Genomic DNA, 57,671 nt, shown 5'->3' with positions numbered 1-57,671 from the left:
GCTCAACTATCTACAGACGCAAAATGCGCAAAGTAGCACCAAGAGGTACAAGTAGCGATGCTAATAAATTATCTCACAATTGCCCTAGGTGGAGCGTTTGGTGCAATGTTACGCTTTTTTATCAGCGATATGTCGATAAAACTCTTAGGTAAGGGATTCCCTTTTGGGACGTTGATCGTTAATATTCTTGGTTCATTATTGATGGGTGTGCTTTACGGTTTAATTGAAAAAGAAGTTATTTCAGTTTCTCCATCTAAAACGTTGATAGGTATTGGCTTTTTAGGTGCGCTGACTACTTTTTCTACATTCTCAATGGATTCCTTGTTGTTACTTCAACAAGGGCAATATGTGAAAATGGCGTTTAACGTCACATTAAACGTGGTGGCGTGTATCTTTATGGCCTGGGTTGGTCTCTGCCTCATCATGCAAAAAGGTTAAAAAACAATGTTAGATTCTAAATACTTTCGTCAAGACATCGAGGAAGCCGCTGCGCGTCTGAAAAAGCGTGGTTTTGAACTCGATGTTGCTAAGATCACCGAATTAGAAGAAAAGCGCAAAGCGCTACAAACCAAAACTCAGGAATTACAGAGTGAGCGTAACAGTTCCTCCAAAGCGATTGGTCAAGCTAAAGCGAAAGGGGAAGACGTTCAACCTTTACTAGATGCTGTTGCAAACTTGGGCGACCAATTAAGTGCGGCAAAAGAAGAGCAGGATAAAATTCTTGCTGAACTTAATGACTACGCAATGTCGTTGCCAAACCTCCCTGCTGAAGAGGTACCTGCAGGTGTCGATGAGTCTGAGAATGTTGAAATAAGCACTTGGGGTGAGCCAAAGCAGTTTGATTTTGAAGTTAAAGATCATGTTGACCTTGGCGAAGCGCTTGATAAGGGTCTCGATTTCGAAACTGGTGTTAAGCTAAGTGGTTCTCGCTTTACAGTGATGCGCGGTGGCGTAGCACGTATGCATAGAGCACTTGTACAACTGATGCTGAATACGCACACTGAGCAAAATGGTTATACCGAAATGTATGTACCATATCTTGTGAATAAAGCGAGCTTGTTTGGCACGGGTCAGCTTCCTAAGTTTGCAGAAGATTTGTTCCATACAGAAGCATTATCTGAAGACCAAGATGGCTTTAGCCTAATTCCGACGGCAGAGGTACCATTAACTAACTGCGCTCGTGATGTTATTTACGACGAAAAAGAGCTGCCGATTAAGATGACGGCGCACACGCCTTGTTTTAGAAGCGAAGCTGGTAGCTATGGACGTGACACGCGCGGACTTATTCGTCAACACCAGTTTGATAAGGTTGAACTTGTCCAGCTTGTAAAACCTGAAGATTCTATGGCAGCGCTTGAAGAGTTAACAGGCCATGCTGAGCAAATTTTACAAGCACTTGGCTTACCTTACAGAAAAGTGGTGCTGTGTACTGGAGACATGGGCTTCGGTGCGACGAAAACGTACGATTTGGAAGTTTGGTTACCAGCGCAAAATACCTACAGAGAAATCTCTTCTTGTTCAAATATGTGGGATTTCCAAGCGCGCCGTATGCAAGCGCGTTTCCGCCGTAGTGGTGAGAAGAAGCCTGAGCTACTTCATACTCTTAATGGTTCAGGTTTAGCGGTAGGTCGTACTCTAGTTGCGATTTTAGAAAACTACCAACAGGCAGATGGGTCAATTATTGTGCCTGATGCACTAAAACCATATATGGGTGGTGTAGAGGTTATTAAAGCAAGCTAAGATAGTACTGCTTAATCGAGCTTTGCTCGATTTAAAAACTCAAGTTATTGAAAAGAGGTTGGATTCGTCCAGCCTCTTTTTATTACTAAATTATGAATGTTTTTTTACAGAGAAATATAGAAAAATAAGATCATCAACCAATAATTTACGTCTTGAATATCTAGGTATCTATATAAAATTAAGATAATTATGCTTTTTGTGCTCGGCTGTACAAGAATTACATTTCTGATCATTGCATGACTCGCTGAGATGTGATTTATTGAAGGTATGGGTTTGGCCAAATCTCATCGGTAAGTAGCACATCTGTATGAAATACGATGTCGCTCGTGTTTAACTTTTCTCAATAAAATCTTTAATTTAAATTGTTAGTACGAATTGTCATTATATCGCAAGTCAATATCTTCGTTTTGAATGACGTTCGCTTAAGTTTGAACTACACAGTATTAGAAACGCTAATGCTGATCGAGAAAAAGGTGAGGATATTACCTATGAAGAGACAGAAAAGAGACCGTTTAGAAAGAGCACATTCACAAGGATTTAAGGCAGGATTAGCCGGTCGGTCGAAAGAAAATTGTCCCTATCAACAAGTAGAACACAGATCAGAATGGTTAGGCGGATGGCGAGAAGCGATGGATAATCGCAACATCTTTAAAACCTGATACCGAATTTTAGGAGAGCAAAGCCCCAGATGGGGCTTTGTGTGTTTTTAAAGCTATAAAACGATAACAGCGAAAAAGTTAAAATGCGCTGGTATCTTGGAAAAGTCCTACTTTCAAATCTTTTGCTTCATAGATCACGCGACCGTCAACTTCGACGATGCCATCTGCTAGACCCATAAATAGCTTACGTTTGATAACGCGCTTCATTTCAATGCGATAAGTCACTTTTTTAGCCGTCGGTAAGATTTGACCCGTAAACTTCACTTCGCCCACACCGAGTGCACGACCAAGACCAGGACCACCAGACCAACCAAGGAAGAAGCCTACCAATTGCCACATCGCATCCAACCCTAAACAACCAGGCATTACTGGATCACCTTTGAAGTGGCAGTCGAAGAACCACAGATCAGGGTTTATGTCGAGTTCAGCAATAATTTGACCTTTACCATGCTCACCACCGTCATCATTAATTTGAACGATGCGATCCATCATTAGCATGTTGTCGCTAGGTAGGCGGCAGTTGCCTTCACCAAACATTTCTCCACGACCACATAAAATAAGTTCTTCTTTTGTATAGCTGTTCTTCGGTTCCATAAATCTTCTTCTTAGCTTGCAAATTGACGCTACTTTAGCGTACAGATGTACGCTAAACAACTCCGAACAGTTAAAAAGCGTACGGAGACTTGTAAATTTTGCGCTAAAGATATGTCTATTTGATTAAATTTCAAAAAATTGAAGAGATTAAATGCAAATCAGTTCCAATTAGGGGCGATTTATAATGTGAAAATCATTATAATCGGGGATGATTTTTTAGCAGGCTATTTTAGGTGATCTATGATCCTTTTTGTTGACTCTTTGACCGTAATTGATTTTTCGTACCTTTGCCCACGTCGTGGTGCGGTAGGTGAAAGCTGGATCACCGATATTGTGTTGCATGGTGAGCTAAACGAAGAGTCTATGGTGTTAGACTTTGCAAAAGTTAAAAAGCAAATCAAACGTATTATCGACGAAAAGCTGGACCACAAATTAGCGGTACCCAGCGCACTTGCGTGTAATGCAAAACACAGTGAAGGCCGATTTGAATTTGATATGCAATTTGATGGAAATCACTTAGCCATGAATGCACCGGAAGAGGCGGTGTGTGTAGTGGAAGGGGATGAAATCAATGAAGCCAATGCAATTGCTTACCTTAAGTCTGTTATTATGCCGCATATGCCTGACAACGTGAAAGATTTAGATATAACACTGCGTCCAGAGGCCGCAACAGGCTTCTATTATCACTATAGCCATGGCTTAAAGAAACATGATGGCAACTGTCAGCGTATTATTCATGGTCATCGTTCATTGATTGGTGTGAAGCTAAATGATATCAGCATGCCTAGAATACAAAAACAATGGGCGGATAAATGGCAAGATATTTATCTTGGCAGTGAAGAAGACTTGATTGATCCTAGTTTGCTTCAGTATGTAACCGCTCAAGATGAAGATTATGCATTCGCGTATACCTCGTCGCAGGGATATTTTGAGTTGGCGATCAGCAAATCACGTTGCGATATATTACCTTGCGATACAACAGTTGAATGTATTGCGGACTATCTTGCAGGCCAAATAAAGGCGCAAAATCCACATGATAAGGTTGAAGTAAGAGCATACGAAGGGGTTGGAAAAGGAGCGATTGCGTATGCTTAAACGTGCAATTGTCATATTGCTTGCGAGCACCACATTATTTGCTGAGGCGCTTGAATTAAAAGGTAACCTGACACAAGGTGGCTTGGTCGTCGGTAAGCTTGAAAATGCAACTGAGATAAAGCTAAACGAAACAGAATTAAAGCGCTCTAAAGATGGCTATTTCGTGTTTGGTTTTGGCCGTGATGCTGAACTTAACCACATCTTGAGTTGGCAGTCTGATGATGGTCAAAAGCATCGCCAAGCGATAGTGATCACGAAAAGAGATTACGATATAGACAAGATCACGGGAGTGGCGAAAAAGTATGTTTCGCCACCAGAGTCGGTGCTAAAGCGCATACGTGAAGAAGCACAAGCCGTGTCAAAAGCAAGACAAGGCAATTCGGATTTATTATTCTTTAAAGACCCTGTTTTCAGACCTGCGAAGGGCCGTATTTCAGGTGTTTATGGTAGCCAAAGATATTTTAATGGTGAGCCAAAACGACCACATTTTGGATTAGATATCGCAAACAAAACGGGTGAACCGGTCTTAGCGCCGGTATCGGGTAAAGTAGTGTTTGCAAATCCAGATCTTTATTACAGTGGCGGCACTTTGATTATCGATCACGGTCACGGTATTACCTCTACGTATATCCACCTTAGTAAACTGGATGTTAAGGTTGGCGATACGGTAAAAACTGGCGATAAAATCGCTGAAATTGGCGCGACGGGCAGGGTAACTGGCCCGCATTTAGATTGGCGCTTTAATTGGTTCGGGGAACGACTCGATCCAGCTCTACTTATGAAAGATACACTAGCGGATAAAGCAGTACAAAAATGACAGACGAACAAAGACAAGCCATTGTTGAGCAACGCATTAAAAGCTCAATCACACACGTAACAAAAACCGTATTCCCAGGCCGTACAAACCATCACAACACCTTATTTGGTGGTGACGCACTGGCTTGGATGGACGAAGTTGCCTTTATTGCTGCAACGCGTTTTTGTCGCAAACCTTTGGTAACGATTTCGTCAGACCGAGTCGATTTCAAAGAGGCAATTCCTGCTGGTACTTTTGCTGAATTAGTATCGAAAGTAGTGCATGTTGGTAATACCAGCTTAAAGGTTGATGTTGAAATCTATCTTGAAAGAATGCACAAAGATGATAAACACTTAGCAATTACCGGTAGTTTTACCTTTGTTGCCGTAGATGACAATCATAGGCCAACTCCTGTGGTTTGTGACAAAATGCTAAACGGCTTTGATAGCTAGTTTTTCGCTAAGATTTTATTTTTAAAATCTCTAAAGCAAATATAGGGCTAAGCCCTATATTTAATAGATTAAAAAGAACACATCATACAAATATTTTTAAAATTGCTATTCGTCAAGAACGGCTAAAACCATTCATGATAATTAATCGAGCCATCATTTGTTATTCGAATCGAGTTTCCTTCATTCAGAGGACAAATGAGTCACTTTTTACTCATAATTTTTTGACAGTCAAAAAGCCAAAGACCATACTTTTTACCAATATAGTGAAATAGGAGTGGTGCTCATGGCAATTCCAGTAACCGTTGCAGACGATTCTATGATGTCGAGAAAGGCTGTGCTTAGGGCAATACCTGAAGACTGGGATGTCGAGGTCAGTGAGGCAAAAAATGGCAAAGAAGCATTGGTGATGGTTGAGCAGGGCAAAGCTGAGGTGTTATTTTTGGATCTAACTATGCCAGAAATGGATGGTTTTGAAGTTCTTACGCATCTACACGAACACCACGCAAAAACCGTGGTAATCGTTATTTCCGCCGATATTCAGCCCGAAGCGAAGAAGTTGGTGGATAAACTCGGCGCATTTCGCTTTTTGCAAAAGCCACTACAAAAAGAAGAGTTACATAACACGCTACAAGAGCTAGGTTTATTATGAACATGCCACTCAGTGAAGAGCAAAGGGATGGCTTGCAAGAGCTAATGAATATATCCATGGGCCAGGCAGCGAACTCTTTAGCTCGATTAATTGAAACGAAAATTAGCTTATCTATCCCTGAAATTACTTCGGTAAGCCCAAATCAACTCAATGATATCTGTAATACCGCACATGTTTACAGAACGAGGCAGTCATTTTTAGGGGAAATTAAGGGTGAAGTCATTAATCTATTGTCACCACAAGGCTTACAAGAAATAGCCGAGCTTATGGACTACGATAGTCCACTCGATGACTCTGATCTCAATGAAGTCTTATTAGATTTGTCTAACATTTTGGCTGGCGCATGTTTAAACGGCTTCTCTAGTCAGCTAGAGCTTAAAACCTCATTGACTATGCCGACTATTTATAAACATCAACTATCCGACGACATTGCTGAGTGGAAAACCACATTAGTAATGAAAATTGCATTTATAATCGAGTCTATTGCTTTTGATTCGAGAGTGATTATTTGTTTAGATGAAAACTCCATTAAAACAGTGATCCAAAAACTTAATGCCATGCTTGGAATAGAGGACTGACTGTGTTTAGCGAATTGCAGCGTTACATTCCGGTTGGAATTTGTGTCCTAGACCAAGCACATACGGTGGTTTTTGCGAATGATTTTTTGAAAAACCGGCTACCGGATAACACTCCCAAAAATATTGAGGGCATGTCCATCGATGAGGTATTTCCTGAAGCTGCAAAAATCATTAAGCGGAAATTGAAGAGTGTTTTTGCTTTAAAAGCAGCAAGTTTTAGCTACTGGGAGCATCGCCCTCACGTGTTTGAACTTAGCAGCAGCCGTCCCGTTACTGGCGATGAAACTTCAATGTATCAGAACATTCAATATGTGCCAATTTTTGAGCATTCTGAAGAAGTGAAAAAGGTATGCGTGATCATACAAGATGTGACGGAGCTGGCGAGCTATTATCAAGAGCAAAAACGTCTAACCGAAGCATTAGAGATAGAAAAGCAGGAGTTAAAAACACTCAACCTTAAGTTAGAAGCTGCACAAAACCAATTACTACAGTCTGAGAAAATGGCTGCAATTGGCCAACTTGCTGCTGGCGTGGCGCATGAAATCAACAATCCAATTGGCTTTGTGAATTCCAATATTCAAAGTTTAGAAGGCCAGGCTAGCGGACTGTTTGCGATGCTCGATTTTTATGAATCGAATTTTAGTACACTTGCTGACAGTGATTTAGCAGAGCAGGAGCAGCAGCTCCAAAATCAGCATAGTATCGACTTTTTAAAGGAGGACGTGCCTGAATTACTGCAAGAGTGCTTAGAAGGGCTGGACCGAGTCTCCAAGATAGTTGAGAGTTTAAAATCCTTTTCTCATGTTGATAATCAGGAGTGGCAAGAGGCAGATCTCATTAAGGGGATTGAAAGTACGCTGAAAATAGCCAACAACTCAATTAAGTACCATGCGGTTATCAACAAGACTTACTCGCTTGATGATGAAGTGTTGCTATATTGTCAGCCAATGCAGATTAATCAGGTATTTTTAAACTTAATCATCAATGCTGCGCAGTCGATAGAGTCAAGCGGTACGGTAACTATCTCTATCGAAGATAAACAAAACGAGGTGATTATTGCCATCCAAGACACAGGTAAAGGGATCCCAGCTGAGGACATCAATAAAATTTTTAATCCATTTTTTACCACCAAACCTGTTGGTCAAGGCACTGGCCTTGGACTGTCTCTATCATATAGCATCGTTTCCAAGCATAAGGGTCGCATTCAAGTTGACTCACAAGTCGGTGTAGGCACAACGTTTACGGTATCTTTTCCTAAGCTCAGCGAAGCAGATTTCTCCGACGAATTTACGGATAAGTAATCAATCAAACCCAGTTGATAATAAAATTAGCCTTCATTAGGTTAACGTTTCTTTGCAATTCATGTACTTCCTTATTGTTTTTGTTCTGATTATCCAGTTTTCAATCAGTTGGCTTTAGCTTTTTGCCACAGGTTTCGTTGTCAAAAAATCCACTATAAATCTGTCACTGCGGTAATACTCAATACTACGGAATTGTTTGTAACTATCTGTTTTTAATATTATTTTTACCACTCAAAAATAGTTGATATAAATTATTGCTCAAATTTTGACAGATAAGAAATATGAGACTAAAGTAACATATAAGACAAATGAGACGGGGCGAAAAATGCAAGCGATCACAGAAAACACACAGTCATTGCAATATCTCACTTTTCAGTCAAGACAGGATTGCTATGCAATTGAGATCCTTTCAATAAAGGAGATCATTGAATTGGGCTCCGTGACAAAAGTCCCCTTGATGCCTGAGTTTATTAAAGGAGTGATTAATTTAAGAGGCTCAGTTGTACCCGTTATCGATCTGTCAGCTCGGCTTTGTGGAGAAGTAATAGAAGTTGGCAGACGAACCTGCATTATCATTTGTGAATTCAGTATTTCTGACAACCTCATTGAGATGGGTGTCATTGTTGATGGCGTTAATGAAGTCATAGAAGTTGACGCAAAAGATCTAACCAACTCACCTCAGTTTGGCGCGCAAATCAGAGCCGACTTCATCGCTTCCATGGTAAGACGCGGAGATGAGCTACTCATCGCGCTAGACCTTGAAAAAGTTCTCTCAGTTGAAGAGATGGCTGAGCTGATAGAGTTAAGCGAGCGTGGCAGTCACCTTGGGGAGTCAGCATAATGCAGATACTTCCAATTAATGAGCTAAAGGCAATCTACAAGTACTACATTAGCGCTGCGGTGTTGCTAAGCCTAGTATTGTCTCTCACGCTATTACTCAGTGTTCGCGTTGATATTTTGTCGCTATCTTCTGTGCTCATCACCAGTGCACTCTTAGCGGTAACGTTAAGGCAGCGTCACTTAACCGCAAAAGTCATTCTTGATTGCGAGGCATTTGCTAGTTATTCGAGTGAGATGCAAGAGCATTGCGAGGTAGAGCAGCACAATACAGAATCTGTTGCCGCGATTTTAGAAACCGTTATTAATCAGGTCTACAGTATTAAAACCTTGGGTAATGACTCGGTTTCAGGGCTCACCTTGCAGTTTTCAGAGCTAAGACAGGCACTAAATAACACGATCGAATCGGCACGAGGTTCTGTAGAAAATTTTGGTGATGATGAACACTGTTTTGCCAAACACAGTCAAGAAGAACTCAATGAAGTCCTGCACAGTTTGCGTGTGGCTCTTGGTTCAAAACTCGAGGTCGTCAATTCCAATCAAGCTGTAAGCCATGCCGCCAAGGAATTAACTGAGCAAACCAAATCCATTCAAAAAATATCAAAAGAGATCACGTTATTGTCACTCAACGCATCAATTGAAGCTGCAAGAGCGGGGGAAGCCGGTCGGGGGTTTGCCGTGGTAGCGGAAAGGGTGCGTGAGCTTTCGGATATTACCTCAGAAGCTGCAGAGCTTATTATTGAAAAGATGAACGGCTTAACCAATGCCGTTGCTGACAATACTGAAAAGCTCACCGAATCACAGGCACAAGACGTTACGCTTATGGATGACGCTGAATTACATATCCGAAAAGTACTCAATGAGATGGCGACGGTCGCTAATGAGCTGACGCAATCGGTACATGGTTTAGATGATACCGCAAGCAAGATAAAAGCGAACGTCGACGACGCGATAACCGATTTTCAATTTCAAGATAGAGTGAGCCAAAAGCTAGAACACATTTGCAAAGGGCTTACTTCATTAGTCTCGCTATACAGGACAGAAGGTGAGCTAGGCGAGGAAGGGTTGGCTGCATTACAGCAAGAAATGTTCAACTCTTACACCATGAAAGAAGAAAGGGAATGTCATGTTTCAACCACTGAAAATACGTCTCAACACGACCATGTTGAAGACGAAGTAACATTTTTCTAGGAGGTCTTATGACTAAGAAAATTATGATAGTAGATGATTCGGCTTCAATTCGTCAGGTGGCAAAAATGACACTACTCGCTGAAGGTTATGAAGTCATTGATGCCTGTGATGGTCTTGACGCAATCAACAAGCTAGATGAAGGCAAAATCAACCTGATCATTAGTGACTTGAATATGCCAAACATGGATGGGCTGAGCTTGTTGAAGAAGGTAAAAGAAATGGGCCAATATCGCTTTACGCCTTTTTTGATGCTAACCACAGAATCGGGCTCTGATTTCGTGAGTCAAGGTAAGCAAGCGGGAGCAAAGGCTTGGATGATAAAGCCGTTTAAACCCGAAAAGCTGATTAATACCGTTTCACGTATTTTGGCTTAGGAGCATAAATATGAGCAACTTAACCATTGTGCTGCCAGAAGTATTGACCATTTATGAAGTGAGCAAAGTGGCAGCAAAATGGCAGCTCATGTTAAGCGATGACACGACGGCGATAGCAATTGATCTTAGTGAGCTGTTGGAGGTGGACGCTGCAGGCTTTCAATTAGTTGTAGCACTCGCACAGTGTTGTACGGAAAGGCCATTATCTGTGATAGGTGTCGATGAGCATCACTCACCTTGTGCCTTATGGCTACTCAATACCTTAGTTGCATCAAACTGCGCGCAAAGGAGGTAAGATGGTTGATTTATCCGAAATTCAAGCGGTCTTTATTGAAGAAGCCAAGGAGTTGGTACTTCAATTTGAAGAAAGTCTCTTGGCAATGGAGTCTATACTGCCAAATAGTGACGACGAGATCATAAACGAGGCGTTTCGTGCTGCACATACCATAAAAGGCTCAGCCGGTGTTGTTGGCTATGACCATATTGTCGATTTTACGCATTTTGTTGAAGCAACAATGGAGCTTCTTCGTGATCACGCGCTAAATCCTTGCGAAAAACTGATTTCGACTTTGCTCGAATGTAATGACCATATAAATGCGTTAATTAAGTGCTTAGAGTCAAACGAAGATTTTCCTCAGGCGTTGACCGATGCTGAAGCTGGGCTGCTAGAAAGTTTAAAGTCATATAGTGGTTTGCAAGACCAAGCCTCAAGTGAGCAAACCGTTGTCGAAAATCAAGAAGCAACGCAGAGCTTTCGAGTCTCAGCGCAGTTTTATAAGGCCTGCATGGTGGATGGTTTTGATCCACTCTCGATTATTCGCTACATCGAAAGTAAAGGTAGTATGGTAGAAGTAGATTGGCTAATTGATGAGGTACCTGCGCTTAACGCGGTCACACCAGATGAACTAGAATTATGCCATTTTAGAATGCAGCTAGAGATACATCACTCTACGCGAGAAGATATTGATGAAGCATTTGAGTTTATTGCTGCAGAATCAAATATTGAGATAGCCCCAATTGAAGATGATAAGCCAACGCCAAAACTTGTCAAAACTGATAAACAGCCCACCAAAAATAACAAAGTCAAACCAAAGAATCCCGAGCGGATGATGAAAATACCGGCGCAGAAGCTAGATGAATTAGTCAATGAACTTGGCGAGCTGGTTATCGTGTCTGCGGCACTCGAAGATCACACCAAAACAATACGCGACTCGGCCCTTACCGAAATTGTTGAGCATATTCAACAACTCGTTAGTGATGTGCAAAGCAGTACACTGCAACTCAGAATGGTACAGATAGGCGAAACGTTTAATCGCTTTAGCCGTGTGGTGCGCGACACCTCAAAGGAGTTGGAAAAACAGGTTTCTTTAGAAATTATGGGGGCTGAAACCGAACTTGATAAATCAATGGTTGAAAAGATAGTCGACCCTCTTACGCATTTAGTTCGCAATGCCATTGATCATGGTATGGAGTCACCAGCACAACGAGCGGACAGTGGAAAGCCTGAATACGGTACTTTATCACTCAAAGCCTTTCATGATTCTGGCAGTATTGTAATAGAGATCAGTGACGATGGACGCGGGCTAGACAAAGACAAAATTAAAGAAAAAGCAATTCAGCGTAATCTGATCTCACCTGATACTGAGCTTACTGATAAAGAAATTGCTAACTTAATTTTCGAACCAGGCTTTTCCACAGCCGAAAAAGTATCAAATATCTCGGGGCGCGGTGTTGGCATGGATGTGGTGAGAAAAAACATTGAAGCGGTACGTGGAACGGTGAGTGTTGAATCTGTCGAGCACCAAGGTACGTGTTTCCAACTCAGGTTGCCGTTAACCATGGCCATTATCGATGGTTTTATGGTGAGTGTTGCTGATGCTAAGTTCGTCATTCCACTCGATATGGTTACAGAGTGTATTGAACTTCCGCTTGGCAATGGGGCAACTCGTCAAACCGATTACATTAATCTGCGCGGTACAGTGCTGCCATTTATTCATTTGAGTCGTATTTTCGACTTACCCACGAACCCTAAGATCAGACCAAGTATTGTCGTTGTGAAGTACGGTCAGTTGCGAGCAGGCATCGTCGTCGATCAGCTGTTAGGTGAGTTTCAAACGGTCATCAAACCACTTGGTGCGTTATTTGAAAAGATGTCGGGGATCAGTGGCTCAAGTATTTTAGGGTCAGGAGACATTGCGCTCATTCTTGATGTACCAAAGCTTATTCATGATTTTGCTCATGAACCTGAATCTAGAAAATTAGCTAACTCTTAATAAGGGGATACATAATGGGAATTTTACCAGCAATCTTTGACAAACAAGTTAATCAACTGTCGAAGGCAGTCGTAAACGCGATTGAACACTCAGATCTTACCCAAGTAAACCCCGCTTTATATGAAGGGGAAGCCAAAACACTTGCGACCAATATATTAAATTTGCTTAAAAGTAATGCAGAGTTAACGGCTATCGAGACTACAGGCACATTTGCTGCTCTCCTAGATGGTGCTGGTCGGATTGTTCATCAAAGCAATCAATTTACCCAGCTTATTGCAAATAACGCACAAAGTGATGGTGGGTATATTACTGATATGCTGTCGTTGCACAATAACTTTTCCGAGCTGATAGACAAAGCCACCATAGTGAATATGCCAAGCGGATCTTATCAATTAGAAATCATGAAATTGACACAGCCCATTGCTAACTGTAGTTTCGTGGCTAAATTAATCAGCCAATCGAGTTTGAGCGCTGGAAGTAATAGCGGTTTTTATAAACAAGCCATGGATTACAGTACCGCTTGTATTATGCTGGCTGATGAAAATTACGACATTGTTTATATAAATCGCGCCATGCGAGACATGTTACTCAGGTTAGAAACTGCGATCCAAAGCACGTTACCTACCTTTTGCGTTGACAAACTGGTGGGAGGAAGTATCGACCAATTCCACCGTAATCCAAGCCACCAGCGCACTATGTTAGCGAGTTTAAGCTCTACGCACGTTGCAAGACTCGGGTTTGGTGAGCACAGCTTGGAGCTCATGATCACCCCCGTATTTGATGAAAGCAATAAGCGTATTTCTACTACGGTTGAGTGGAAAGACGTAACTGATGAAAAGCGCAAAGAGCGCTTGTTAGAAGAAGAGTTTGGTGTTGCCTTCCAAGCGGTAGCTTGCGGGGAATTTGACAGACGCATTGAAGCCAGTGAGTTAGAGGGATCGATAGGCAGAATTGCAGAGGCATATAATAAGTCGATGGAAGTGCTGGAATCGGTACTTGAGGACAATTTTGCCGTGCTCAACGCAGTGAGTGAAGGTAACTTATCATTAAAGCCCAAAGTACAAGCACAAGGGCTTTTAGGTGAGCTGGCGCAACGTACAGCCAATCTCACCGATGTGTTAGATACTTTAGCGACCGATATCGTCGAGTTGGTTTCGCAAGCGGTCAAAGGAAACATCCAAAATCGCGCAGACACCTCAAACTATGCCGGCGCATTTAAAACCATGACTGATGGTCTTAACGAGGTATTGGAAGCGACTGAAAAACCGATTCAAGAAATTGCTAACGTCATGGAGGGGTTAAAAGAAGGTCGCCTTGATGTTGAGATTACAGGAAGCTATTCAGGTGTCTATGACGAGTTGAAGCAAAGCGTCAATAGTACAATCTCCAGTTTAAGTCGCATTATTTGTGATGTTCGTTCTAACTCTGAATCGCTAGCGCAGGCATCAACTGAAGTCTCCTCTACAGCACAGTCATTGGCACAGAGTGCAAGCGAACAAGCCTCATCAGTTGAAGAGACATCAGCCTCTGTTGAACAAATGACGGCATCCATTGCCCAAAATGCAGAAAACTCCAAAATCACCGATGGTATGGCATCAAAAGCGGCAGGTGAAGCACAAGAAGGCGGTAGCGCCGTGGAAGAGACCGTATCGGCCATGAAACAAATTGCCTCTAAGATAGGTATTGTTGATGACATTGCTTATCAAACGAATCTGTTGGCACTGAATGCTGCCATAGAAGCTGCTCGAGCTGGAGAGCATGGTAAAGGGTTTGCTGTGGTGGCTGCAGAAGTCAGAAAGCTTGCTGAGCGATCTCAATTTGCAGCGCAGGAAATATCTCAGTTAGCATCTGGCTCAGTGAGCAAAGCCGAGCGGGCAGGCAGTCTACTTGCTGAAATCGTACCTGCGATTGGTAAAACCTCTGATTTAGTACAAGAGATCTCCGCAGCGTCAGACGAACAAGCTGCGGGTGTCGGCCAAATCAACGACTCGATGAATCAAATCACCCAGCTAACGCAGCAAAATGCGTCATCGTCAGAAGAGCTAGCAGCCACCGCGGAAGAAATGTCCAGTCAAGCAGAGACGCTTACCCAGCTCGTCGCCTATTTTAAAATCGGAGATATTGAAAGCCAAAGCAAAATGCGAGTGTTAGAAGGCGGAAAACCGCAAACAGAAGCACAACCCGTCGCCGAGCGAAAAGAAGTTAGTGCTGGGCAAGCTCGCTCAAAAGAGCACTTTGAACAGTTCTAAGGAGGTGCCACATGATTGGGGACTTTATTAGCGATCAAGAATTTACCTGTATTGCTGACTTCTTCAAAGCCGAATCAGGAATACATCTTAGGGATCATAAAAAGAACTTAGTCTGTGGACGACTAAATCAAAGACTGAGGATTTTAGGATTAAGTAGCTATGGTGAGTACATTGAGTATCTAAAGATACCCAATAACAAAGGTGAGCGAAATATGTGCATCGACTTGCTGACTACCAATGAAACCTATTTCTTCAGAGAGCGTAAACACTTTGAAAAGCTAGCAGAGCTGTTTACCACGTACTACCAAAAGTCTGCACCAGATATTTGGTGTGCGGCTTGCTCTTCTGGCGAGGAAGCATACACCTTGGCCATGTGCACGCAGGAGCATTATGGTCACGGGAATTGGGTGGTGCGTGCCAGCGATATTTCTGAGCGGATGCTGGATTTAGCGAAAAAGGCAATTTACCCCTTACATCGTGCTAAAAACATTCCTGACGAATACCTAAGGAAATACTGTCTAAATGGCGTCGGAGAGAAGACCGGCTATATCATGGTGAATGATGAGCTCTATCATAAAGTTAATTTTTTCAAAAATAATCTACTTGTGCCTTATATCGGTGGTAAAGCTGACATAATATTCCTCCGTAATGCACTGATCTATTTTGAAAAAGATGAAAAGGTAAAAATCCTAGAAAATGTTTACAGGGCGATGCCGAAGCAAGGTTTTTTGTTTTTAGGACACTCCGAGAGCTTAAATGGCGTGTATGACAAATTTGAATCAATCGCCCCTGCGGTGTATGCAAAATGTTGATGCCAAGCAGAGACGTTGAATCAATATTTTTGCAGCCGGGTAGTTTGGCGATTGAGTCATTTCGTCCAGCAACGCTCAATACCTTGCTGGGGTCCTGTGTTTCATTTGTTTTAGTGTCTAAGCAGCACCAACTAGTTGTTGTGAGTCATATGCTATTGCCAACCACAGAAAAGCCGAATGACGATGAGCCCGCTAAATATGTCGATAAGACTTTTTCGTTGGTTCGCCAATATTTAAAGCGGTCTAGTATCCCTGAGAATTGTGTGGAGATTAAGCTTTTTGGTGGTGGAGAGATGTTCAAAACGTCTTGTTCAGAGACTGTCGGTATGCGAAACATCGAAATGAGTCATAAGCTGATTGACGATTATGGATTTAGGCTTGTCGCGCGCGATGTTGGTGGCCCTTATTATCGGAGAATTCAAGTGGATCTCAAGGATGGCGCTTGCCGGGTAGACCGTTTTCATGTTGCGTTATCGAGCAGGAGAGCAACCTGATGTCGAATAAAATTTCCGTCTATATTATCGATGACTCTGCTGTGGTAAGACAAACGGTCACTGCGATGTTGGAGTATTCGCCTGAAATCTGCGTAACTAAGGTGTTTAGCAACCCTGTCTTGGCGCAGCCTAGCGTGTTGGCAGAGCCGCCAGATGTTATTATTCTTGATATAGAAATGCCACAGATGGATGGCATTACCTTTTTACGCTGGCTCATGGCCAATAAACCTATCCCCGTGATCATTTGTTCATCGCTAACAACCACAGGTGCTCAATTGTCGGTAGAGGCACTATCTCTTGGCGCATTTGAAATCTTAACTAAACCAGAGTGTGGCTTAAAATCATTTCTTGAGTCTCAACGCGAGCAATTTATTAAAGTGGTTAAGCAAGCGAGATTCTACAGACCAAAGTCTTCTACGGAAGACATAAACCGTGCGCCTGCTATCAATGTCGCAATGAGCACTACTAACCTTGCCATTAATACCACTGATAAAGTGGTAGCCATCGGCACTTCGACAGGGGGGACGCAAGCGCTTGAGTACATATTTAGTCAATTAGAACCCGAATTGCCTGGTATTGTGGTGGTACAACATATGCCAGCCAACTTCACTAAAGCCTTTGCTCAAAGGCTAAATGATATTTCAAAATTAAGGATTAAGGAGGCTGAGCATAACGAACGCGTACTGGCTAACCATGTGTACATCGCGCCAGGAAGCCATCACCTTCAGCTTGTTCGTCGTGGTGCATTCTATTACACTCAGCTCAAAGATGGGCCGCCAGTGCAGCGCCATAAGCCTTCGGTCAATGTATTGTTTCAATCTGTTGCGAAGCAAGTTAGAAGTAATGCTATCGGATTTATATTAACCGGAATGGGCGCAGATGGTGCATTTGGTTTGTTAGAAATGAAGAAATCGGGGGCGAAGACTTATGCACAAGATGAAAGCTCCAGCATTGTATTTGGAATGCCAAAAGAGGCCATTAAGCTAAATGCTCACAGTAAAGAAGTGACTCTAGCGGATGTGCCGACGACAATAACTCAATGCTTTTCATAATGTTGCTGTTTTGGTAAGCGCAACTCTTGTCTACACGATTAAAAGGAAATTAGCTTGAAAGCGGCCATATTAACCCGAACTTTTTATCATGGATTGGCTGCGGTTATAGCCATCACTCTATTTGGATGTGCGCCACAAAATAGGACAGTTTTAACACCCACCAAGAAATTGAACGTTGAAGCGTTTCACTGTGGCGAGCAGTGGATGACAGAGGTCGATGACCTTTTAATAAGTGGTGATGGTAGCGGGCATGGTCCTGATCTTGGCAGCCAAGAATGGCAATCGGTCATCGAGTTTAAACTTGGTGTAAGAAGTTACTCGGATAAGCCCGACCGTAGCACGCAGGATTGGTGTCGCTATATTGACGAGCACTTAAAACAACATACCCTACATACGCCTTCATTCGCTTGTAACGAGGTAAGAGCTGGAAGCATGGAAGCCGTTATTTGTGATAGTGCGGCGTTGTCTCGACTGGATCGCAGGCTCAATTCTGTGTATGAAAAAATTGTAAAAGAGCCGCATTCGAAGCAGCTTCAAGCCGAGCAAAGAGGGTGGATAAAAGGGCGCAATGCGTGTTGGAAATCTAGCGATAGCACGCATTGTTTGAAGCAGTCGTATATTCACCGTATTGCCGAGCTTGAGGCTCGTTTTGCATTAGTGACGAGCTCCGGGCATACGACGTATCTCTGTAACGATAAGTTATTATCCGTTTTTTACTATGATACTCAGCCACTAAGCATGGTCGCAGAATTTAATGACAGTGAAAAGCTGATGTTTATCGATAACTCCGCCAGTGATACTCATTACCGCGGTGGCGATTATCACCTTAAAGTACAAAGTAATGTAGCAATATTAACTTGGGGTTATTATCAACAGCCCATCCAGTGCAGGGTTACAGTAGACTAAATTTAGAAGCAGATTAGCGCTTCGAGTTGAAGCGCTAATCACCGGTTGAATGATAGCAAATCTTGTCGAGCATCATGATAATAAACGAGTCGTCTTTTGCTTTTCCTAAGAACTCCATTGCATTAAATTCAAACGTCCCATCAGATTTGACTTCGTATTGAAGAAGAAAATCAAACTTTTCGCCTTCTTCTTCTACATAACCATCAATATTTATGTAGTTTCTGCCCCAATCGCTTGTGAGATAATCCCAAGTGAGTTCAGTAAAAAAATTATTCATAACTTGGCGAAAAGTGTAGTCGCTACACTCTTTAAACGGTGTGTCCTGCATTCTGTCAATTTCTAACTCAGCAGTATAATCGGCGTAAGCTACTGATGAGGAGACTAAAAATCCAAGTGCAGCTAGGTTAAGTGAGAACTGTTTCATCATTTTCCATTTTTATGTCCGACGCGAAATTAAAGTATATCAAGCAATATGAAATATTTTGTTATTCGAACCAAACTACTTTATTTTTGCCAGTATGTTTAGCCTCATACAAAGCTTTATCAGCATCATTTAAATGTCCTGTAATAGACATTTTTTCCATCTCGGGAAGTACCGCTTTTACACCAATGCTGACCGTGAGGTGTATTTTCTCTTTTTCTGACAGTGTAATTTCCAAGTTAGATATGGATTCTCTGATGGTCTCAATCAATGCGCTAGATGATCCATGTGTGGCATCGAGTAACACAAATGCAAACTCCTCACCTCCCATTCGCGCAGTAAAATCATCACTGCGTAGCGCATCCTTTATGGTGTAAGCAATCAGCTTGATGGCTTTGTCACCAGCATCGTGACCGTAGGTATCATTAATAGACTTAAAGTTATCGATATCTACCATACCAATTAAATAGGGGAAGGATATCTCACCAACTTCGGCGGCTTTTTCCATAAAGGCACGTCGGTTGGGCAGGCCTGATAAGGTGTCGGTCATTGCAAGTTCAAGCAGTTTGTTTTCTGCTTCTTGGCGCTCTTTATCGAGTTTAACCGCATAGTATAAACCCGCTAGAGAATCGACCAGTGGTTGTAAGAATTTTGCATCTTCTTCGGTATAGTCAAAAAACTTATTCGCCAGTCCAATCATACCGATCAATTCGCCATTGAGCTTTATCGGCAGCCCCAAAAACTTAGAGATCCTTGGATGTCCTTTTGGCGTGCCTTTCGAGGCAGGGTGCTTGCCTCGTTCATTACTAATGACGGTTTTTCCCGTCAGGATCACTGATCCGAACAGATTATTAAAATCAGTAAAATAGAGATCGTTATCATAATATCTCTGTACCAATTGAGAGCTTAAATCATTCCACTGCATTTCTGAAATAGCATGAATAAAGAGCCTTGGTACACCGGCGGTATGCTCAAGCTCGCCGATCAGCGCAAATTGGCTATCCGCAATGTCGATGAGCTCTTCTAGAATCTCACGGCATGATTTAGACAGATCACCAGTCTTTAAATAGGCTGACTGTGCTTTACTGATAAAAGACAGTAATTGTTTTTGCTTTCGCTCTTGCAACTGTGCTTCCATCCGGTAAGTAATATCCCGGTGAGTACCAGCAAGGCGCAGTGCTCTGCCGTTATTATCGCGTTCAACCACTTTGCCATAGGTTTCTATCCACACCCAGTGTCCGTCGGCATGCTTCATTCTATAGGACGTGGTGTAGGCATCGGTTAACCCTTGTAGGTGCTTGGCTAGGTCTCTTTCTACGTGACTACGATCGGCTGGATGAATAAGTTGGCGGAAGTAATTAACGCTGGTCTCAACGTATTCAAATTCAATTCCAAGCATATCACACCACTTTTTATTAACTTTATTGATATCTGCCGGAATATTCCAATCCCATGTACCTAGCTCCGAGGCTTCGAGCAACAGGCGCATCTGTCGGTTCGTCTCATTGAGTTTGTCTTCGGTGTACTTTTGCGCAGTATTTTCGGTAATAAAAGCCTGAATACTTGTCATTCTGCCGTCGTGGTTAAAATGCGCCACGGTGATCATACGGATCCAGATCTGTTTTGAGTCTAATGCCATCTCTAGCAAAATTTCAGACGCTTCTAACCCATCCAAGTGGTTTTGTAAGTTAAAATGAAATTTCTCAACACTTGGCTCGGTGAGTAAGTCTTCGAAATGCAATTCCCCGGAGCATAAGTGAAAAGCGTCAATACCAATCACGCGCTCAATATTCGGAGAAACCGTACGAATGCGCAGCCCATTATTATACTTCCACTTAATTAACACGATTGGTGAAAAACGGATTAACTCTTGATCTTCGAGGTATAACGAATAGTTTTTTTGTAGCTCTAAAATATTGGTGATAAGACCGCTGATCGTCTCGAGTAAATGAACATCTCGCTCGGCATAGTTTTTCGGTTTGGTATCGATTAAACATACGCCACCGATTGGCTTGCCGTCGAGTCGAAAAGGTACACCCAAGTATGAGCGAATGTAGGGCTCGCCAGTCACGAGCGGGTTATTAGCATAGTTTTCATCCAAGGCGGTATCTGGAACAAGTAAAGACTTGTTATGTTTGATTAAGCTCTTACAAAAAGCATCTTGCTCCGGTGTCCTATCGGCTAGGATCCCATGTCTGGCGATAAGATGTTGCCATTGCCCTTCGATTACAGTGACTAAAGTTATTGGTACCTCAAAATAATCAGATAGGGAGGTAAGTAGCGTATTTAGGTCGGCGAGCGGAAAGCTTGATTCGACTAAATCTTGCGTTAATTCAACTTTTGCAAAAGTATCCACGCCTACTCTCCATTATTTAAAAATGCAGCAAGTTGAGTGGTATTACTTTGTATCTCGTGAGGTAGCGCGGTATCGAGTAACTTTTCCAACTGAATTTCTAGTTCTATCTGTTTTCTTGGCAGTAAGGATTGCTCAATGTTATCCAGTACGAACAGATAGTTATGGGTCGGTGATGGTAATATTTTATAGTTTCTGAAAACTTCTTGCGCCGCAGCTGCCAATTTCGCTGTGGTGAGTTCGCAAGTTGGCAACGCATAGTAAGTGAGAACGGGGTTTATCGAGTAACATAATAGCAGTTCGGTGATAACTTCATAGACGTTAATTTCGTCTGTTACTTCGACTTTTTCTATGGTGATCAGATAGAACTCTTCGTCTTTTGGATTGCTGCGGATCTCACATCTTAAAACACCAAGAGGAGTGTAGTAGATGCCATTACCACTAAAGCATGCCGAGAACTCTGCAAGTATCTGAGATTCTATGTCTTTGCTGAGATTATGCTCGACAACTTGGCCTTCATTATTGATTAATACCCGTGGACAATCACGCTTTTTTAGTTGTTCCTGTAAAACCGTTTTAAAATAATTATTATTGTATACGTCTATTGCTGCATTAACTTCTTCGAGTAATTTGTCGTTCTCCCATGGTTTACACAAAAACTTATGCGCAACCTTGCTATTAATCATATCAATAAGCATATCTGAGTCGGTGTAACCGCTAAGAATTAGGCCAATTGCACCAGGGTTTATTTTTTTGGCTCGTTTTAGAAAATCTCCACCATTCATTAGCGGCATTCTAAAATCAGAGATAATAACCTGAACGGGGTGCGTGTCTATGTAATCAAGAGCTTCAAAAGGATTATCAAAACTGACAACCTCTACCGAAGGCAGCCGTATGACTCGTTTTAACGCCTTAAGTATTGACGTTTCATCGTCTAATATCAGTACTTTGTAACTAACTAAAGTATTTGCTTCTGAGTTCATAGAAAAGCTCCAACCAATCTTGGCTCTTTTGATCAAAAAAGGTGTTGATCACCGTCTGATTGACTTCTTTATTGGTGATAGTGTCTATAAGCAACAATAGCTTAGTGGCATTGCAATCTGAGCTACCCATTTCTAGGGCATTAATGAGCGCATACAATTGATCTGTGATGGCTGACTCGTAGCCAATTAATGTGGCTGTATAAAGGGCGATATGCAATTTCTCGGTATAGCAACTCTGTGGGGAGTGACATTGACTTTCGGTAATAAGCTGAGCTATTTCTGAGCCGAGCTCGCCAAGAAATAATAAGGATTGAAGAAAAACAACGCGCTCAGAGTCAATTGATCCGTCATGTAGCTTATGTACCAATTCCTTAAGTAATTTGACCTTTCTAAAATTAATATCGCTTAACTGCTCACAGTTCGCGATATCATATCTGGCTGCAACCATATTATGATAACACACAGAGACAATAATTGCAGACACTAAATCAACACCGAGGGTCTTAATTGCGGTAGAGAGGGAGTATTGCTTCGTCGATAATCCCACATAAGCACTGTTACACAGGTGGAATAATTTAGCTTGAATGAGCACCTCTTGTTCCAGCATTGCTTCAAGCTTGTGAAAATCTAAATCAATGTCTTCAATTTTACTTAGCAAGATAGGCAATTCATTTTCAATGAAAGTTTCATTTAGGGCACGCTTTATTGCTTCACTTAATGGCAGCTCATTGAGTCGATAAAAAGCGGTGATAACCTCATCGAATTCTTCTCTTCTAAATGGCTTAGCGACGATAAAGGTAGCAGAAATTGAAGACTTACACAGTACCTTGCCTGTGGTATCGCCGGTTAATAACACGGTGAGGACTTGTGGATAACGGCGCCTCACGATATTGATTAATTCAACACCGTTAATCGATGGCATAAGGTAGTCACTCACTAAGATATCGATGCTTGCTAACGTATCTAGGGATTCTATGAATTGTTTAGGTGATGAAAAGGTCAATATTTCAGCGCCTTCCATGCTGATTTTGAAGTGGCGGTGGAGCGACTTCAACATTAACTCATCGTCATCAACGAGCACAATCCGTGGCACTTGGCTTTTAATAGACATAGTGAGTAAACTCCTCAAGTAAAACAGGTTTTCCGATGAGATATCCTTGTACTTCATCGCATTTTAACTGTTCTAGAATTTCAAGCTGTTCCACGGTTTCTATACCTTCAGCGACAACTTTTAATTCAAGGTCGTGAACTAATCGAATAACATTTTGGACAAGATCTCGAGCTGATTTTGAACTGTCGATGTTTTCAATCAGGCTTTTGTCAATTTTGATAACATCCACTGGCAATTTTGAAATATAGCCCAATGAGGAATAGCCCGTACCGAAGTCATCGATGGCAATGGAGAATCCGATTTCTTTTAATTGTAGTAATTTAGTTTTAGCTTGCTCGAGATTTTCTAAAACAAAGTTCTCGGTGATTTCTAACTCGAATTGCTCGGGTTTGAGCGAATACCTTTCAATAATCGAATACATGGTTTGTACAAAGCAGGGATCGGAAAGTTGATAAGGTGAAACATTCACTGCGACTTTTTGGATCTCTAGTTCTTCCTTTTGCCATTCGCACAGTGCGATACACGCCTGCTCAAGCACCCAAGTTCCTATTTTGACTATTTGTCCGTCTTTTTCTGCCAACGGAATAAAATAATCTGGTGAGTTAGCGCCAAACTGGGTGTTCTTCCAGCGAATTAACACTTCACAACTATTGATTGAATGTTCATTTAAATTAAGTTTAGGCTGGAACCTTAGATAAAACTCATCATTATCAACGGCGTTAAATAATGCCTCAGAGACTTTATGTTCGTTTAGTTTTTCTGAAAGCAGTGATTGCGAATAACGCATATAGAAATCAGTGCGTGACTCGCAAACAAATTGGGTATAGATAACTAAGCTGTCTATTGCTTCCGAGAGTGGTTGCTCAGGCTCAATCATGGTGTACGAGACAGAGAACTTGATTTGGATATTTTTGCGAATGAAAAATTGTTTAATTGAGTTGATTAACTCATCTAAAAATTTGTGTACCTCAATTTCACTTTGTACTGAATCTAACCAGAAAATGGCTTGATCAAAGCTGATTTCAAGCATCGAAAAATGAGTCGCTTCGCTCAGTAGAGCATGATCTATGATTTTTTTAAACGTATCTGAATATATTGGGGTATTAGAAATAATATTCTTAACCAACAAATCTCGAATTTTCAGGCAGATCATTACAGAGTTATCGGTGCGATTGATATGTTCAAGAAAGCCCAGTTTGCTCTGATAGAAGTTTGGATATTTATCCTGCTCGTTGGAGAGGGGTTTAATGATAAGTAGGTAGCTGGATTCTGTTTTTAGCTTGAGCTCAACTTGACATAATACCCCAGAGCTTTTTAGTGTTGCAATTCTGCGTTCAGTAAAATCATCAAGGCATTTATCACTTTCAAAGTTAAACAGTTGAAAAAAGTTACCTTTATTGACCTCGTTCAACACTAATTCCGTGTAAGCGTAATTGCAATCGATGACATTACCTATGGTATTTACTTCGACTAAAGGTGCATTATTATTACGCAGGATTTGGGTTTTTAATTCGTTTTTGTGATGGTTTGTGAGTGCCGCTTCTATCGTTGTGTACAGCTCTTCGTTATTCCAAGGCTTGGATAAAAACTTAAAGGTATTATTCGCGTTGATCAGCGACTTCATATCGTCATAATCAGCTTGTCCACTGAGCACGATGCATTCAATACTAGGATCATGCTTTTTCACTTCTTGGATAAGCTCTTGGCCATTCATGTTGGGCATTCTGAAATCAGTAATAAGCACATGCGGTTTGTGCTCTTGTATCAAACCGAGCGCTTGTCTTGGGTCATCGGTATATACCACTTCATAATGCTGTAAACGCAGAGTGCGTTTAAGCGACTTTAGAATATCAATTTCATCATCAACCAACATGATAGGTGCATTCATAGCTACCCCTGTATTAGCGCATTAATTTTTTCTAACAGAATAGAGTTATCAAACGGTTTAGAAAGGGCATCATTGGCGCCCATCGCTTTGGCCTTTTCAAGTTCTACATCATTTAACGCAGAGATCACCAAAATCTTAATCGCTTTAAATTCTTCTTTTTCGCGGATAAATGAGATCACTTGAAAGCCATCCATTCCCGGCATGGAAAGATCGAGCGTGATTAAACTTGGTTTAAACTCCGAGATGGCAATGCCTGCCATAAAGCCATCCCCAGCTTCTTGTATCAAATAATCGTTGCCTATCACTCGTCGTATCGCTTTTCTATACTGGGGCTCGTCATCAATGATAAGCACCTTAGCTAAATCCCGTTCTTTATCAGAGTGTAGACCACTTTCTGCGATTTGATAGTCGCTAATAAAGTCTTGCGAAAGGGGGATTTTGTGCTTGTTTAAAAAGGATAAAAAGTCTTCAAGTAAGACACGGTAGTTACCGCGTCCAGGAAGCTTATGACCCTTTAATTCGCCATTGGCAATCCAACGGCTCACACTGCGTTGGTGTACGTTACAGTAACTGGCTATTTCGCTTGGTTTAAGTGTTTGCATAGTCTTTTTGCTTTAATTCTCTTACCTATTGGTATAGCACAAGAAAACTAATAAGACAAAAGCGACATTAGAGACAAAGAAAATACAGTATGTTTATGAGCTGATGGTATCAAGGCGGGGAGCCTTGATACCATCATGATTGATAAACCTATAACACCATCGCGGCTATCCAGCCAAAGCAGAGTAGTGGGATGTTGAAGTGAATGAATGTAGGTACCACGGAATCCCATATGTGATCGTGCTGGCCGTCGGCATTTAAGCCAGAAGTGGGTCCAAGTGTGGAGTCTGATGCAGGAGAGCCCGCGTCGCCTAGTGCACCTGCGGTTCCCACCAAGGCGGCGGTAGCCATAGCAGAAAAGCCAACCTCTAGAGACAAAGGTACAAATAGCGTGGCAATGATTGGCACGGTTGAAAATGAACTGCCAATTCCCATGGTAATAAGTAAGCCAACAAGCAAAATCATCGCAGCGGCAAGTGGTTTATTGTCGCCGACAAAATCAGCACAACTTGCTACTAAACTTGCCACATCACCCGTTGCTTTCATGACGGAGGCAAAGCCTTGAGCAGAGATCATGATAAAACCTATCATTGCCATCATCGCCACACCTTTACTGAAAACATCGGAGTTTTGTTCCCATTTCACAATACCAAAGAGGCTAAAAATCATCACGCCAACGAGCCCACCTAATATCATTGAGCCACTGTTATTTTGTGCGATGAGAGAAGCCAGCACCGCAGTGCCGCCGACGATCATCACTTTGGTTGCTTCTTGGCCTTCAGGTACTGTATTTGACTGAGTACTTTGCTGTTGACTCACTTCATAAACTCGCTTTTTACGATAAGTAATGAAAACGGCAATCAACAGGCCAATCAGCATACCAAGCGCAGGGATCACCATAGCGTATGGCACGTCGAACTTAACCAATTCTAAACCATTGTCTACAAGGTTTTTATGCAAAATAGAGTAAAGATAAATGCCACCGAATCCATATGGCAACACCATATAGCTGGTCGCTAAGCCAAACGTTAAAATACACGCAATCGCACGGCGGTCTATCGTCAGCTTGTTCAGTACGACTAATAGCGGTGGAATGAGGATAGGAATAAACGCAATATGAACTGGCACAAGGTTTTGAGACGCAATCGAGCAAGCCAAAATGATAACCATTATAAACATGCTTAAAAACGTTGAGCCTTCGCTATTATTGGCATTAACCAATTTGAGCAGCTTTTGCGCGAGGATTTGAGTTAAGCCAGACTTCGAAATAGCAACCGCAAACCCACCTAACATGGCATAGCTTAAGGCTATTTCTGCGCCACCAGATAGCCCATCATTAAAAGCGTTTAAGGTTGTCTTCAAATCTAAACCGGCCACCAAGCCCGCCGCTATTGCACTGACGGTCATGGCGACAATTACATTTATTCTAAAGAGGGTTAACCCCAGCATGAGCAAGACGCCCAAAATAACAGCATTCATACTATTTTTTTGCCTTTCTTTTTATTGATTTATACAACCTCTTCAACTCACCAAGCTCAAGTTTATTAAGTGGTTTTTGTTGATACTGTGACTTTTCAATTAATTGATAAAACTGCCAAAGCGACGCATCTAACTCAGGAAACAACTTACATAACTCAACAATATGTTGTTTCGCCGTAGTGCCATTTAGCTGCCCTTTGAAATCGGACACTATAGCATTGTAATAGACAAGTTCGATAGGGCGTTTATGCCGAGTAAGCTGCTTGCTAAGGTAAAATAGCGCAATTGAGAGCAAAAGCAGCATAAACAGGGAAAATATGCCCGCCCAAAGCTGCCCATTGCTCCCAAACCACTCTTTAAACAGTGCGCCTTGCTTTTCTTTGTCAAAATTAATGACGACGCGAGTCCACTGATAGTCAAGCTCCTCGAGCTGTAATCGCAACCAATTAATAGATTGCCAATTAGACAAGCCAATTAAGCTGTAGCCCAAACCGCTTTTGAACTCACTCGATAATTGTTCTAACTGAGAAAGGCTCCCTGTCATGCGCTCTGGGGCAATCCAGGCAGTTGGGTCTAAGCGTTGCCAGCCAACTCCTGGTGTAAAATATTCAACCCAAGCATGTGCGTCATATTGATAAACGCTGTAATAGCCTTGATTGTCATTTTTTTCACCGCCCAGATAACCAGAGACCAAGCGAGCGGGGATACCCGCGCTTCGCAGTAGAAATGCCGCAGCCGAGGCGTAATGACCACAAAAACCATTAAACGAGCTAAATAAAAAGTCATCAATCCTATTGTCCGATTGGGCTGTAGTTGGCGTTAAGGTATAGACAAAACCATTTTGCAAAAAATAGCGCTTCATTAATTCAATGAATTGGCTCGTTGTTGTCGATTGACTGTCCCAATCGCGCGCCAGTTGCCTTGCCTGTTGATTAATGCCGTCAGGTAATGCGGTATTACGCCTATAATACCAAGGCGTTAACGAATCTTGGGGTTCAAAGTCAGTGAAATCGATTTGATACTCGACAGGTTTTGCTGATAGGTTTTTCAAATAGACCGTGCCAAATACGTTACTATTCAACTTAGCGTTTTTCGAATAAGAGTATGACAGGCCGTACAACCAGGGAAGTTGGCTTGGCTGCGCAATAATGGTAGCTGCGCCAATTGGCTCTTTGGGCAACGCTCTGATATTGGTACCTTGATACTCAGAGACTTTCCATTGCCGTCCGTCAAACTCATCGTGAATAATTGCACGCCAATAGAAAGGCCCCGTTTGTTGAGTGTTCTCAAATGATGCCCGAAACACCAAGTCGCTGGACTGGGATAAATTTGCGAAATTGAAAGGATCTACATTCTCAGATAACCCTGTTTTTGCTTGATTCTGCGGTGCAGGTAACTGCCAAAATGCCGGGAGTTTAGGTAAAAAAACAACTAATAAAGTAGCCACGGGCAGCACCAATACCAATCCCTTTGCGCTTACCTTAAGCGCAGATTTGAACCTTAGGTTTTGCTCGAGATTAAGCATGATAGCTAAATTAACAGCCAACAAAATTAATACCAAAAACGCTGCAAATATGCTTTGTGTAAAAAGAAATAAGCACGGGTAAGTAAAGAAATTCAAAATACATATTTGTGTAAATTGGCGGGGTTGCGTGGCATGCACTTGTTTAAGCAGCGATGCAACCAACATCAAAGCCACAAAAACATTCACGCTGTTTTTTAGACCTATTAATGAGGCCGTCGCAATGGCGCCGAGTAAAGTGATCAAGTTAATAAAACGAATGCTTAACACGCTTGGTTTAGTCACCAATCTGGATGCTTGCCACAGCGTCAAAACGGTACATAACCCGACAAAGCCGATACCAAAATCATCAACAAGAATAATGCTCAGCAGCCATAAAAATAGTGACGTGCTGTAGTACCATTTTGGGAAGCTAGAATTCACTTAATGCCTCCAAGCAACATAGTTTATGGGTTTCACCCTGACCGAACGGGATCCTGTTCTGCTGAAGTAACAGGGCATAACTTGTTTGTTGCTTATCGGCGTCAAGCACCATAGTACAGAGCTTACTCAGACGTTCTTCTTTGCTGCCTGAAAGCTTAGAATAATCGAAAATAATGCGGTGTAAATCGGCCGACTCCGGTGCATTCTGCTTAATTAGCATCTGTTCCGTCTTGGCGTAATGCTTCCAAGAAACGCGGCTTAAACTCATCCCTTTTTGATATTGCGAGAGATGGTCGAACTCAACTGAACGCTCATTCTGTTGTATGCTTTGGCTAGTATTCGAAGCACTGCCGAAGCTAAACTCTGTGTCTACAACGGGCAATGGAGTAGGATACACGTAGAAAGCATCGTTTGGTTTTATATACGACCAAGTACGAATAAGACCAAATGGGAAGTAGCTGAGGATTTTAATTACCCCCGTATCATATACACCACGAGGTAAATCAGGGGCGGCTAACTCAATAACTTTTTCATCACTCACTTTGGAAATATGGGTAGCCGTTTGGTTGTATTCACTTAATAGTCTGAGTGATTGGATCTCTGCGCTAGATGAAATACTGAGTCTAATAGATGAACTGTATGGGCTAAAATTAGCATTACTTCCCAAATATCGGACATTTGTATTGTTCAAGTTAAAAAAACCTAAAAATAGGGCGGCTATCATCATCACAGCCATAATGTAGGACACTGCAAGGATTAGGTTATTCTGATAGTTGATCCCCAATACAAAATTAAGCAAAGCCACAGCGATAAAAAAACCGCCATCCTTGGATGGCAGTATGTAGATATTATTATGAGATAACCGTATTTCTGAGCGTTGATGTCGTTTATAAATATGCTGCTTAACTTTCCGTTTCAAGCGGTTAATCATGCTTAATGTACCGGTACGTTTTGAAAGACCTGTGTCTTAACTTCTGCTTCATTCGTCGTGGTGATGCCAAGTCGATGGGCACAGACTGAAGTGAAAACCGCTTGAACGTCATCAGGTATGACGAAATCTCGACCACTAATAAACGCATATGCACGACTTGCGGCTGCAAGTGCAATGCTAGCTCTTGGCGACAAAGGATCGCTAAATTGACCTGAGCTTCGTGTGTAATTAACTAAGCGAAGGATGTAATCAATAATAGCGTCACTTAGCACAATGTTAGGCACAACTTGTTGATACGCCAACAGTGTTTTACCATCGATCACTTGTGGTGCTTGAGTCAATTTTCTCGCTTTTCCAGCTAATTTAATTAACTGCGCTTCTGCCATTTCCGAGGGGTATCCCAAGCTTATACGCATAAAAAAGCGGTCGAGTTGTGACTCAGGCAGTGGATGCGTGCCTGATTGATGCTGAGGATTTTGCGTTGCAATCACAAAAAATGGGCTAGGGAGCTCATGGCTTACGCCATCGATGGTTACTTGATGTTCTTCCATGGACTCCAACAAGGCGCTTTGAGTTTTTGGACTTGCGCGGTTGATTTCATCGGCCAGTAAAACTTGGCTGAAAATTGGACCAGGATGGAATTCAAAAGACTGATGTTCACGGTTAAAAATAGAAGTGCCGGTAATATCGGCTGGGAGTAGATCGCTAGTAAATTGCACTCGACGATATGTCAGACCTAACACATCAGCAAGAGAATGAGATAGCGTCGTCTTACCCATACCTGGTAAATCTTCGATTAGAAGATGGCCGCGACACAAAAGACTGCAGATCGCGAGTTTTATTTGTTCAGGCTTTTCTAAAATAACGGTAGAGAGCGCATCGGTAAGTTTCTTTATTTCTTCATTCATGTAACCAGCTCTAAACGCTTCATTACCGAATCCACTTTATGTGCATTGAAAGGTTTAGCGATAAAGCCCTTAGCACCAAGTTCCCAAGTATTTTGAACATTCTCCATACTATTATGGCCAGAGCACATGATGACATGGGCCACAGGAAAGTTTTCGTTGATGTAGGAAAGAATTTCGGTGCCATCTGTATCGGGAAGCTCAATATCTAAAAAGACAACACTGGGTTGTTTATGCTTTAGTAGCGGCTTTGCGGAATCAAAGTCTTCACAACCATAAACTTCTTCAAACCCTAAGTTCTCCAAAATCTGTGTCAGAAAATCTCTGATCTCAACAGCGTCATCAATTATCAAGATTGGTTCTAGCGGTCTTACAAATTCCATATGTCGATACTTCAAATTACAAATTCAACCACATACTATAAAAAGCGAAACCATAGCTCAATAGAAAATACAGTAAACTTTTTATTAATGTCCGATACCGTCTAGTATTGGACATTAGTAAGGTGCTTTATATGGTTTCTCACATAATTCATTGCATCCCATAATTTACGTTATGTTAAATTAAATAAATTTTAGATGAGGAAAGTCTACTCCCTTATAAAATCAAAGGTTCAGTATCGCTCGTCTGGTTGGTGTATAACTATTGCGATATTAGTTGCTTCGAATATGAGTCGTTTTGAAACCAAAAGTATTCAATGGAACACAATGCACTGGGCGAAACTAGAAATCTTAATTGGTATATCTAGTGAAACCGTTCTCTTCACTGAATAAGTATCTAGAAAGATGGGAGACAATAAAGCTACACTGTAACTTGTTGAGGCTTTATTGGCTCGAGTTATGTGGCTGCTTTTAATGAAGCGCTGCGCTAAATGGAATACCTTTGCAAATACGCGCTTCTGCAATGAGAATTTCTTCTAAACGGTTATCTATCGTTAATTTGTCGAAGTACTCGTAGCCGAGCTCCACAAAAAGATTTTTGTGTTTTTCTTCTGACTTGGCGATTGCAACATAAAAGTCTTTCTCTTTGCCTTCAGGAAGCGCTTCTGCAACTAAAGAAAAACGCTCATGGCCCCTAGCCTCAATTACTGCGCCGATCAGTAATCTATCAATTAAATATTCGTCAGTGCCTTGGCGGAACAATGCGCGCATTTGCTTTATATAGGGGTCTTTTTGGTCGTTTCCTAGTAGCGTACCACGCTCGGTTAAGATTTTAAGTACCTGTTTAAAATGGATCATTTCTTCTATTGCGAGATCTGCCATCGCTTTTACTAGCTTGATCCTGTCTGGGTAATGACCAAGCATTGCCATCGCCATTCCGGCTGCTTTTTTTTCTGCAGCGGCGTGATCTTGAAGAAAGGTATCAAAGTCGGCTAGGACTTTTTCAGTCCAGCTAAAAGGTGTGTGGTATTTTAATTCAAACATAATTCTATCTTGTATATACAGCTTGTGGTGAGTATAACAAACTCAGGCGCTCGAGCGAACTTGCATGCTAAAGAGCGCTGTGTCTTTATCTGCTTTGCCATTACGTGTCGATTCCACTTTATTGGGGTGTGAAAACCACTTCCATGCAGTTACTTTACCACCGATATTGACATGCGGGATGGTCACTTTTTCTTGAGTTACGCCTATAAATTCGCCAAGCGTTTGCTCGGCATCAGTAGCGGTTAGATTGACCGCAATAAAAGGAATATGATTCATTTTTGCAAATCTAAGCACCCTATCATGATGCTTGCTATAACAATCCCGCCAATAACCATCGTCTTCAAAATGTTTGTCAAAATCAGGAAAAGTTTCAAAATAACAACGCTTAATGGTGTCGTTAAAGCCTCCTGTTTGTGACAGTAAGTTTTCTTTCATTGCCGTCATCAAACGCTTAATTGAGGGAAGCCATTGCTCAAAATCTCGTGTTAACTGGATTATTTTGGCTTCAGGATATAAAGCATATAATTTTTTATAATCAGCGAAAACGGGCGTGTCAGCAATAAATTCAGCATTGTCTAATGCTTGCCTTGTGTATGCCGTGTGTGCTGTTTTGTATCCAGCACCTAATGCAGCAATACACAGACTTGTTGTGCCCGTTCGTGGTAAACCTGTTACCAGAAATTTGTGTTTTGTCATATTTAGATAAAGTAATACACGAGGTTGAATGACGCTAAAATGAATGACGCTAAAATAAGTATTATCCCATATGTTGTCGCCATCGCTACTTTTCTGATTGAAAAGTTAGCTTTATCGAGTGCAACTCGAGAAAACAAAAAAGCAATGCCAAAAGCATGAAGTAGATACGAATTGATTTGTTGAGTTTCGAGTAACAACATCATTAACAGTACGAACGGTGTTTACTCAAAAAAGTTGCCGTGGATCCGTATTGCACTTTGCAGTTCATCGATACCGCCATCTCCTAGTGATACTTTGTGTCTGTGTTATATTATGTTAAAACTGAGTTTAATATAGAGAATGCCGCATATAAACCGGTGATCATAAAAAGCCCTCCAATGGAGGGCTTAGTGTATAAGTTTAACTAGTTCACAGCCAGTATTACTCAATTAAGTAAACGGCATAAACTTCCGCGTTCAATGTAATTGCACCTGTGTTATACGCATTTTTGTAAGCGCCTTGATCTGCTTCCATTGCCATTGCTGCAGAGCGCACGTAAGGCTGAACTGGCGTTTGCATTGGTTGGAATGAAACTGAGTACAGTTTTGCCAATTCAACATCAAACTCGCCTGCCAGCTCTTTAGCTGCTTTCTTTGCATCTTTGATGGCGGCTTTTTTGAGGCTTTGCAGATACTTGCCTTCATTTTCAACACCAAATTCCGTGTTATTGAACTGATTTATGCCGCTGTCTACAAACTCTTGAAGCAACTCAGGGTATTTTTTGATGTCTTTAAGTTTTACAGTCAGGCTACGACTTACGCGAAAACCATCAAACTCTTCTTCGTTTGATTCTCGATTGTAGCGTGTCTGTCTGTAGACATTCAGCTGATCTGCGTGAATATCGTCTTCTTTAATATCGAAGCGTTTAGCGATTTCGATGGCCTTAGCCATAATCTTATCGACGTTTTCTTTAGCTGTGGGCAGCGACTTTTGCTTTTCAGTAATGGCAACGCGGATGGTTGCAATATCGGGTTGTACTTGAATAAATGAAGTGCCTTTAACATATAAATGCGGCGAGTCAGGCAATGCGCCTGCAAAGCTAAATCCAGATAAACATAATGTCAGTAAGCCAGTTAAAATTCGCATCTTTTGCTCCTAAAATGTGATACCTGCATATTCAAGCATATTTCAATTAACAACTACTGAATTGGATTTCAGGGTAACAAACTTTAACAAAATGAGCCGTTGTCACTTTGAGAAGTCATATGTAACGCTCTTAAACTTACGAGTGATTAATAAATAAAATCGCCGCCAATTTGAGTTGGCGGCGATTTCTGTTTTAGCTAAGTAAAAGTAACTAGACGCTACAGCGTTTGTAATTTCTATACTTAGGGAGCCAATAGTTTTTCTCTATTGCAGCCCAAATTGCGTCGTCTTCCATTTCAAGTGCAACGCCCTCTTCCATTGCCTTTTTAGCAACTGCAAAAGCAATGCGCTTACTCAACGGTTCAATTTCAGTTAGTGCTGGTAGTAGGCTACCTTTGCCGGTATTAGCACGTGGTGATGATTCAGCAAGCATTTCGCTAGATACCATCAACATGCTATCTGTAATACGGTTCGCTTTAGCTGCAAGTACACCAAGGCCGATCCCTGGGAAGATATAACTGTTATTACATTGCGGTATGATGATTGTTTGCTCACCATGTACTACCGGTTCAAATGGGCTTCCCGTAGCAACAATTGCTTGACCATCAGTCCACTCAATTACATCTTTTGGATGTGCTTCAACCTGGCGTGATGGATTACTTAATGGGAAAATAATTGGCTGTTCGCACCCAGCATGCATCGCACGGATCACTTGCTCAGTGAATAGGCCCGCTTGACCTGATACACCAATTAAGATGTCTGGTTTTGCACAGTGCATTACATCTAATAAAGATGCAAATTCACCACTGTATGTCCAATCCGCAAGATTTGCTTGTTGTTGAACTAGCGCTTCTTGAAAATCTCTTAGTCCTTCCATGCCCTCTGTCAGTAGGCCAAAACGGTCCACCATAAACACTTGGCTTCTCGCTTGCTCGTCGGTTATCCCTTCTGAAATCATTTGGCTAATAATTTGCTCTGCAATACCGCAGCCAGCAGAGCCTGCGCCAACAAACACTACTTTTTGTTCCGAGAGCTTTGCCCCTTTCACACGGCAAGCGGCTAACAGCGAACCCGCAGTAACCGCAGCGGTGCCTTGGATATCATCGTTAAAGCTACAAATTTCATCGCGGTAACGTTTCAATAGTGGCATTGCGTTAGGTTGTGCGAAATCTTCAAACTGTAACAGCACATTAGGCCAACGGCGTTTAACCGCTTTAATGAATAGATCTAGGAATTCGTCATATTCAGCTTGGCCGATACGTGGGTGTCTTGCCCCCATGTACATTGGGTCATTGAGTAGCTTCTCGTTGTTTGTCCCTACGTCAAGCATAACAGGCAGCGTGTAAGCAGGGCTGATCCCACCACATACGGTGTAAAGTGCCAGCTTACCGATAGGAATACCCATACCACCAATACCTTGGTCGCCAAGGCCTAAAATACGTTCACCATCTGTAACCACGATAACTTTTACTTTGCCTTTAGTGGCATTTCGTAAAATATCATCGATTTGATAGCGGTCTTCATAAGAAATAAACAAACCACGAGAGCTGCGATAGATATCAGAAAACTTCTCACATGCATCACCTACTGTTGGGGTGTAGATGATTGGCATCATTTCTTCCAAATGATCACGTACTAAGCGGTAATACAGCGTTTCATTGTTGTCCTGAATAGCGCGCAGGTAAATGTGCTTGTTTAGGTTGTCGCTAAAGCTTGAATATTGCTGATAACAACGCTCAACTTGCTCTTCAATTGTTTCGTAACGAGGAGGAAGTAGTCCCGCTAAGTTGAAATTTTCACGCTCGCGTTGAGAGAATGCACTCCCTTTGTTAAGCAGTGGCGTTTCTAATAGTGTAGGACCTGAATAGGGAATGTAGAGATAATTTGGATCGGTTTGTTTAGTCATATTTACAAGCTTGACACTAATTTTTTAGTCTAAGGGTTCATTATTGTCGAAAAGGATTAAATTACAATGAATTTAGTGCTCATCAGACCATTATTAACGCGCTCCAGAGCACGTTAAACGCATTTTTCTGGAACGCAAAATTATAGCCTAAAAGCACTTAAGAAACCACGGCTTATTCGCTGCTTTCACCGAGTGCAACACCTTCTCTTCTTGGATCTGCGCCACCGATTAAATGTGTTCCACGAACCTCAATGGCATGTAGTCCTGAGTTTAAGTCGCGGATCTGTACTTCATGGCCTTTTTTCTCAAAGTAAGGTGCTTGTTTTGTCAGCTCAGTGCCTTTTTCCAGCGTTGTGTACTTATTGCGATTGGTGATTTTTGGTAAATCAATCGCAGCCTGAACAGATAACCCCCAGTCCAGTACACCAACTAAGGTTTGAGCAACATAGTTGATAATACGGCTGCCACCCGGTGAGCCGACTATCAATTTAAGCGACCCATCTTTGTTAAACACCATTACAGGTGCCATAGAACTTCTTGGGCGTTTGTTTGCTTCTACCCGGTTAGCGACCCATTTATCCCCTACTTTTGGAGAAAGCGCAAAGTCGGTTAATTGGTTATTGAGTAAATATCCGTTGACCATCACCGTCGAGCCAAATGCCATTTCTATCGAGCTTGTCATAGAAATAGCATTACCCTCTGCATCTACAATCGACACATGGCTGGTCGAAGGTAATTCATAACTATCATCCATAGCATAAGCGAGTGTGCCCGAAGTTGGGTCGCCTACTGGAAAGTCGTGATTATCCATTTCACCGATAAGTTTGCTACGGCCTAATAGATATTGTTCGTTAAGCAATTCTTTTGCTGGCACTTCAACAAAATCAGGATCAGCAACGTAAAAATCTCTATCGGCAAACGCTAGGCGAGATGCTTGAGTAAAGAGGTGCAAGGCTTCTGGGTCGTTTGCCTTATACTTACCTAGGTCGTACGGTTCCAGCAGTTTCATCATTTGCAAAACGGCAATACCACCACTGCTAGGCGGTGCCATAGAGCAAACTTTATATACACGATATTCCGTACAGATAGCGTCTCGGGTTTTGCTTTTATAATGTTCTAAGTCGCTCAGCGCCAATTTGCCAGGTGCGATTTCAGACTTTTGCACAGCTTCTACTAATTGGGTGGCATTTTGCCCTTCATAAAAGGCTTGGATCCCTTGTGTTGCTACTTTGTAGTATAGGTTTGCCAAAGGCAGATTCTTTTTAAGGGTCCCTGGTTGTAGTGCTTTACCATTCGGATAGAAATATTCTTTTGCAGGACTGAGCTTTGTCAAACCTGGGTTGAGTTTTTTCTCAAGCAGCATATTTAAACGTGGAGAGACGATAAATCCGTCTCGAGCTAATTCAATCGCCGGCTTGAATAATTCCTGCCATGGCAGTTTACCGTATTTGTCATGTGCTGATTTAAACGCGTGCAGAATACCAGGCACACCAACAGAGCGACCGCCCACCACAGCCTCAATCCATCTAACCGCATTACCCGTATCATCTAAAAACAGATCAGGGCCGGCAAGTTTTGGTGCAGTTTCTCTACCATCAAAACTAATTAATTCATTGCTTTTCTTGTCGTAGTGCAGGATAAAAGCCCCGCCACCTACGCCTGAAGATTGCGGCTCAACTAATGTAAGCACAAGTTGAGTCGCTATCATAGCATCAACCGCACTTCCCCCTTTTGAGAGCATCAATTGACCTGCTTTACTCGCATAGGGGTTGGCAGCAACGACCATGTACTTTTCTGCGGTGCGTGCTTCTTTAGATTGGAAACCTGTTGCGGCTTCCGGCTCTCTAATTTCGATTTTTTGTTGCTCAGCTAAGGTGTTGGTTGAAAAGCTGAATGCGGCAATCACGGTTAGTGATGCAAGTGTATGTTTCATAATACCCACTTTGCTTACGTCTTATATTTGGCATCATAAAAGCAATTAGGCACAATATGCAAAAATAATAACGTGAAATCGTATGTTTGAACTTCCAACGAACAAAGAATATCTCATTGGCCCTGCGTCTTTGGCGATATTGTCAACAATACTGATGTTGTTCGGGCTTGGCCCGCACTTAGATTTCGACAGAAACGCAATTGCTGATGGTGAAATATGGCGTATTTTGAGCGGTCAGTTTACCCATAGCAATTGGTATCACTTGATGCTAAACCTGCTTGGTATCTTATTTATTTGGCTATTACATGCCGAATATACAACTCTAAGAAAGTATTGGCTGAATGTGCTTTTTCTTGGCCTCTTTACCGGGCTCATGATTTTGCTATTTTCGCCAAACATTGTTGTATATACAGGCTTGAGTGGCTTATTACATGGGCTTATCGTATGGGGAGCACTTGAAGATATTAAGCGCAAGCTAACAACTGGATATCTGTTGTTTATTGGTGTGTGGGCAAAGATATGTTGGGAGCAATATGCGGGTGCAAGCGCAGATGTAGCTAAGCTGATAGACTCGAGAGTCGCCATTGAAGCACATCTATTTGGTGCAGTTGGTGGTGTGGTTTTAGCTGTTATCTATTTATTTTATAAAACAAAAAAGCCAGCTTAAGCTGGCTTTTTATCCACCCATTTGATTACAAGTTTTCTTTGAACAACTTGTATATACGACGGTATTCATCCAACCAACTTGATGGCTGTCTAAAGCCATGGGGCTCAACTGGATAAATCGCCGTTTCAAAGTCTTCCTTTTCTAGCTCAATCAGACGTTGCACTAAGCGCACAACATCTTGGAAAAACACGTTGTCATCAACCATAGGTGCATTGATCAGAAGCTTGTTTTTCAAACCTTCAGCATGATAGATAGGCGAACTGCGTTTGTATGCAATTGGGTCAACATCGGGGCGATTAAGGATATTTGAGGTGTACGGGTCGTTGTAATAGGCCCAATCGGTGACTGGACGTAAAGCAGCGCCTGCTTGGAATAGATCGGGCTGAGTAAATAGCGCCATAAATGTCATAAAGCCGCCGTATGAACCACCATAAGTACCTACAGCGCCACGATCAACATTAGCGTTGTTCACCATCCACTCGACACCGTCTGCTAAATCTTCGATTTCTGGTTTACCCATATGACGATAGATTGCCGTTCTCCAATCTCGGCCATAGCCCTTAGAGCCGCGATAGTCCATATCCATAACGACATAGCCTTCGCTCGCGAGGAGTGAATGGAACATAAACTCTCTAAAGTAGTTAGACCAACCCATATGAGAGTTCTGCAAATAACCCGCACCATGGTTAAAGATCACAGCCTTACGATTCTTACCCGTTTCGCCTTCTTGATAATCTGCTGGGTAATATACTTTTGCGTAGACAGGCTCACCTTGATGGCTTGAAGGAACCGCGACAATCTTAGGTGCAATTAGCTTCTTATTTAAAAACGCATCAGAGACTGTATTAGTGAGTCGTGACACCGCTGCTTTTGGCGCTGCATCCGCCACATAAAGTTCTGGAGGCATCATGATTTTTGAGTGAGTTAACAACAGCTTTTGCTCATCTGGGCTTAGCTGGTAATCAGTCAGGCCATCTAAATCAGTTAACTGCTCATCTTCACCGCTTGCTAAATTGACGCGATAAATTTCGTATAAACCTGGGTGATCTTTATTGGCTTTGTAATAAACAAATTGACTATCTTGGGTTAAGGTTGGTTCAGAAACCACAAACTTCCCTGAAGTCATTGCTTTTGCTTTGCCGTTAAGCGGCTTAACATAAAGCTGACTATATCCAGTTTGCTCTGAAAGATAGTACAACGCGTCTTGGTTGCTTAACCAACCAAAATCATTGTAGGTGTAATTGATCCATGCTTCATCGTGTAGGCGGTGCTGAGAAACGAATTGTTGTTTATCAAAATCAACAGTTGCTAACCATCTGTCTTTATTATCCCAAGCACCAAGCATCACTGCGACTTGAGAACCGTCACTATTCCATTGGATAGCGGATTGACTCCAGCCCCATGTGTCGATCAAGTTGATATCACGTGGTGCTTTTTCACTCTTATATGATTCACCTTTTGCCTTAGCATTTTCGCGTTTCACCTCGGCTAGTACATCTTCATCAAAGCCAGGCAAAGTATCATAGCTCAGCGTGACTTGCTCTGATTTTGCTAAATCAATGAAAATAACATCAGAACTCATTGGTTTTGTGTCTGCAACGCGGCGGCGAGCTTTTACCGGATCAATGTCACCGTTTTGACTCACGTAGTTAGGCATGATGTCAGAGTCTGAACGGCTTGGTTTATCATCGGTGATCACAGCGATTAACTTGTCACCTGTCGGTGCTAAGCTAACTGAGATAAGTGTTTTTCCTTTACCTAGATAAAACTGATTATCTTGGATGCTTGCGTTATTCGCTTCTATCTCTTGATTTCTCGCTTCTCGATCTTTGCTGTTTTTGTGCGTTAGCGCGACGAATTGAATCAGTTTGTGTTGCTGCTCAGCGATATATCCATTTGGCTCTTTCACTCCTTCAGGCTTATCCGCTAAATGTAACTTTACCAGTTCTTTCGTTAAGCCAGTGGCTATATCAAACGCAAATAGCGCATTGCCTGAACGGTAAGCTAATCGGTTATCACTTAAGAATTGCGGTGCATACTCATAGTTCGAAGAATGAGTAACTTGTGTCAAAGCGCCAGACTTCAGGTTTTTAACGAATATGTTGCCTTTAAATTCATAAGATTGTAGCGTCCGACCTTTATTATAAATCGCGTTTGCAGCACCAACGGCATGCAAATCTGACAGCGAAACTGCTTCGCTTGTTTGTGCGCTACTGACTTTAAATAGATCTCTTAACTCTGAGCCAGCTTGCTTACGCTTATAGAAAACGGTTTTGCTATCAGCTCCCCAGTATGCGCCTTCTGGTTGTCTTCCCAACCAATCAGGATGCGCCATTGCTTGTTTTAAGGTGATCTGCTCACCACCGAAATCAACAGGAGTCGCAACAACTTGTGGGACTGGTGAATTGGCTTCAACTTGTTGTGGTTTTGGGCTTACTTCAGTGGTTTGACAGCCTGAAAGGAATAAACCTGAAGCGACAGCCATCGAGATAAGAGAGAGTTTCAACATGTGACTTTCTTATAATAGTTAAATTTGCCTAATTTAAGCAGAAAGCCAGCGGAATATCGACAGATTTAAGATTAAAAGCACGATGGGTGGGACAAAAAAAGGCCAGCATAGGGATGCTGGCCAAATACTCTCTGCGCTCACATAGTCGTTGATGGACAACGAGTATGAAATGAGGCCTATCCGCGCCTCACAATAGTAGACCGCACTATCAGAAAAGAGTTCCAAAAATAACAGTAAAAAAATTAAATTTTTTATATCTACCCTGAGCTCTGTTATAAAGAATGAGTTAACTCAATAGATATCATAAGCTTAGGTTTTTAGTTAACAATGGACCTTTTTTGCTAAAAACAGTAGTACTAATTCAAAATTAATTGCTGAGCGGTTTCCATAACCCCAGGGTAGTCTGCCTCAGGCAAGATGTCAGCAAGCTCTGCCAGTGCTTCACCTAACTTATGCAGTGAGTCAGCTGACACGTTGATATGCCCCATTTTTCTGCCCGGTTTCGCATCTTTGCCATACCAGTGACTGGTTGTCCCTGAGACAGCAAGAACTTGTGATGGAATGTGACTTTGCCCTAACACATTAATCATCGCGGTTGGGCGAAGCAGCCTTGTATCACCAATCGGTAAACCGGCAACGGCACGAATATGGTTTTCAAACTGGCTTACATGGGCGCCTTGTTGTGACCAATGTCCTGAGTTATGTACCCTAGGCGCTATTTCATTAACCAATAGTTGATCTTCAACATCGAAAAACTCAATAGCAAGTACACCAACATAATCGAGTGCATTCGCGAGTTTCGAAAATGCGTCTTCCGCTTGCGCTTGAATATTGGCTTTCTCTTTCCCGGCAATTGATAAGGTCAGTACACCATTGGTATGCTGGTTTTCAGTCAAAGGATAAATTTTACATTCGCCATTTTTAGCACGCACACCAATAATCGACACCTCACGGTCAAACGGTATCATTTTTTCAGCAACGATAGAGTGAGGCTGTGCTTCAGTGCCTGCTTGCAAAAACCCAGACATTTCGGCCCAAATATTGTCTATTTCAGACTCTGATTTTACTCGCCATTGCCCTTTCCCATCATAGCCTGCTTGACAGGTTTTAACGACTAAAGGCATACCTAACTCATCAATCGCTGTGAGAAAATGCGCTTTATCCGTAATAATTTTAAAAGGAGCACAAGGCACAGATGTTTTATCTAGTAGTGCTTTTTCTTTCGCGCGATCACCACCGGTGGCTATTGCTTCTGCGCCAGGGTAAAACTTACCGCTTTGTTCGCAAAGCGCCAAAACATCATGTGGAATATGTTCAAATTCGGCAGTGATGGCATCAGCATTGTCAATGGCTTGCTGTAATGACTCTGGTGTGGTTGCAAAGGTAACGGGGTTTATTACCGTTTGGCTACCAACATCATAAGCCAGAACTTTTATATCAAGATGAGTTGACGATAGGCTCATCATACGGGCTAACTGTCCCGCCCCTAAAACAAGAATATTCATGTTATTTCGCAGGATCTGGATTAGCTAATACCGTTTCTGTTTGTTCTTTTCTGAACGCTTCTACTTTTGCAAAAATTTCTGGCTGCTGACAACCTAAAATTTGAGCAGCTAGCAAACCTGCGTTTGCAGCACCAGCGTCGCCAATCGCTAACGTACCTACCGCAACACCTTTAGGCATTTGGCAAATTGATAGCAATGAGTCCACGCCATTTAGCGTTTTTGATTTTACTGGAACGCCAAGTACAGGCAGACTTGTGAATGCTGCCGCCATCCCCGGTAGGTGTGCAGCACCGCCAGCACCGGCAATGATAACTTTGATCCCACGTTCTGCTGCTGTCGAAGCATAATCCGCTAAAAGCTGTGGAGTACGGTGAGCTGAAACTACTTTAGTTTCATAATCAATACCAAATTTATCTAACATTTCAGCTGCATGTTGCATTGTAGGCCAGTCTGATTTTGAGCCCATAATGATGCCAACGGTCATAATAATTCCTCGACTAATTTTGAACGATACAGGGCTAAGGTCCTTCACACCTTAGCTGCGGGCATTATACCTGAGTTCGTCTTTAATGCGAAGAATCAACTTATTGCAATTATCACGCGATGGCACCCTGAGTTATTTAGACACCACCAATTCTTCAATACTTAATGCTTTCGCACGCTTAAAGTGAGAGAAAAACGTTTTAGGACCCATAATTAAGCATAGCACCACAAGGCCACCTGGGATCAGCACCATTTTTAAAGCTGGACCAAGAATATAGCTGTAAAAAAAGATAAAAGGGATGAACAGAATGTATCCGATGAATAATCTCAAATATTGCATAACAACTCCTATTGAAATTTAATGAGCACGCTCAATTATAATAATGAGCGCGCTCATTATTTGCAAACTTTATCTCTTAAATAATCTGGAATTGTGCTACACTCTCTTCGCAAATAAAAAGGTAACCATATGAAAAAAAGAGAAATTACGTACAATAAAATTCTCAGTGCTAGTTGGCAACTTTTTCAAGACAATGGTTTTGAAAACACCACTACTCGGCAAATTGCCCAAGCAGCAAACGTGGCAACGGGAACGGTTTTCTCTCACTTCCCTACTAAGCTCGACATGCTCAAAGTCGCAATGCATAACCAAATAGATGAACTAATTAATGAAGCGAAAACATCAGATGAGCAGCATAGTGCCAGCTTAAAGTTACGCCACTATGCAAAGTATTTATTTGCTTTTTATCTTAGCAATAGAGATTTCAGTAAAGAGCTGCTTTGTGGGATTATTTGGCATAGCGAATTCTTTACGGGACAACTCAATTTGTTCAAACACTTGTTATTCAGTGAGCAGGAATACAATGAGTTGAAAGCAACCGTTATGATGGATTGCTACTTTATGACCTTATTAGAAGGATTAAGCAATGAGCATAGCTCTGTTGACCAGATGCTGCATTCCCTATCTCAGAAGCTGAAACTTGTTAGTCAATAAATTGTATGATGTGTTCTTCATTTAATATTAATACGAATTTACTTGTGCTTTTGAACTTCTGACCATATAAAGCATCTAGGACTAGTGTAATAAGCAAGTGCTTGGGAAAAGTTACTTAGTTCCTTATTTTTGTCTAACGAGGTCAAAATGAAACGCGTCATCTTATTCCTTATCACTAACTTAGCAGTGATGCTTGTGTTAGGAATTGTGTTATCTGTCTTAATGTCTGTGTTTGGTATTTCTAGCCGAAGCTATACAGGCATTATGGTTATTGCTGCCGTATTTGGATTCGGTGGTTCTTTTATCTCTCTTTACATGTCTAAGTGGATTGCAAAGAAATCTACAGGGGCCCATGTTATAGAGCAACCACGAAACGAAACTGAACATTGGTTAGTTTCTACTGTCGCAGAGCAAGCTAAAAAAGCAGGAATTGCAATGCCAGAAGTTGCGATTTACGACAGCCCTGAAATGAATGCGTTTGCAACCGGGCCGAGTAAAAATAACAGCTTAGTTGCTGTAAGTACTGGCCTACTCCACAACATGAATCAAGACCAAGCAGAGGCAGTGCTTGCGCACGAAGTGTCGCACGTTGCAAATGGCGACATGGTTACACTTACCTTGATCCAAGGTGTTGTAAATACCTTTGTTATATTCTTCGCTAAAGTATTGGCGGGTATTGTTGATAACTTCTTGAATGGCGATGAAGAAGAGTCAGGTGGAAGCTGGACATATTTTATTTTTGATATGATATTCCAGATCCTCTTTGGTATTTTGGCGTCTGTTGTTGTCGCTTACTTTAGTCGTAAACGAGAATTCGCAGCCGATAAAGGTGCAGCTGATTTAGTTGGTGCGCAAAAAATGCGTTCAGCATTAGAGCGTTTGAAGCACAACCATGAATCGCAATTAGAAGGCTCAATGATGGCTTTTGGTATTGCGTCAGGTAAGTCTATTGCAGATTTCTTTGCTTCTCACCCGCCACTTGACGAGAGAATTAGAGCACTTTCGTAATTCTTTTCAAATTCTTACTAGGGCAACGATTAAGTTGCCCTTTTTTATAGCTCAATTTTATATAGATTATTTCCAACAGCGCAAAACCCCAAACGCTTGAGTAGGTTTAATGAACGGTGATTATCAGCCGATACATGCGCCAGAATCACATTGAGTTTAAACTCAATCTGGCTTTTGTTTGCAAATAGACAACGTAAAGCTTCAAACATCACGCCTTTACCCCAATAATCAGGTAGTAATTCATAGCCAATATGTAGGCCCTCAATATCACCGTCTTCGTGATAGAAACCAATACACCCAATCACCGCTTTAGTGCTTTTGCACACGAGGCAAAAGCGTCCACCTATACCTTCATATTGACGCTCAATATCCATTTGGATCATGCATTTAAGGTCTACTTCAGTGAGGTTGTCGCCGTAATCGTTATACGCTTTTACCTGCGGTAAATTAAGTAATGCTAATAACTGCGGATTATCTTTGTGCCTTATGGGCCTGATGACTAGCCTTGGTGTTTCAAATTCCATAAAATGCTCAGGTCTAAGTATCTGCCGAAATGGTAGCACTTATTGCAGCAAATACACCTTCAATATTATGATCGCTTATATTGCTTTATAATTTAGCATTTTTGGAGAATAAATATGAGTCAAGAGTTCACCGTTATCCCCCCAACGACAAAGGTTTATTGCCCACAAAGAGGTGAAGGCTGGACTTTAACGGGCATTACAGGGATCGATGAAAACGCATCAGTGATGTTCTCTGGCGTACGCTATACCATCTCAGCAAAAGAAATCGTTGAGTCATTATTACCAAACTTTAAAAATAGGCAAGAATCAAATAATTAATACTTTTTAATTATTTTACTGTTGTAAAAGTGTAAATTATGATCAATTATAGCGCTAGATTGCAAAGTCAATAATGGAAGCGCCCGCCTTAAAGGATTAAGTCATCGCATTGAGTTGGACTTAATTGCGAAGACATTGCTTTGTGTTGTTTTAAGTTACAGGACGTAAACTTTTTAGGGTTCCTGCTATGTTAAAAGCATCACTCACAACACTTGGTTTAATCTCAACATTACTTTCCACATACACCTATGCAGATAGTTGCCCAGGTCAGGTTTTTGGTATTAACGCTGGCCGCGGCGATATTGGTATTTTGTTTGGCCTAGATGAAGGTGCAGGACAAGCCAGCGCCAATAGTTTAGCCGCTTTTAGTTCCGCAGCACTCGCCTATGATACTAGCAGTGCACGTTGGTACTATGCATCCGCGCCAAGGCCAATCGACTATAAAGTTGATACCAGTCATCTAAACTTACCAGCTGACGCAGATATTCCCATTGACGGTAAAAAACATCGCTATGTTCAACTGGCATATTTTGATGGAACCTCTCATACCATAGTCGGTAGAACGGCTTATTTGGTGGGATTGGCATATGACAGCACAAACGATAGGCTCATTGGAACGAGTTACGATTCTATTTACAGCATAGATAAAAACACAGGCGACGCGACTAAGCTCTCGGATCTCCCCTCACTGGCGGGAAAATACCGCGGCGATCTTGAGTTTTATAATGGCCGCTTAATCCTAGTTACCAGTGCAGCCGTTTACCAAGTTAATACCAACGACTTTTCTGTGACTAAATTATCTGATCACGACTTAACTTCCGTTACAGGGGCAAGCCTTAATAGCAATGGAGAGCTTATTATCAGTCGCGTTATCATTAATGATGCTGGACACACCAACAAAAGCGCGATTTATAAACTAAACCCTGATACAGGAAGCACCTGTTATATCAATACATTACCAATAAGAGTAAATGACCTTGCATATAACCCAAATGGCAGCAGTACATGCTATACCGTTTCTGGTTGCGGCGGTACACCTACACCTCCTTCGCCACCGTCTTTTACGTTAACGAGTATTGAAAACGCGGTTTATGAGGGAAGTACCCTTAGCTATCAAATTACCTTAAGTAAAGCCTTCGAGCAGGACGTCAGCTTTTCGGTGGCGGTCAATGATGTGACAACGCAATCAGATGACTACGTAGCACCACCTACCTCATTGGAAATACCGGCTGGCAGCACAACTGCTACCATTCAAATAGCAACAATAGACGATACTGAGTACACTGGCGATCGGGAACTCTCTTTGAGCGTAACAGGCGTGAGCAATACCTCAGGCAATGAAACCCTATCGGGAAACATACTCGACAATGAAACCGCATGTGTGCCTGACAACTATACGCGGATTAATTACGCGTTCGTCAGAGAAGACTCATTATTCAATAATGACTGGGGTATCAAAGTAAACGGCCAATATATTAAATTGCTTGATGAATACGGCAGTGCCGGCAGCTATGACATCCTTCAAGGACAATCATTTACCTATGTGCTCGCTATCGATGGTAACAGCAATACACTATCAACCAAGTACCAAGTCTCAGGTACCAACCAACGTTGGGAAGATCAAAACGATAACGATTACAATGACTTTGAGGTCAGTGTGACAACACAAACCATTCAAAAAGGTTGTAATTAACAGACTCAAAGCGGCTTACTACCTTTAGAAGCCGCTTTATTTAACCTGAGGTTTGGATAAGGAATGAGCTAACTCACTGTTTTTTTTAACCACCTTAAACTATCTTCTTATCTAGCCAGAGAGTTTTGGGGATAACTAGGCGAATTTACGCACCAATAGCTGGCTATTGGAAGTGAATTCAACGCAGTTAGCGCTAAAACTGACTGCTAGAAAGGCATTAATTATCCGCAGCTCAGGTTACTTAGTATTGACTGGTACCTGATTTAAGCTCAAACAACTCGAGTAACGCTGAGCGAAGCTGTAGCTTTGGTGTGCCCTCACTGTAAGGCGCTGTTGCAAGCAGCGGGCAGTCTAGGCGAAGCTTTAAACTTTCAAGGTTTTCGTCAAATACAGACATCTCAGGGTCAATCTGGTTTGCTATCCACCCCACCAAATTCAGTCCTTTTTGCTTGATAGATTCTGCCGTTAAAAACGCATGATTCAAGCAGCCTAGCTTCATGCCAACCACTAAAATAACGGGAAGTTGTGCTCTGACGACCCAATCATACAGATATTCATTGTCGTTAATGGGCAATGCCCAGCCTCCTGCACCTTCACATAATATATATTCAGCGCCCAGTTGCTGAATTTCGTCATAGCGCTCATGTAGCTTATCGACTGTAATGTCAACATTTACCAGTTTTGCTGCAATATGCGGGGCAATTGGTGGTGCAAAACAAAATGGGTTAACTTGCTCGTAAGTACCGTGCACCGTCGCAGCTTCCATTAAACTGATAGCATCAACGTTCACTAGTTCACCAAATGCCTCTTCAGCATCTGCCGCAATCGGCTTAAAGCCAAAAGCCTTTTTCCCGTGCTTGGCCAACAGTTTCAGTAATAAAGTAGAAATATAGGTTTTACCTACTTCAGTGTCGGTCCCAGTTACAAAATATGCTTGATTCATTTCCTTAACTCCAAAAACCCGACTTGATAACTTACATCAAAACCATTTTTACTCTCAGGGTAGCTGCTCAGCAGCTGAGCGTAGGCTGATTTGCCTAACAAACCTTGTCGGCGAGAAGCGGTTTTTACATCGTTGGCACCGATATTTTTTACCGAGCGTAACGCCTTTAACGGCGTGTCATAAGTATCAATCAATAACGCTTCATCCGCCCAAGTCACAGCAAACCCGGCCTGTAGCGCAAAAGATTTAAGTACAGACAGCGAATAAAATGAATTAATATGACCACACTCATCGATGGCTCGCCATGCGCTATCGATTTCATTTAACGAGCCGTCTAGCACGGAGCTTAGCAACACTCGCCCTTCTTTTTTTAGTACTTCATACAATTGCGCAAACAACGCTTGCGGGGAATTAGACCACTGAATTGCAAAATTACTAAAGACTAAGTCGATACAATTTGACTGAATAGCGAGTTTATCCATATCACAGCAAACACTATTTGTCGTATTTTCAGCGCTTGCCAACATCGCCAAGCTAAGATCCGCTCCAACATAATGATTAGTGAAGGCGTTTAATCTATGAAAGTTTTCATGTGGCCCGCATCCTAAATCCAGCAACCGAGGAAACATACGCACAGCACCAAGCTCACTATTTTGCTGTGTTAAACGTGAAAAGAGTATATCTGCGGCCTGTTTTTGCACGTTAGCGTGTTGAGAGTATGATTGCGCGGCTTTTGAAAAGCACTTTGCTGTTTGCGTATTTTGTGCTTTGCTCATGCTCCCTCCACTAAGGCCGAAACCAATTTGTCTATATCTTCGTGACTGTGCTGTGCCGTTATTGTTATTCGCAATCGTGCGGTATTTTGCGGCACAGTTGGTGGCCTAATAGCGCCAACCCAAAGCCCCTTTTCCTTAAGTTTATGTTGCGCCGCTAATACATTTTCACTGCTACCATACACCAGAGGCTGTATGGCCGTATCACTTGGAATGGGAGATAAGTTGGTTTGAGCAACTAACGACTTAAAATAGTCGATATTTACTTGTAATTTGTGTCTAGCTTCAGATGCAACAAGCAATTTATTTAGTTGGCATAATGCAACGCTTGCCATAATAGGTGACAGCGCCGTTGTATAGATAAACTCACGATTAAATTGCATCATGTAATTTATCACATCATGACTCGCTAATACCGCAGCTCCTTGACAGCCCATCGCTTTGCCAAAGGTGATCACCAAAATTTCAGGTTTAATGCCGCTTTCAATCGTGCCAAGTCCTTGCGCTCCCACAACGCCAAACGCATGAGCGTCGTCGACCATCAGCCACGCAGAATGAGACTTAGCCAGCACACTGATTTCAGGTACTGGCGCTTGGTCTCCATCCATAGAAAACACCCCTTCAGTGACGATGAGTTTACTGTCGGCTTTGGTTTTTTCTAATCGAGACCTTAAGTGCGTCAAATCATTGTGATTAAAGCGAACAAACTTAGCGCTACCCGCTAAACCACCGTCTAACAGGCTGGCGTGGTTGAGCTTATCTTGAAACACCGCAGCGCTTAATTGCTTTTCTTGGGGCGTGAACAATGTTTTTAACACACTGGTATTGGCAGCAAAACCGCTTGGAAATAACAGTGCTGCATCATAACCCAAAACGCTGCAAAGCTTATCTTCTAGCTGACGGTGAATATCAAGATAACCCGTAACAAGCGCCGAACTTCGGCTTCCGGCTTCAGTGCATGCAAGCGTGTTAAACTCCAACGAGTCTGCAAGTCCCAGGTAGTCATTGCTGGCAAAGTTAATATATTGCTGATCGGCAATTTTTATTCTACTTGCAGAGGCCTTTTCAACCACAATACGTTTTCTTAGCAACCCTTCAGCGTGACGAGCTGCTAAGGCAGATTGAATATACGCAAACGACATTGATTAGTTGGCTTCGTAAAATAGCTCTGATGTCGCCTTGTCTGCAATTGCAGAGCTTAACGATGCCTCATAGGCCTCATCCGAGTAATCTTCTCGTTTTTCAGGATTCATCCCAAGTTTTCTGATGAGATTCATATCGGCGTCTGCTTCTGGGTTTTCCGTGGTCAATAGCTTATCACCATAGAAAATTGAGTTAGCGCCAGCGAAGAAACACATAGACTGCATCTGTTCATTCATTGCCGTTCTACCTGCAGATAAACGCACGTAACTGTATGGCATCATGATACGCGCAACCGCGATAGTACGGATAAACTCAAAGTGATCGAGATCATCAACATTTTCAAGCGGCGTGCCCTTCACTTTAACAAGCATGTTAATCGGTACACTTTCTGGTTGTTTTGGCAGGTTTGCTAATTGGATCAGCAAGCCATAACGATCAGATGCCTGCTCTCCCATTCCTACAATACCACCAGAGCACACTTTCATTCCTGCATCTCTTACGTGATCAAGGGTATCAAGTCTGTCTTGATAAGTTCTTGTCGTGATAATTTGCTCGTAGTATTCAGGTGAGGTGTCCAAATTATGGTTGTAATAATCAAGGCCCGCTTCTCTTAGCGTGTGCGCTTTTTGATTATCCAGCTTACCCAAAGTCATACAAGTTTCTAGGCCTAACTCTTTAACTTCTTTCACCATTTTGGCGATATAAGGCATATCTCTGTCTTTTGGATCAGACCAAGCGGCGCCCATACAAAAACGCGTCGCGCCCTTTTCTTTCGCCAACTTAGCTTGAGTTACAACCTTTTCCACTTCCATCAAACGCTCACGTTCAAGATCCGTTTTGTAATGACCAGACTGTGGGCAGTATTTGCAATCTTCAGGACAGGCACCTGTTTTGATAGACAGCAAAGTGGAGATTTGAACTTCATTGGGATTGAAGTTTTTGCGGTGAATACTTGCTGCATAAAAAAGTAAGTCGTTAAAAGGCATGGTGAACAGTGTTTTTACTTCTTCATGTGTCCAATCGTGTCTTAGTGCGCCTAATTCCATATTTTCATTCTCTTTTTATTCTTGCCTAAATTTACAACACGAGTATTTTCTAGTGATTAAATTTAGCGCAGTCAAACTGACGGTGATTGGCTTAGTCTACTTCTTAGCTTAGTATTGTCAACGTTACACGCGCCCACAAGGTTTACAAATGAGCAATAAACACACAATCGATATTGAATTTGATCGCAAGCATATATGGCACCCCTATACATCAATGATTGACCCTCTGCCCGTCTATCCAGCCGCAAGAACATTCGAGAACAAAATTGAGCTTGAAACCGGCGAAACTCTCATTGACGGTATGGCATCCTGGTGGAGTGCTGTGCATGGTTATGGTCATCCAGAAATAATCGCTGCGATAAAAAATCAAGCGGACACGATGAGCCATGTCATGTTCGGTGGGCTAACTCATCAGCCTGCCGTGGAGTTATGCAAACTACTTGTGGAGCTAACCCCAGCCCCACTTAATCGAGTATTCCTAGCCGACGGCGGCTCAGTTAGTGTTGAAGTTGCAATCAAAATGGCGATCCAATATTGGTTGAGTAAAGGCAAAAAGAATAAAACCCAAATAATGACAGCCAAAAAAGGCTATCACGGTGATACATTCGCGGCGATGAGCGTTTGCGATCCTGTGAATTCGATGCATGCCATGTACCAAGGCTTTTTACCTGAGCAAGTGTTTGTCGATGCCCCTAAAAGTGAGTTTTACGGCAGCCAAAGTCAAGATGAACTTAGCGCATTAGAAACCGCATTTGCCGCTAATCATGAAAAGGTCGCGGCATTTATCATTGAACCAATAGTGCAAAATGCGGGCGGCATGAACTTCTACCACCCAGAATATCTAAAGGCGCTTCGAGCGTTATGTGATAAGTATGAGGTGTTACTAGTTTTAGATGAAATTGCGACTGGGTTTGGCCGCACAGGTAAAATGTTTGCCTGTGAACATGCAGATATCGCACCGGACATTATGTGTGTTGGCAAAGCGCTTACTGGCGGAAACATGACGCTTGCGGCCACTTTAACAACAGAAGAAGTAGCTTTGGGTATTAGCCAAGGCGAAGCTAAAGTGTTAATGCACGGACCAACTTTTATGGGAAATCCGCTGGCATGTGCCGCCGCTGTAGCTAGTCTCACAATCTTAAAACGCCAAGAAACAATGGCCAATATTGAACGAGTCGCGAGCGCGCTAAACGCACTCAAGCGCTGTCTTAATCTAAGTGCAGTCACAGATGTTAGAGTCCTTGGTGCGATTGGCGTGGTGGAAGTAGAAAGGGTTGTTGATGTTGCAAAAATCCAAAAATTCTTCATTCAACAAGGTGTATGGATAAGGCCTTTTGGCAAGCTAATTTATATTATGCCGCCGTATATCACCTCAAATGAAGACATAGAATCACTTATTGACGCGATCTACGCTGCCATTGAAGGCGAACACTTCTAAAACACATTAAATTTGGAATTAGGTCTATTTCATGACCTAATTTCGACAATGCAACCTAAAAGAATGACGCATATTCAACAAAATTGCGTTATTTCGAACTTTCCTCGCTTTGTACCTGAAATAACATCAATGGCATGTTACCATGGTCGTTTTTATTATTAGCAAGTGAGAAAAGAGACAAATTAGATATGCAGCAAACCGTCAAATTGCAGCCAGCTGAAGCTTATCAGCCCCCTCGTTTTACTGTTTACCAACACCGCCAAATCGATAAGATAGAGCAACTGGATAAACTGCCTGAACATCTTCGCTTTCAAATGAAAGTCGTAGCCAATGTATTCCCTTTTCGCGTTAATAACTTTGTCATTGAAGAGCTCATCGATTGGGATAAAGTGCCTAACGACCCCGTTTTTCAGTTAACTTTCCCACAACGTGGCATGCTAGACGATGAGTCTTACGAGCAAATGGCCGACTTGTTAAGTCGCGAACATACCCCAGAAGAAGTGTTTAACCTTGCAACCAAAATTCGTCAAAAGTTAAACCCGCACCCTGCGGGTCAAATGGAAAAAAATGTTCCTGAGTATGAAGGTGAACGCGTAGACGGGATCCAACACAAATATAAAGAAACCGTGTTGTTTTTCCCGTCTCAAGGACAATATTGCCACTCATATTGCACTTTCTGCTTCCGCTGGGCGCAGTTTGTTGGCAAAGCTACCCGATTTAACAATAACGACGCTGAGCTGCTCCACAATTACCTAGCCGAACACACCGAAGTGACCGATCTATTGATGACTGGTGGCGATCCCATGGTAATGCGCACCGTTAAATTGCGTAAATACCTTGAAGCGCTAAAAGAGCCAAGGTTTGACCATATTCGCACCATCAGGATCGGCACTAAATCTCTCACTTTTTGGCCATTTAGATACGTCACCGATCCAGATGCGCAAGAGTTGTTAACCTTACTAAAAGAGCTGGTTGATGCCGGAAAGCATGTGTCAATCATGGCGCACGTTAACCACAAACAAGAACTGCGTACTGAAGTCACACGTGAAGCGATTAAACTTATCCGCAAAACTGGCGCACAGATCAGAACACAAGCACCACTTTTAAATAATATAAACGTAGACGCTGATATGTGGGCTGACATGTGGAAAGAGCAAACACAGCTTGGCATGGTCCCCTACTACATGTTTATCGAGCGTGATACCGGCGCTAAGCGTTACTTTGAAATCCCGTTACACAAAACGTGGGAAACATTCCGTGAAGCTTATAAACAAGTCTCTGGTGTGAGTCGTACAGTTAGAGGACCATCAATGAGTGCGGGTCCTGGTAAAGTTGAAGTGTCTGGCGTAACAGAAGTCGCAGGTGAAAAGGTGTTTGTGCTGCGCTTTATTCAAGCACGAAACCCAGACTGGGTGCAGCGTCCGTTCTTTGCCAAGTTCGACGAAAATGCCCACTGGCTGGATGACTTAAAACCTGCATTTGGGGAAGAAAAATTCTTCTGGCAGGACGAGTACGACGTCATGTAAATGTAAAAATATCAAAAAAGCTAGCAAATTGCTGGCTTTTATTTTATTTGGCGCATTTAAATAACCTGAGGTTTAGATTAGAGGTGGGCTAACTCATTGCTTTTAATATTAAGTATAATTACTTCCTTATCTAGCTAGAGCGTTTGCGGATAACAGGCTGCTAAAAGCATTAATTTGAATAAGTCTTAATTATATCTATCAGGTTTAATTACTGGGGCTTAATCAAATCTGACTGTCGCATAAAGGCCAAATTCGGCCGTTCAACAGCAACATCATATCTTAAATCCAATTGCGATTAAGGGCACTCAATCAGCTCGTATTTGGACAAAAACGAGTTGGGAGAACGTCTGTATTAGGTGAGTTTCGCATAAAGACTTCTATGGGCTAACGCCCAATTAACGTGTGAGCAGCGCAGGCACTGAACTTGAACACTGCGCCCTAAACACTAAATTCAACCTGAAGTGAGAGCGCCAAGCGTTGCGAATCACTGTTGAATTGTTTGTTAAGTGCCAAACTCTTGCGCATAAATTACCACCGTATCAGAATAATCAATCACAGATGCTTCTTGATATAAATGTTCAAGCTCATCTCGGGATAATTCTCTTGAACCAATCTTTCCACGATTAAATAGCTCTTCGAATAACTCACCAGACAGAGAAGCCGATTTAATATCGTCATATTTCAATAAAGTTCCTCCCCGCTTTCCTTCTGTAGCACAAGCGTCAATTTGACAGATAGGGAGATGTTCACCAGTTGAAATAAACTTCTGATCAACAGTTTGTAATTTGTCTGTAGGTCTCAAAAAACCCGTACAGTAAGGAAAACGATACGAATTTTGATGATTATCGTTTTGACAGATCCCTTTATAACAAAGAAATTTACGCATTTTATCTAACTGACCTAACATTCTTTGATCGGAAAGGTATAACTGACGATCCTCCCAAATCTTATATTGAACGGCAACAATACTTATTCCTTCAGTATGTTCATTATGACGTTCATAGATTATATCAGCACCTGTAATATGTTCTGGTCTATCTGGATGTAATACCCTGATACGTAAAGTTTTTCCATCAGGTAGTTGAAAATCTTTATGTGCATGTCCCCTAGAAAGTTCGGGCAAATCTCGTTCTACGTTATATGCATCCCGAAATATTAGTTGGTTTTCACTATGAGGTTTAGGTTCTAGCTCTTTTTTTGCTTTTTCCAACTGACCTAGTTTACGTTTTAATTGATCAGTTCTCTTTCTATCACCTTTATTCTCTCTTGCTATATCCAAGTATGAATTATATTCATCAATATCTTCTAAAACCAAACTTAGGGCAGTAACCTCACTTTCAGTTTTAATAGATTTAAGAGCTGCTTTTTGGCGATACTCTTTTGTTGTATCGCTTTCACGCTCTCTTTTTAACAAACTATTCTCTGGTCCCAATAGCTCAGGATAAAGTTCTCCGGCAAGATCTAACGTATTATCATAGGTAGATTTCGTCATGCTTCCTTTAGAAGCAATTTTAACCATTCCTCTAACAGCATTTAATGTAACCCATTCTTGATTAATTCTATTATTTTGCTCTTCCATTGATACCTCATAGTTAAAATTTCTAACAGGCACTTAGACATAATGACTCCCACACGGTGCTAGCCTCCGCATTTTCGTGGGTTAGCTTAAAGCCAGAGCCATAATTAGTTTGTCAAATAACTAAATAGCAGAGGCTAGCATGACTAAACATAACATACTTTTCATTGGCTTAGATACTCATAAAGAGTTCATTGAAGTTGCCTATATTGAAGACAACCGAGGCGCACAACCCATTCATTTCGGTCGTATTTCTTCAGCTAAAGTCACTATTAAAAAGCTTATCAGACAATTTGAATCTAAATACCCTAACACTACGCTCCATTTCGTTTATGAGGCTGGCCCCTGCGGTTACTGGATTTATCGGTTAATCACTAGTCTTGGTCATTGCTGCTATGTGGTTGCCCCTTCTCTCATTCCTAAAAAACCTGGCGAGCGTGTAAAAACTGACAAACGTGATGCACTTAAACTAGCTAAATTACTTAAGTCTGAAGACTTAACCCCTATTTATGTACCTGAGCCGGAAGATGAAGCTATTCGTGATTTATCTCGTGCTCGAGACGTTGCGATGAAAGATTTAAAAGATGCAAAGTACCAGCTAAAAGCAATGCTTCTTCGCAACAACATTAACTATGCTGGCACAGCAAACTGGTCTCTCAAACACTTACGTTGGCTCACAGAACTGGTATTGCCACATCCTGCACAACAAATCGTTTTACAAGAGTTTATTCAAACCATAAACGAGCGAACTGCACGATTGGAGCGACTCGACAATGAGCTCTCTCATCATGTTTATCAATGGCGTTACTACCCTGTAGTTAAAGCAATCCAAGCTATGCGCGGCGTTCGCTTACTCGTGGCCGCTGGTATTGTCGCTGAGCTTGGTGATTTAACCCGCTTCGACCATCCGCGAAAACTCATGGGTTATCTTGGGCTCGTTCCGAGTGAACACTCGAGTGGTGGTAAAAGGCATATTGGCGCAATTACTAAATGTGGCAATGGTCGTGCAAGGCGCTTATTAGTCGAAGGTGCTCACAGTTACCGTCATGCAGCCAACATATCGACTGAGTTACAAAAACGACAAGAAGGCTTACCAAAGCAACTTATTGATATTTTATGGAAAGCACAATTAAGGCTCTGTAAACGTTATAAAAAGCTTATAAATAAAGGCAAGCATTACAACCTCGTTGTCACCGCCATTGCCCGTGAAATGATTGCTTATATCTGGGCAATAGCAAAACAGGTTGTGCTCTCACCGGTAAATCCCAAATTAAGATTATCCAGAGTACCAGCTTAAAATGAACGAATTAGAGTTAATGTATTGGGTCAAGCATCGGGTGTGGCACAACCACCGACGGCGTTAGGATGGCAATGCAGCTAACGCAGCATTGAACCACGAACATAGACTGAAAACAGGTGCCACGTCGAGTTAAGTAAGGTCTGCTCTGCTCATAAAAATGAGTAACCAACGAATACCAGCAAGAAAACCGACGAAATTACTTGCTTCATCCTATGCATTAACTCTCTCTAATTCGAGTTAAGAAATTATGGCTTAAAGTTAGGCAAGGATCAGTGTGTTTAACTTGACAGTGGGAGTCATACCAACGCCCGCATAACGGGCTGATAATGTTTGGCTAAACTTGTGTAGCGAAGCGAAACCGAGCCAAACTTTAGCAGTCCCGCCTTAATTGGCTTGATACTTATTGAACCTTCTCCCCGAAGTTTAGCGAACAGCTAAACTTCTAGGCGACGAAACCCAAAGGAGAAAGCTCA

Annotated in this window: 55 protein-coding genes (1 of these 55 running past the window's edge); 28 read left to right on the top strand and 27 right to left on the bottom strand. The window is 42.0% G+C overall.

Annotated elements, in window-relative coordinates; translation table 11 throughout:
- The 4 genes from EXT48_RS07750 to rmf form a co-directional block, all read left to right on the top strand.
- A protein-coding gene (locus tag EXT48_RS07750; protein WP_130164098.1) for a replication-associated recombination protein A crosses the window boundary here: on the top strand, positions 1-55 show its 3' portion. The gene continues 1,286 nt to the left of window position 1, outside the view; the window shows 55 of its 1,341 coding nt (coding positions 1,287-1,341); its start codon lies off the left edge, out of view; it ends in the stop codon at positions 53-55.
- Positions 56-57: 2 nt separating this feature from the next.
- On the top strand, positions 58-438 hold the full coding sequence (gene crcB / locus EXT48_RS07745) for a fluoride efflux transporter CrcB (protein ID WP_010604733.1): 381 nt from the start codon (positions 58-60) through the stop codon (positions 436-438).
- A 6-nt stretch (positions 439-444) separates the two neighbouring features.
- The gene (gene serS / locus EXT48_RS07740; RefSeq protein ID WP_130164097.1) at positions 445-1,740 is read left to right on the top strand and encodes a serine--tRNA ligase; all 1,296 of its coding nucleotides are present in this window, start codon (positions 445-447) and stop codon (positions 1,738-1,740) included.
- Positions 1,741-2,228: 488 nt separating this feature from the next.
- Positions 2,229-2,399, top strand: coding sequence for a ribosome modulation factor (gene rmf, locus EXT48_RS07735; protein WP_010372771.1), 171 nt, complete (start codon positions 2,229-2,231; stop codon positions 2,397-2,399).
- 78 nt (positions 2,400-2,477) lie between these two features.
- Here rmf and fabA read toward each other — a convergent pair whose 3' ends face one another.
- Positions 2,478-2,993: a 3-hydroxyacyl-[acyl-carrier-protein] dehydratase FabA gene (gene fabA, locus EXT48_RS07730; protein WP_010372774.1), complete on the bottom strand. Its 516-nt coding sequence runs from the start codon at positions 2,991-2,993 to the stop codon at positions 2,478-2,480.
- 240 nt (positions 2,994-3,233) lie between these two features.
- On the opposite strand from fabA, the gene EXT48_RS07725 reads away from it, so the two are divergent.
- From EXT48_RS07725 to EXT48_RS07650, 16 genes are all read left to right on the top strand, one after another.
- Positions 3,234-4,088 (top strand): 6-carboxytetrahydropterin synthase, encoded by an 855-nt coding sequence (locus EXT48_RS07725; RefSeq protein WP_130164096.1) that lies wholly within the window; start codon positions 3,234-3,236, stop codon positions 4,086-4,088.
- Complete coding sequence (locus EXT48_RS07720; protein ID WP_099029095.1) at positions 4,081-4,905, top strand: M23 family metallopeptidase; 825 nt, start codon at positions 4,081-4,083, stop codon at positions 4,903-4,905. Before EXT48_RS07725 ends, EXT48_RS07720 begins: the two co-directional genes overlap by 8 nt.
- Complete coding sequence (locus tag EXT48_RS07715; RefSeq protein WP_010372783.1) at positions 4,902-5,336, top strand: acyl-CoA thioesterase; 435 nt, start codon at positions 4,902-4,904, stop codon at positions 5,334-5,336. Before EXT48_RS07720 ends, EXT48_RS07715 begins: the two co-directional genes overlap by 4 nt.
- Before the next feature lie 283 nt (positions 5,337-5,619).
- A complete protein-coding gene (locus EXT48_RS07710; RefSeq protein ID WP_010372787.1) occupies positions 5,620-5,985 on the top strand; it encodes a response regulator in 366 nt (121 codons plus the stop codon).
- Positions 5,982-6,563, top strand: coding sequence for a chemotaxis protein CheX (locus tag EXT48_RS07705; RefSeq protein WP_130164095.1), 582 nt, complete (start codon positions 5,982-5,984; stop codon positions 6,561-6,563). Before EXT48_RS07710 ends, EXT48_RS07705 begins: the two co-directional genes overlap by 4 nt.
- 2 nt (positions 6,564-6,565) lie before the next feature.
- Complete coding sequence (locus EXT48_RS07700; protein ID WP_130164094.1) at positions 6,566-7,864, top strand: sensor histidine kinase; 1,299 nt, start codon at positions 6,566-6,568, stop codon at positions 7,862-7,864.
- Positions 7,865-8,189: 325 nt separating this feature from the next.
- A complete protein-coding gene (locus tag EXT48_RS07695; protein ID WP_010604740.1) occupies positions 8,190-8,705 on the top strand; it encodes a chemotaxis protein CheW in 516 nt (171 codons plus the stop codon).
- On the top strand, positions 8,705-9,892 hold the full coding sequence (locus tag EXT48_RS07690) for a methyl-accepting chemotaxis protein (protein ID WP_010372799.1): 1,188 nt from the start codon (positions 8,705-8,707) through the stop codon (positions 9,890-9,892). Before EXT48_RS07695 ends, EXT48_RS07690 begins: the two co-directional genes overlap by 1 nt.
- An 8-nt stretch (positions 9,893-9,900) precedes the next feature.
- Entirely contained in the window at positions 9,901-10,266 is a 366-nt protein-coding gene (locus EXT48_RS07685; protein WP_010604742.1) for a response regulator, read from the top strand.
- Positions 10,267-10,276: 10 nt separating this feature from the next.
- Complete coding sequence (locus EXT48_RS07680) at positions 10,277-10,561, top strand: STAS domain-containing protein (protein WP_130164093.1); 285 nt, start codon at positions 10,277-10,279, stop codon at positions 10,559-10,561.
- 1 nt (position 10,562) lies between these two features.
- Positions 10,563-12,539 carry a chemotaxis protein CheA gene (locus EXT48_RS07675; protein WP_130164092.1) on the top strand — a complete coding sequence of 659 codons (1,977 nt, stop codon included), beginning with the start codon at positions 10,563-10,565 and terminating at the stop codon, positions 12,537-12,539.
- 14 nt (positions 12,540-12,553) lie between these two features.
- Complete coding sequence (locus EXT48_RS07670) at positions 12,554-14,788, top strand: methyl-accepting chemotaxis protein (protein ID WP_130164091.1); 2,235 nt, start codon at positions 12,554-12,556, stop codon at positions 14,786-14,788.
- Positions 14,789-14,799: 11 nt separating this feature from the next.
- Positions 14,800-15,600, top strand: coding sequence for a protein-glutamate O-methyltransferase CheR (locus EXT48_RS07665; RefSeq protein ID WP_039495891.1), 801 nt, complete (start codon positions 14,800-14,802; stop codon positions 15,598-15,600).
- Complete coding sequence (locus EXT48_RS07660; RefSeq protein WP_240703363.1) at positions 15,594-16,094, top strand: chemotaxis protein CheD; 501 nt, start codon at positions 15,594-15,596, stop codon at positions 16,092-16,094. The genes EXT48_RS07665 and EXT48_RS07660 overlap by 7 nt, the downstream gene beginning before the upstream one ends.
- The gene (locus EXT48_RS07655) at positions 16,094-17,146 is read left to right on the top strand and encodes a chemotaxis response regulator protein-glutamate methylesterase (RefSeq protein ID WP_130164090.1); all 1,053 of its coding nucleotides are present in this window, start codon (positions 16,094-16,096) and stop codon (positions 17,144-17,146) included. Before EXT48_RS07660 ends, EXT48_RS07655 begins: the two co-directional genes overlap by 1 nt.
- Before the next feature lie 54 nt (positions 17,147-17,200).
- Positions 17,201-18,052, top strand: a complete 852-nt coding sequence (locus EXT48_RS07650; RefSeq protein WP_130164089.1) for a lysozyme inhibitor LprI family protein — start codon at positions 17,201-17,203, stop codon at positions 18,050-18,052.
- Positions 18,053-18,086: 34 nt separating this feature from the next.
- Here the strand turns inward: EXT48_RS07650 and EXT48_RS07645 are convergent, their stop codons facing one another.
- From EXT48_RS07645 to ggt, 16 genes are all read right to left on the bottom strand, one after another.
- The gene (locus EXT48_RS07645; RefSeq protein WP_240703362.1) at positions 18,087-18,479 is read right to left on the bottom strand and encodes a hypothetical protein; all 393 of its coding nucleotides are present in this window, start codon (positions 18,477-18,479) and stop codon (positions 18,087-18,089) included.
- 58 nt (positions 18,480-18,537) lie between these two features.
- Positions 18,538-20,829, bottom strand: coding sequence for a diguanylate cyclase (locus EXT48_RS07640; RefSeq protein WP_130164088.1), 2,292 nt, complete (start codon positions 20,827-20,829; stop codon positions 18,538-18,540).
- 2 nt (positions 20,830-20,831) lie between these two features.
- Positions 20,832-21,809 carry a response regulator gene (locus EXT48_RS07635; protein ID WP_130164087.1) on the bottom strand — a complete coding sequence of 326 codons (978 nt, stop codon included), beginning with the start codon at positions 21,807-21,809 and terminating at the stop codon, positions 20,832-20,834.
- Positions 21,781-22,920, bottom strand: coding sequence for a response regulator (locus EXT48_RS07630; RefSeq protein WP_130164086.1), 1,140 nt, complete (start codon positions 22,918-22,920; stop codon positions 21,781-21,783). Before EXT48_RS07630 ends, EXT48_RS07635 begins: the two co-directional genes overlap by 29 nt.
- Positions 22,910-24,808: an EAL domain-containing protein gene (locus EXT48_RS07625; protein ID WP_045989672.1), complete on the bottom strand. Its 1,899-nt coding sequence runs from the start codon at positions 24,806-24,808 to the stop codon at positions 22,910-22,912. Before EXT48_RS07625 ends, EXT48_RS07630 begins: the two co-directional genes overlap by 11 nt.
- 2 nt (positions 24,809-24,810) lie before the next feature.
- Positions 24,811-25,410 carry a response regulator gene (locus tag EXT48_RS07620; protein ID WP_010604755.1) on the bottom strand — a complete coding sequence of 200 codons (600 nt, stop codon included), beginning with the start codon at positions 25,408-25,410 and terminating at the stop codon, positions 24,811-24,813.
- Positions 25,411-25,558: 148 nt separating this feature from the next.
- The gene (locus EXT48_RS07615) at positions 25,559-26,887 is read right to left on the bottom strand and encodes a Na+/H+ antiporter family protein (RefSeq protein ID WP_130164085.1); all 1,329 of its coding nucleotides are present in this window, start codon (positions 26,885-26,887) and stop codon (positions 25,559-25,561) included.
- A gap of 1 nt (position 26,888) precedes the next feature.
- The gene (locus tag EXT48_RS07610) at positions 26,889-28,832 is read right to left on the bottom strand and encodes a DUF3488 and transglutaminase-like domain-containing protein (protein WP_130164084.1); all 1,944 of its coding nucleotides are present in this window, start codon (positions 28,830-28,832) and stop codon (positions 26,889-26,891) included.
- The gene (locus tag EXT48_RS07605; RefSeq protein ID WP_240703361.1) at positions 28,822-29,751 is read right to left on the bottom strand and encodes a DUF58 domain-containing protein; all 930 of its coding nucleotides are present in this window, start codon (positions 29,749-29,751) and stop codon (positions 28,822-28,824) included. Before EXT48_RS07605 ends, EXT48_RS07610 begins: the two co-directional genes overlap by 11 nt.
- A 14-nt stretch (positions 29,752-29,765) precedes the next feature.
- Positions 29,766-30,671: a MoxR family ATPase gene (locus tag EXT48_RS07600; RefSeq protein WP_130164082.1), complete on the bottom strand. Its 906-nt coding sequence runs from the start codon at positions 30,669-30,671 to the stop codon at positions 29,766-29,768.
- Complete coding sequence (locus EXT48_RS07595) at positions 30,668-31,051, bottom strand: response regulator (RefSeq protein ID WP_010372856.1); 384 nt, start codon at positions 31,049-31,051, stop codon at positions 30,668-30,670. Before EXT48_RS07595 ends, EXT48_RS07600 begins: the two co-directional genes overlap by 4 nt.
- Before the next feature lie 468 nt (positions 31,052-31,519).
- The gene (locus EXT48_RS07590) at positions 31,520-32,092 is read right to left on the bottom strand and encodes a tRNA-(ms[2]io[6]A)-hydroxylase (protein WP_130164081.1); all 573 of its coding nucleotides are present in this window, start codon (positions 32,090-32,092) and stop codon (positions 31,520-31,522) included.
- Between the two features lie 42 nt (positions 32,093-32,134).
- The gene (locus EXT48_RS07585; RefSeq protein WP_130164080.1) at positions 32,135-32,788 is read right to left on the bottom strand and encodes a sulfotransferase family protein; all 654 of its coding nucleotides are present in this window, start codon (positions 32,786-32,788) and stop codon (positions 32,135-32,137) included.
- A 420-nt stretch (positions 32,789-33,208) separates the two neighbouring features.
- Positions 33,209-33,913, bottom strand: a complete 705-nt coding sequence (locus tag EXT48_RS07575) for an SIMPL domain-containing protein (protein ID WP_017217386.1) — start codon at positions 33,911-33,913, stop codon at positions 33,209-33,211.
- A 211-nt stretch (positions 33,914-34,124) separates the two neighbouring features.
- Positions 34,125-35,819 carry an NAD-dependent malic enzyme gene (locus tag EXT48_RS07570; RefSeq protein WP_039495863.1) on the bottom strand — a complete coding sequence of 565 codons (1,695 nt, stop codon included), beginning with the start codon at positions 35,817-35,819 and terminating at the stop codon, positions 34,125-34,127.
- A gap of 172 nt (positions 35,820-35,991) precedes the next feature.
- Entirely contained in the window at positions 35,992-37,752 is a 1,761-nt protein-coding gene (gene ggt, locus EXT48_RS07565) for a gamma-glutamyltransferase (RefSeq protein WP_130164079.1), read from the bottom strand.
- 82 nt (positions 37,753-37,834) lie between these two features.
- On the opposite strand from ggt, the gene rrtA reads away from it, so the two are divergent.
- Positions 37,835-38,419, top strand: a complete 585-nt coding sequence (gene rrtA / locus EXT48_RS07560; protein ID WP_130164078.1) for a rhombosortase — start codon at positions 37,835-37,837, stop codon at positions 38,417-38,419.
- A 25-nt stretch (positions 38,420-38,444) separates the two neighbouring features.
- Here the strand turns inward: rrtA and EXT48_RS07555 are convergent, their stop codons facing one another.
- From EXT48_RS07555 to EXT48_RS07540, 4 genes are all read right to left on the bottom strand, one after another.
- Positions 38,445-40,928, bottom strand: a complete 2,484-nt coding sequence (locus EXT48_RS07555) for a prolyl oligopeptidase family serine peptidase (protein WP_130164077.1) — start codon at positions 40,926-40,928, stop codon at positions 38,445-38,447.
- Between the two features lie 356 nt (positions 40,929-41,284).
- Positions 41,285-42,433, bottom strand: coding sequence for a 5-(carboxyamino)imidazole ribonucleotide synthase (locus tag EXT48_RS07550; RefSeq protein ID WP_130164076.1), 1,149 nt, complete (start codon positions 42,431-42,433; stop codon positions 41,285-41,287).
- 1 nt (position 42,434) lies between these two features.
- Entirely contained in the window at positions 42,435-42,917 is a 483-nt protein-coding gene (gene purE, locus EXT48_RS07545; RefSeq protein WP_010372883.1) for a 5-(carboxyamino)imidazole ribonucleotide mutase, read from the bottom strand.
- 132 nt (positions 42,918-43,049) lie between these two features.
- Entirely contained in the window at positions 43,050-43,256 is a 207-nt protein-coding gene (locus EXT48_RS07540) for a hypothetical protein (RefSeq protein WP_130164075.1), read from the bottom strand.
- 129 nt (positions 43,257-43,385) lie between these two features.
- On the opposite strand from EXT48_RS07540, the gene EXT48_RS07535 reads away from it, so the two are divergent.
- A complete protein-coding gene (locus tag EXT48_RS07535; RefSeq protein WP_045989660.1) occupies positions 43,386-43,910 on the top strand; it encodes a TetR/AcrR family transcriptional regulator in 525 nt (174 codons plus the stop codon).
- A gap of 147 nt (positions 43,911-44,057) precedes the next feature.
- Positions 44,058-44,918, top strand: a complete 861-nt coding sequence (gene htpX / locus EXT48_RS07530; protein WP_039495857.1) for a protease HtpX — start codon at positions 44,058-44,060, stop codon at positions 44,916-44,918.
- Positions 44,919-44,962: 44 nt separating this feature from the next.
- On the opposite strand, the gene EXT48_RS07525 is transcribed toward htpX, so the two are convergent.
- Positions 44,963-45,442: a GNAT family N-acetyltransferase gene (locus EXT48_RS07525; RefSeq protein WP_130164074.1), complete on the bottom strand. Its 480-nt coding sequence runs from the start codon at positions 45,440-45,442 to the stop codon at positions 44,963-44,965.
- A 114-nt stretch (positions 45,443-45,556) separates the two neighbouring features.
- Here EXT48_RS07525 and EXT48_RS07520 point away from each other — a divergent pair, with 114 nt between their 5' ends.
- Together EXT48_RS07520 and EXT48_RS07515 are read left to right on the top strand one after the other, a co-directional pair.
- Complete coding sequence (locus tag EXT48_RS07520) at positions 45,557-45,760, top strand: hypothetical protein (protein ID WP_130164073.1); 204 nt, start codon at positions 45,557-45,559, stop codon at positions 45,758-45,760.
- Positions 45,761-45,947: 187 nt separating this feature from the next.
- Complete coding sequence (locus EXT48_RS07515; protein ID WP_130164072.1) at positions 45,948-47,453, top strand: hemolysin; 1,506 nt, start codon at positions 45,948-45,950, stop codon at positions 47,451-47,453.
- Positions 47,454-47,694: 241 nt separating this feature from the next.
- On the opposite strand, the gene bioD is transcribed toward EXT48_RS07515, so the two are convergent.
- From bioD to bioB, 4 genes are read right to left on the bottom strand one after another with little or no spacing between them, the layout of a single operon-like run.
- The gene (gene bioD / locus EXT48_RS07510; RefSeq protein ID WP_130164071.1) at positions 47,695-48,396 is read right to left on the bottom strand and encodes a dethiobiotin synthase; all 702 of its coding nucleotides are present in this window, start codon (positions 48,394-48,396) and stop codon (positions 47,695-47,697) included.
- The gene (locus EXT48_RS07505) at positions 48,393-49,172 is read right to left on the bottom strand and encodes a methyltransferase domain-containing protein (RefSeq protein ID WP_130164070.1); all 780 of its coding nucleotides are present in this window, start codon (positions 49,170-49,172) and stop codon (positions 48,393-48,395) included. The genes bioD and EXT48_RS07505 overlap by 4 nt, the downstream gene beginning before the upstream one ends.
- Positions 49,169-50,311 carry an 8-amino-7-oxononanoate synthase gene (locus EXT48_RS07500; protein ID WP_130164069.1) on the bottom strand — a complete coding sequence of 381 codons (1,143 nt, stop codon included), beginning with the start codon at positions 50,309-50,311 and terminating at the stop codon, positions 49,169-49,171. The genes EXT48_RS07505 and EXT48_RS07500 overlap by 4 nt, the downstream gene beginning before the upstream one ends.
- A gap of 3 nt (positions 50,312-50,314) precedes the next feature.
- Positions 50,315-51,358, bottom strand: a complete 1,044-nt coding sequence (bioB, locus tag EXT48_RS07495; protein WP_130164068.1) for a biotin synthase BioB — start codon at positions 51,356-51,358, stop codon at positions 50,315-50,317.
- 148 nt (positions 51,359-51,506) lie between these two features.
- Here bioB and bioA point away from each other — a divergent pair, with 148 nt between their 5' ends.
- Positions 51,507-52,796, top strand: a complete 1,290-nt coding sequence (gene bioA / locus EXT48_RS07490) for an adenosylmethionine--8-amino-7-oxononanoate transaminase (RefSeq protein WP_130164067.1) — start codon at positions 51,507-51,509, stop codon at positions 52,794-52,796.
- 188 nt (positions 52,797-52,984) lie between these two features.
- Positions 52,985-54,322: a KamA family radical SAM protein gene (locus EXT48_RS07485; protein WP_130164066.1), complete on the top strand. Its 1,338-nt coding sequence runs from the start codon at positions 52,985-52,987 to the stop codon at positions 54,320-54,322.
- 502 nt (positions 54,323-54,824) lie between these two features.
- Here the strand turns inward: EXT48_RS07485 and EXT48_RS07475 are convergent.
- A complete protein-coding gene (locus EXT48_RS07475; RefSeq protein ID WP_130126302.1) occupies positions 54,825-55,901 on the bottom strand; it encodes a hypothetical protein in 1,077 nt (358 codons plus the stop codon).
- Positions 55,902-56,040: 139 nt separating this feature from the next.
- Here EXT48_RS07475 and EXT48_RS07470 point away from each other — a divergent pair, with 139 nt between their 5' ends.
- Positions 56,041-57,195 carry an IS110 family transposase gene (locus tag EXT48_RS07470; protein ID WP_130164065.1) on the top strand — a complete coding sequence of 385 codons (1,155 nt, stop codon included), beginning with the start codon at positions 56,041-56,043 and terminating at the stop codon, positions 57,193-57,195.
- The last annotated feature ends 476 nt before the right edge of the window (positions 57,196-57,671 follow it).

This window comes from Pseudoalteromonas sp. CO348 (assembly GCF_004208845.1).
GTDB lineage: Bacteria > Pseudomonadota > Gammaproteobacteria > Enterobacterales > Alteromonadaceae > Pseudoalteromonas > Pseudoalteromonas maricaloris.
This window is presented reverse-complemented; position numbering and strand designations above follow the sequence as displayed.

Coding starts and splice junctions, on each gene's coding strand:
- EXT48_RS07575 (WP_017217386.1), bottom strand. CDS start 33,913: ATGCGAATTTTAACTGGCTTACTGACATTATGTTTATCTGGATTTAGC.
- EXT48_RS07645 (WP_240703362.1), bottom strand. CDS start 18,479: ATGATGAAACAGTTCTCACTTAACCTAGCTGCACTTGGATTTTTAGTC.
- EXT48_RS07570 (WP_039495863.1), bottom strand. CDS start 35,819: ATGACTAAACAAACCGATCCAAATTATCTCTACATTCCCTATTCAGGT.
- EXT48_RS07475 (WP_130126302.1), bottom strand. CDS start 55,901: ATGGAAGAGCAAAATAATAGAATTAATCAAGAATGGGTTACATTAAAT.
- EXT48_RS07680 (WP_130164093.1), top strand. CDS start 10,277: ATGAGCAACTTAACCATTGTGCTGCCAGAAGTATTGACCATTTATGAA.
- EXT48_RS07675 (WP_130164092.1), top strand. CDS start 10,563: ATGGTTGATTTATCCGAAATTCAAGCGGTCTTTATTGAAGAAGCCAAG.
- EXT48_RS07515 (WP_130164072.1), top strand. CDS start 45,948: ATGTTAAAAGCATCACTCACAACACTTGGTTTAATCTCAACATTACTT.
- serS (WP_130164097.1), top strand. CDS start 445: ATGTTAGATTCTAAATACTTTCGTCAAGACATCGAGGAAGCCGCTGCG.
- EXT48_RS07685 (WP_010604742.1), top strand. CDS start 9,901: ATGACTAAGAAAATTATGATAGTAGATGATTCGGCTTCAATTCGTCAG.
- EXT48_RS07500 (WP_130164069.1), bottom strand. CDS start 50,311: ATGTCGTTTGCGTATATTCAATCTGCCTTAGCAGCTCGTCACGCTGAA.
- EXT48_RS07660 (WP_240703363.1), top strand. CDS start 15,594: ATGTTGATGCCAAGCAGAGACGTTGAATCAATATTTTTGCAGCCGGGT.
- EXT48_RS07555 (WP_130164077.1), bottom strand. CDS start 40,928: ATGTTGAAACTCTCTCTTATCTCGATGGCTGTCGCTTCAGGTTTATTC.
- EXT48_RS07615 (WP_130164085.1), bottom strand. CDS start 26,887: ATGAATGCTGTTATTTTGGGCGTCTTGCTCATGCTGGGGTTAACCCTC.
- EXT48_RS07665 (WP_039495891.1), top strand. CDS start 14,800: ATGATTGGGGACTTTATTAGCGATCAAGAATTTACCTGTATTGCTGAC.
- EXT48_RS07505 (WP_130164070.1), bottom strand. CDS start 49,172: ATGAGCAAAGCACAAAATACGCAAACAGCAAAGTGCTTTTCAAAAGCC.
- EXT48_RS07625 (WP_045989672.1), bottom strand. CDS start 24,808: ATGAATGCACCTATCATGTTGGTTGATGATGAAATTGATATTCTAAAG.
- bioA (WP_130164067.1), top strand. CDS start 51,507: ATGAGCAATAAACACACAATCGATATTGAATTTGATCGCAAGCATATA.
- EXT48_RS07720 (WP_099029095.1), top strand. CDS start 4,081: ATGCTTAAACGTGCAATTGTCATATTGCTTGCGAGCACCACATTATTT.
- EXT48_RS07670 (WP_130164091.1), top strand. CDS start 12,554: ATGGGAATTTTACCAGCAATCTTTGACAAACAAGTTAATCAACTGTCG.
- EXT48_RS07725 (WP_130164096.1), top strand. CDS start 3,234: ATGATCCTTTTTGTTGACTCTTTGACCGTAATTGATTTTTCGTACCTT.
- EXT48_RS07635 (WP_130164087.1), bottom strand. CDS start 21,809: ATGAACTCAGAAGCAAATACTTTAGTTAGTTACAAAGTACTGATATTA.
- fabA (WP_010372774.1), bottom strand. CDS start 2,993: ATGGAACCGAAGAACAGCTATACAAAAGAAGAACTTATTTTATGTGGT.
- EXT48_RS07655 (WP_130164090.1), top strand. CDS start 16,094: ATGTCGAATAAAATTTCCGTCTATATTATCGATGACTCTGCTGTGGTA.
- EXT48_RS07715 (WP_010372783.1), top strand. CDS start 4,902: ATGACAGACGAACAAAGACAAGCCATTGTTGAGCAACGCATTAAAAGC.
- rmf (WP_010372771.1), top strand. CDS start 2,229: ATGAAGAGACAGAAAAGAGACCGTTTAGAAAGAGCACATTCACAAGGA.
- EXT48_RS07485 (WP_130164066.1), top strand. CDS start 52,985: ATGCAGCAAACCGTCAAATTGCAGCCAGCTGAAGCTTATCAGCCCCCT.
- EXT48_RS07585 (WP_130164080.1), bottom strand. CDS start 32,788: ATGACAAAACACAAATTTCTGGTAACAGGTTTACCACGAACGGGCACA.
- purE (WP_010372883.1), bottom strand. CDS start 42,917: ATGACCGTTGGCATCATTATGGGCTCAAAATCAGACTGGCCTACAATG.
- EXT48_RS07630 (WP_130164086.1), bottom strand. CDS start 22,920: ATGTCTATTAAAAGCCAAGTGCCACGGATTGTGCTCGTTGATGACGAT.
- htpX (WP_039495857.1), top strand. CDS start 44,058: ATGAAACGCGTCATCTTATTCCTTATCACTAACTTAGCAGTGATGCTT.
- bioB (WP_130164068.1), bottom strand. CDS start 51,358: ATGGAATTAGGCGCACTAAGACACGATTGGACACATGAAGAAGTAAAA.
- EXT48_RS07535 (WP_045989660.1), top strand. CDS start 43,386: ATGAAAAAAAGAGAAATTACGTACAATAAAATTCTCAGTGCTAGTTGG.
- EXT48_RS07520 (WP_130164073.1), top strand. CDS start 45,557: ATGAGTCAAGAGTTCACCGTTATCCCCCCAACGACAAAGGTTTATTGC.
- bioD (WP_130164071.1), bottom strand. CDS start 48,396: ATGAATCAAGCATATTTTGTAACTGGGACCGACACTGAAGTAGGTAAA.
- EXT48_RS07690 (WP_010372799.1), top strand. CDS start 8,705: ATGCAGATACTTCCAATTAATGAGCTAAAGGCAATCTACAAGTACTAC.
- EXT48_RS07600 (WP_130164082.1), bottom strand. CDS start 30,671: ATGAATGAAGAAATAAAGAAACTTACCGATGCGCTCTCTACCGTTATT.
- rrtA (WP_130164078.1), top strand. CDS start 37,835: ATGTTTGAACTTCCAACGAACAAAGAATATCTCATTGGCCCTGCGTCT.
- EXT48_RS07525 (WP_130164074.1), bottom strand. CDS start 45,442: ATGGAATTTGAAACACCAAGGCTAGTCATCAGGCCCATAAGGCACAAA.
- EXT48_RS07620 (WP_010604755.1), bottom strand. CDS start 25,410: ATGCAAACACTTAAACCAAGCGAAATAGCCAGTTACTGTAACGTACAC.
- crcB (WP_010604733.1), top strand. CDS start 58: ATGCTAATAAATTATCTCACAATTGCCCTAGGTGGAGCGTTTGGTGCA.
- EXT48_RS07705 (WP_130164095.1), top strand. CDS start 5,982: ATGAACATGCCACTCAGTGAAGAGCAAAGGGATGGCTTGCAAGAGCTA.
- EXT48_RS07710 (WP_010372787.1), top strand. CDS start 5,620: ATGGCAATTCCAGTAACCGTTGCAGACGATTCTATGATGTCGAGAAAG.
- EXT48_RS07470 (WP_130164065.1), top strand. CDS start 56,041: ATGACTAAACATAACATACTTTTCATTGGCTTAGATACTCATAAAGAG.
- EXT48_RS07540 (WP_130164075.1), bottom strand. CDS start 43,256: ATGCAATATTTGAGATTATTCATCGGATACATTCTGTTCATCCCTTTT.
- EXT48_RS07695 (WP_010604740.1), top strand. CDS start 8,190: ATGCAAGCGATCACAGAAAACACACAGTCATTGCAATATCTCACTTTT.
- EXT48_RS07590 (WP_130164081.1), bottom strand. CDS start 32,092: ATGTTTGAATTAAAATACCACACACCTTTTAGCTGGACTGAAAAAGTC.
- EXT48_RS07595 (WP_010372856.1), bottom strand. CDS start 31,051: ATGGAATTTGTAAGACCGCTAGAACCAATCTTGATAATTGATGACGCT.
- EXT48_RS07550 (WP_130164076.1), bottom strand. CDS start 42,433: ATGAATATTCTTGTTTTAGGGGCGGGACAGTTAGCCCGTATGATGAGC.
- ggt (WP_130164079.1), bottom strand. CDS start 37,752: ATGAAACATACACTTGCATCACTAACCGTGATTGCCGCATTCAGCTTT.